Origin of the sequence: Bacillus sp. EU52 (assembly GCF_037964975.1) — a bacterium.
GTDB classification, from domain to species: domain Bacteria; phylum Bacillota; class Bacilli; order Bacillales; family Bacillaceae; genus Bacillus; species Bacillus subtilis.
The window spans coordinates 3,601,478-3,656,483 of sequence record NZ_CP150177.1 but is presented as its reverse complement, the minus strand read 5'-3'; the positions used below and the strand labels follow the sequence as shown (position 1 = coordinate 3,656,483).

General features: G+C 44.5%; 69 protein-coding genes and 2 pseudogenes (2 of these 71 cut by a window edge). 58 read left to right on the top strand and 13 right to left on the bottom strand.

The features are described 5' to 3' along the window. Nucleotides 1-672 carry the 3' end of a CTP synthase (glutamine hydrolyzing) gene (pyrG, locus tag NSU05_RS18810; protein ID WP_003227612.1) on the top strand. 936 nt of this gene lie to the left of the window's left edge, so only the last 672 of its 1,608 coding nucleotides appear in the window; its start codon lies beyond the left edge, outside the window; its stop codon occupies nt 670-672. 81 nt (nt 673-753) lie between these two features. On the opposite strand, the gene NSU05_RS18805 is transcribed toward pyrG, so the two are convergent. After that, nucleotides 754-1,275: a DUF2529 domain-containing protein gene (locus NSU05_RS18805; protein ID WP_014481199.1), complete on the bottom strand. Its 522-nt coding sequence runs from the start codon at nt 1,273-1,275 to the stop codon at nt 754-756. A 165-nt stretch (nt 1,276-1,440) separates the two neighbouring features. Here NSU05_RS18805 and spo0F point away from each other — a divergent pair, with 165 nt between their 5' ends. The 11 genes from spo0F to NSU05_RS18750 all read left to right on the top strand — a co-directional run bounded on the left by spo0F (nt 1,441) and on the right by NSU05_RS18750 (nt 11,988). Beyond that, nucleotides 1,441-1,815, top strand: a complete 375-nt coding sequence (spo0F, locus tag NSU05_RS18800; protein ID WP_003227621.1) for a sporulation initiation phosphotransferase Spo0F — start codon at nt 1,441-1,443, stop codon at nt 1,813-1,815. A gap of 180 nt (nt 1,816-1,995) precedes the next feature. Further along, nucleotides 1,996-2,853, top strand: coding sequence for a class II fructose-bisphosphate aldolase (locus NSU05_RS18795; RefSeq protein WP_003243339.1), 858 nt, complete (start codon nt 1,996-1,998; stop codon nt 2,851-2,853). 119 nt (nt 2,854-2,972) lie between these two features. Next, the gene (fsa, locus tag NSU05_RS18790; protein WP_003227626.1) at nt 2,973-3,611 is read left to right on the top strand and encodes a fructose-6-phosphate aldolase; all 639 of its coding nucleotides are present in this window, start codon (nt 2,973-2,975) and stop codon (nt 3,609-3,611) included. Nucleotides 3,612-3,989: 378 nt separating this feature from the next. Beyond that, a complete protein-coding gene (locus NSU05_RS18785; RefSeq protein ID WP_003227628.1) occupies nt 3,990-5,279 on the top strand; it encodes a UDP-N-acetylglucosamine 1-carboxyvinyltransferase in 1,290 nt (429 codons plus the stop codon). A gap of 30 nt (nt 5,280-5,309) precedes the next feature. Then, the gene (glpX, locus tag NSU05_RS18780) at nt 5,310-6,275 is read left to right on the top strand and encodes a class II fructose-bisphosphatase (protein WP_003242962.1); all 966 of its coding nucleotides are present in this window, start codon (nt 5,310-5,312) and stop codon (nt 6,273-6,275) included. Nucleotides 6,276-6,489: 214 nt separating this feature from the next. Beyond that, the gene (locus tag NSU05_RS18775; RefSeq protein WP_003227632.1) at nt 6,490-6,651 is read left to right on the top strand and encodes a hypothetical protein; all 162 of its coding nucleotides are present in this window, start codon (nt 6,490-6,492) and stop codon (nt 6,649-6,651) included. Nucleotides 6,652-6,681: 30 nt separating this feature from the next. After that, complete coding sequence (rho, locus tag NSU05_RS18770) at nt 6,682-7,965, top strand: transcription termination factor Rho (protein WP_003221939.1); 1,284 nt, start codon at nt 6,682-6,684, stop codon at nt 7,963-7,965. Nucleotides 7,966-8,083: 118 nt separating this feature from the next. Further along, entirely contained in the window at nt 8,084-8,284 is a 201-nt protein-coding gene (gene rpmE, locus NSU05_RS18765; RefSeq protein ID WP_003151132.1) for a 50S ribosomal protein L31, read from the top strand. Nucleotides 8,285-8,372: 88 nt separating this feature from the next. After that, a complete protein-coding gene (locus NSU05_RS18760) occupies nt 8,373-8,960 on the top strand; it encodes a thymidine kinase (RefSeq protein ID WP_014478269.1) in 588 nt (195 codons plus the stop codon). Nucleotides 8,961-9,249: 289 nt separating this feature from the next. Further along, complete coding sequence (gene malS, locus NSU05_RS18755; protein ID WP_015384905.1) at nt 9,250-10,947, top strand: oxaloacetate-decarboxylating malate dehydrogenase; 1,698 nt, start codon at nt 9,250-9,252, stop codon at nt 10,945-10,947. Between the two features lie 81 nt (nt 10,948-11,028). Beyond that, complete coding sequence (locus tag NSU05_RS18750) at nt 11,029-11,988, top strand: AEC family transporter (protein WP_003242497.1); 960 nt, start codon at nt 11,029-11,031, stop codon at nt 11,986-11,988. Between the two features lie 33 nt (nt 11,989-12,021). Here the strand turns inward: NSU05_RS18750 and racA are convergent, their stop codons facing one another. Continuing rightward, nucleotides 12,022-12,576, bottom strand: coding sequence for a chromosome-anchoring protein RacA (gene racA, locus NSU05_RS18745; protein ID WP_015251007.1), 555 nt, complete (start codon nt 12,574-12,576; stop codon nt 12,022-12,024). A gap of 121 nt (nt 12,577-12,697) precedes the next feature. Further along, nucleotides 12,698-13,084, bottom strand: a complete 387-nt coding sequence (locus NSU05_RS18740) for a VOC family protein (RefSeq protein ID WP_003227644.1) — start codon at nt 13,082-13,084, stop codon at nt 12,698-12,700. 125 nt (nt 13,085-13,209) lie between these two features. On the opposite strand from NSU05_RS18740, the gene prfA reads away from it, so the two are divergent. The 3 genes from prfA to NSU05_RS18725 are packed head-to-tail and all read left to right on the top strand — an operon-like array spanning nt 13,210 to nt 15,495. Then, entirely contained in the window at nt 13,210-14,280 is a 1,071-nt protein-coding gene (prfA, locus tag NSU05_RS18735) for a peptide chain release factor 1 (RefSeq protein WP_003227645.1), read from the top strand. A 1-nt stretch (nt 14,281) separates the two neighbouring features. Beyond that, complete coding sequence (prmC, locus tag NSU05_RS18730) at nt 14,282-15,148, top strand: peptide chain release factor N(5)-glutamine methyltransferase (RefSeq protein WP_003227647.1); 867 nt, start codon at nt 14,282-14,284, stop codon at nt 15,146-15,148. 59 nt (nt 15,149-15,207) lie between these two features. Then, complete coding sequence (locus NSU05_RS18725) at nt 15,208-15,495, top strand: DUF5316 family protein (protein ID WP_038429779.1); 288 nt, start codon at nt 15,208-15,210, stop codon at nt 15,493-15,495. A 16-nt stretch (nt 15,496-15,511) separates the two neighbouring features. Here NSU05_RS18725 and NSU05_RS18720 read toward each other — a convergent pair whose 3' ends face one another. Beyond that, nucleotides 15,512-15,874: a UPF0715 family protein gene (locus NSU05_RS18720; protein ID WP_014478265.1), complete on the bottom strand. Its 363-nt coding sequence runs from the start codon at nt 15,872-15,874 to the stop codon at nt 15,512-15,514. Between the two features lie 140 nt (nt 15,875-16,014). On the opposite strand from NSU05_RS18720, the gene spoIIR reads away from it, so the two are divergent. From spoIIR to NSU05_RS18630, 18 genes are all read left to right on the top strand, one after another. Beyond that, a complete protein-coding gene (spoIIR, locus tag NSU05_RS18715) occupies nt 16,015-16,689 on the top strand; it encodes a stage II sporulation protein R (RefSeq protein WP_003227654.1) in 675 nt (224 codons plus the stop codon). A 66-nt stretch (nt 16,690-16,755) separates the two neighbouring features. Continuing rightward, complete coding sequence (locus NSU05_RS18710; RefSeq protein ID WP_003244265.1) at nt 16,756-17,199, top strand: hypothetical protein; 444 nt, start codon at nt 16,756-16,758, stop codon at nt 17,197-17,199. 156 nt (nt 17,200-17,355) lie between these two features. Next, entirely contained in the window at nt 17,356-18,396 is a 1,041-nt protein-coding gene (locus NSU05_RS18705; RefSeq protein WP_015251011.1) for an L-threonylcarbamoyladenylate synthase, read from the top strand. A 78-nt stretch (nt 18,397-18,474) separates the two neighbouring features. Continuing rightward, entirely contained in the window at nt 18,475-19,032 is a 558-nt protein-coding gene (locus tag NSU05_RS18700) for a manganese efflux pump MntP family protein (protein WP_003227661.1), read from the top strand. A gap of 75 nt (nt 19,033-19,107) precedes the next feature. Further along, complete coding sequence (prpB, locus tag NSU05_RS18695) at nt 19,108-19,560, top strand: protein arginine phosphatase PrpB (protein WP_015384897.1); 453 nt, start codon at nt 19,108-19,110, stop codon at nt 19,558-19,560. Nucleotides 19,561-19,716: 156 nt separating this feature from the next. Continuing rightward, nucleotides 19,717-20,166: a ribose 5-phosphate isomerase B gene (rpiB, locus tag NSU05_RS18690; RefSeq protein ID WP_003221910.1), complete on the top strand. Its 450-nt coding sequence runs from the start codon at nt 19,717-19,719 to the stop codon at nt 20,164-20,166. Nucleotides 20,167-20,178: 12 nt separating this feature from the next. Next, entirely contained in the window at nt 20,179-20,721 is a 543-nt protein-coding gene (locus NSU05_RS18685; RefSeq protein WP_003227667.1) for a TIGR01440 family protein, read from the top strand. Nucleotides 20,722-20,927: 206 nt separating this feature from the next. Continuing rightward, entirely contained in the window at nt 20,928-22,175 is a 1,248-nt protein-coding gene (gene glyA, locus NSU05_RS18680) for a serine hydroxymethyltransferase (protein ID WP_038429778.1), read from the top strand. Between the two features lie 134 nt (nt 22,176-22,309). Beyond that, the gene (gene upp / locus NSU05_RS18675; RefSeq protein ID WP_003227670.1) at nt 22,310-22,939 is read left to right on the top strand and encodes a uracil phosphoribosyltransferase; all 630 of its coding nucleotides are present in this window, start codon (nt 22,310-22,312) and stop codon (nt 22,937-22,939) included. A gap of 422 nt (nt 22,940-23,361) precedes the next feature. Continuing rightward, on the top strand, nt 23,362-23,745 hold the full coding sequence (gene atpI, locus NSU05_RS18670) for an ATP synthase subunit I (protein ID WP_038429777.1): 384 nt from the start codon (nt 23,362-23,364) through the stop codon (nt 23,743-23,745). 7 nt (nt 23,746-23,752) lie between these two features. After that, nucleotides 23,753-24,487, top strand: a complete 735-nt coding sequence (gene atpB / locus NSU05_RS18665) for a F0F1 ATP synthase subunit A (RefSeq protein WP_038429776.1) — start codon at nt 23,753-23,755, stop codon at nt 24,485-24,487. Nucleotides 24,488-24,532: 45 nt separating this feature from the next. Next, nucleotides 24,533-24,745 carry a F0F1 ATP synthase subunit C gene (atpE, locus tag NSU05_RS18660; protein WP_003151167.1) on the top strand — a complete coding sequence of 71 codons (213 nt, stop codon included), beginning with the start codon at nt 24,533-24,535 and terminating at the stop codon, nt 24,743-24,745. Between the two features lie 162 nt (nt 24,746-24,907). Then, nucleotides 24,908-25,420: a F0F1 ATP synthase subunit B gene (atpF, locus tag NSU05_RS18655; protein WP_003244051.1), complete on the top strand. Its 513-nt coding sequence runs from the start codon at nt 24,908-24,910 to the stop codon at nt 25,418-25,420. Beyond that, on the top strand, nt 25,417-25,962 hold the full coding sequence (locus tag NSU05_RS18650) for a F0F1 ATP synthase subunit delta (protein WP_003227679.1): 546 nt from the start codon (nt 25,417-25,419) through the stop codon (nt 25,960-25,962). The genes atpF and NSU05_RS18650 overlap by 4 nt, the downstream gene beginning before the upstream one ends. Before the next feature lie 16 nt (nt 25,963-25,978). Continuing rightward, nucleotides 25,979-27,487, top strand: a complete 1,509-nt coding sequence (gene atpA, locus NSU05_RS18645; protein ID WP_014481186.1) for a F0F1 ATP synthase subunit alpha — start codon at nt 25,979-25,981, stop codon at nt 27,485-27,487. Nucleotides 27,488-27,563: 76 nt separating this feature from the next. Next, nucleotides 27,564-28,427, top strand: a complete 864-nt coding sequence (gene atpG, locus NSU05_RS18640; RefSeq protein ID WP_003244388.1) for an ATP synthase F1 subunit gamma — start codon at nt 27,564-27,566, stop codon at nt 28,425-28,427. Nucleotides 28,428-28,452: 25 nt separating this feature from the next. Next, complete coding sequence (gene atpD / locus NSU05_RS18635; RefSeq protein WP_003227686.1) at nt 28,453-29,874, top strand: F0F1 ATP synthase subunit beta; 1,422 nt, start codon at nt 28,453-28,455, stop codon at nt 29,872-29,874. 23 nt (nt 29,875-29,897) lie between these two features. Then, on the top strand, nt 29,898-30,296 hold the full coding sequence (locus NSU05_RS18630) for a F0F1 ATP synthase subunit epsilon (protein ID WP_014478254.1): 399 nt from the start codon (nt 29,898-29,900) through the stop codon (nt 30,294-30,296). A 33-nt stretch (nt 30,297-30,329) separates the two neighbouring features. Here NSU05_RS18630 and NSU05_RS18625 read toward each other — a convergent pair whose 3' ends face one another. Beyond that, a complete protein-coding gene (locus NSU05_RS18625) occupies nt 30,330-30,803 on the bottom strand; it encodes a hypothetical protein (RefSeq protein WP_003243900.1) in 474 nt (157 codons plus the stop codon). 169 nt (nt 30,804-30,972) lie between these two features. Here NSU05_RS18625 and NSU05_RS18620 point away from each other — a divergent pair, with 169 nt between their 5' ends. The 20 genes and pseudogenes from NSU05_RS18620 (at nt 30,973) to NSU05_RS18525 (ending at nt 45,896) form a co-directional block, all read left to right on the top strand. Next, nucleotides 30,973-31,203, top strand: coding sequence for a DUF1146 family protein (locus NSU05_RS18620; RefSeq protein ID WP_003227691.1), 231 nt, complete (start codon nt 30,973-30,975; stop codon nt 31,201-31,203). Nucleotides 31,204-31,331: 128 nt separating this feature from the next. Beyond that, complete coding sequence (locus tag NSU05_RS18615; protein ID WP_015483817.1) at nt 31,332-32,072, top strand: YwmB family TATA-box binding protein; 741 nt, start codon at nt 31,332-31,334, stop codon at nt 32,070-32,072. A gap of 33 nt (nt 32,073-32,105) precedes the next feature. Further along, nucleotides 32,106-33,416 carry a UDP-N-acetylglucosamine 1-carboxyvinyltransferase gene (gene murA / locus NSU05_RS18610; RefSeq protein WP_029726057.1) on the top strand — a complete coding sequence of 437 codons (1,311 nt, stop codon included), beginning with the start codon at nt 32,106-32,108 and terminating at the stop codon, nt 33,414-33,416. Between the two features lie 195 nt (nt 33,417-33,611). Further along, nucleotides 33,612-34,643: a stage II sporulation protein D gene (gene spoIID / locus NSU05_RS18605; RefSeq protein WP_019712591.1), complete on the top strand. Its 1,032-nt coding sequence runs from the start codon at nt 33,612-33,614 to the stop codon at nt 34,641-34,643. A 385-nt stretch (nt 34,644-35,028) separates the two neighbouring features. Then, nucleotides 35,029-35,712, top strand: a complete 684-nt coding sequence (locus NSU05_RS18600) for a VWA domain-containing protein (RefSeq protein WP_003227700.1) — start codon at nt 35,029-35,031, stop codon at nt 35,710-35,712. Nucleotides 35,713-35,842: 130 nt separating this feature from the next. Next, nucleotides 35,843-35,983 carry a hypothetical protein gene (locus NSU05_RS18595; protein ID WP_003227702.1) on the top strand — a complete coding sequence of 47 codons (141 nt, stop codon included), beginning with the start codon at nt 35,843-35,845 and terminating at the stop codon, nt 35,981-35,983. A 52-nt stretch (nt 35,984-36,035) separates the two neighbouring features. Next, nucleotides 36,036-36,710, top strand: a complete 675-nt coding sequence (locus tag NSU05_RS18590) for a VWA domain-containing protein (RefSeq protein WP_038429775.1) — start codon at nt 36,036-36,038, stop codon at nt 36,708-36,710. Nucleotides 36,711-36,804: 94 nt separating this feature from the next. Then, complete coding sequence (locus tag NSU05_RS18585) at nt 36,805-36,966, top strand: hypothetical protein (protein WP_003227706.1); 162 nt, start codon at nt 36,805-36,807, stop codon at nt 36,964-36,966. A 232-nt stretch (nt 36,967-37,198) separates the two neighbouring features. Continuing rightward, the gene (fdhD, locus tag NSU05_RS18580; protein ID WP_038429774.1) at nt 37,199-37,987 is read left to right on the top strand and encodes a formate dehydrogenase accessory sulfurtransferase FdhD; all 789 of its coding nucleotides are present in this window, start codon (nt 37,199-37,201) and stop codon (nt 37,985-37,987) included. Nucleotides 37,988-38,002: 15 nt separating this feature from the next. After that, a complete protein-coding gene (gene moaA / locus NSU05_RS18575) occupies nt 38,003-39,028 on the top strand; it encodes a GTP 3',8-cyclase MoaA (RefSeq protein WP_015483814.1) in 1,026 nt (341 codons plus the stop codon). Between the two features lie 190 nt (nt 39,029-39,218). Continuing rightward, nucleotides 39,219-40,352, top strand: a complete 1,134-nt coding sequence (gene rapB / locus NSU05_RS18570) for a response regulator aspartate phosphatase RapB (protein WP_015251020.1) — start codon at nt 39,219-39,221, stop codon at nt 40,350-40,352. A gap of 153 nt (nt 40,353-40,505) precedes the next feature. After that, a complete protein-coding gene (locus NSU05_RS18565) occupies nt 40,506-40,985 on the top strand; it encodes a hypothetical protein (RefSeq protein ID WP_003244390.1) in 480 nt (159 codons plus the stop codon). 72 nt (nt 40,986-41,057) lie between these two features. Then, on the top strand, nt 41,058-41,246 hold the full coding sequence (gene csbD / locus NSU05_RS18560) for a stress response protein CsbD (protein ID WP_003227718.1): 189 nt from the start codon (nt 41,058-41,060) through the stop codon (nt 41,244-41,246). A 211-nt stretch (nt 41,247-41,457) separates the two neighbouring features. Continuing rightward, nucleotides 41,458-41,682 (top strand): annotated as a pseudogene (locus tag NSU05_RS18555) (urea ABC transporter substrate-binding protein); the annotation flags it as partial. 222 nt (nt 41,683-41,904) lie between these two features. Beyond that, nucleotides 41,905-42,065 (top strand): annotated as a pseudogene (locus tag NSU05_RS18550) (hypothetical protein). A 191-nt stretch (nt 42,066-42,256) separates the two neighbouring features. Next, nucleotides 42,257-42,574, top strand: coding sequence for an urease subunit gamma (gene ureA, locus NSU05_RS18545; protein WP_003227724.1), 318 nt, complete (start codon nt 42,257-42,259; stop codon nt 42,572-42,574). After that, entirely contained in the window at nt 42,571-42,945 is a 375-nt protein-coding gene (gene ureB / locus NSU05_RS18540) for an urease subunit beta (protein WP_038429771.1), read from the top strand. The genes ureA and ureB overlap by 4 nt, the downstream gene beginning before the upstream one ends. Beyond that, nucleotides 42,942-44,651 carry an urease subunit alpha gene (gene ureC, locus NSU05_RS18535; protein ID WP_038429770.1) on the top strand — a complete coding sequence of 570 codons (1,710 nt, stop codon included), beginning with the start codon at nt 42,942-42,944 and terminating at the stop codon, nt 44,649-44,651. The genes ureB and ureC overlap by 4 nt, the downstream gene beginning before the upstream one ends. A 134-nt stretch (nt 44,652-44,785) precedes the next feature. Continuing rightward, nucleotides 44,786-45,187 (top strand): Rrf2 family transcriptional regulator, encoded by a 402-nt coding sequence (locus tag NSU05_RS18530; RefSeq protein WP_003227734.1) that lies wholly within the window; start codon nt 44,786-44,788, stop codon nt 45,185-45,187. Nucleotides 45,188-45,254: 67 nt separating this feature from the next. Next, nucleotides 45,255-45,896, top strand: a complete 642-nt coding sequence (locus NSU05_RS18525; RefSeq protein WP_038429769.1) for an NAD(P)-dependent oxidoreductase — start codon at nt 45,255-45,257, stop codon at nt 45,894-45,896. Nucleotides 45,897-45,930: 34 nt separating this feature from the next. Here NSU05_RS18525 and NSU05_RS18520 read toward each other — a convergent pair whose 3' ends face one another. Further along, nucleotides 45,931-46,314 (bottom strand): DUF5362 family protein, encoded by a 384-nt coding sequence (locus tag NSU05_RS18520; RefSeq protein ID WP_014478231.1) that lies wholly within the window; start codon nt 46,312-46,314, stop codon nt 45,931-45,933. 144 nt (nt 46,315-46,458) lie between these two features. On the opposite strand from NSU05_RS18520, the gene mta reads away from it, so the two are divergent. Further along, nucleotides 46,459-47,232 (top strand): transcriptional activator Mta, encoded by a 774-nt coding sequence (gene mta / locus NSU05_RS18515; RefSeq protein WP_032722680.1) that lies wholly within the window; start codon nt 46,459-46,461, stop codon nt 47,230-47,232. A gap of 20 nt (nt 47,233-47,252) precedes the next feature. Here the strand turns inward: mta and cls are convergent, their stop codons facing one another. Then, nucleotides 47,253-48,701: a cardiolipin synthase gene (gene cls, locus NSU05_RS18510; RefSeq protein ID WP_003243311.1), complete on the bottom strand. Its 1,449-nt coding sequence runs from the start codon at nt 48,699-48,701 to the stop codon at nt 47,253-47,255. A gap of 242 nt (nt 48,702-48,943) precedes the next feature. Here cls and NSU05_RS18505 point away from each other — a divergent pair, with 242 nt between their 5' ends. After that, nucleotides 48,944-49,378 carry a YwnF family protein gene (locus NSU05_RS18505; RefSeq protein ID WP_038429768.1) on the top strand — a complete coding sequence of 145 codons (435 nt, stop codon included), beginning with the start codon at nt 48,944-48,946 and terminating at the stop codon, nt 49,376-49,378. On the opposite strand, the gene NSU05_RS18500 is transcribed toward NSU05_RS18505, so the two are convergent. The 3 genes from NSU05_RS18500 to NSU05_RS18490 form a co-directional block, all read right to left on the bottom strand. Further along, entirely contained in the window at nt 49,375-49,506 is a 132-nt protein-coding gene (locus tag NSU05_RS18500) for a hypothetical protein (protein ID WP_038429767.1), read from the bottom strand. The genes NSU05_RS18505 and NSU05_RS18500 overlap by 4 nt on opposite strands. 158 nt (nt 49,507-49,664) lie before the next feature. After that, nucleotides 49,665-50,183: a DUF5362 family protein gene (locus tag NSU05_RS18495; protein ID WP_033884923.1), complete on the bottom strand. Its 519-nt coding sequence runs from the start codon at nt 50,181-50,183 to the stop codon at nt 49,665-49,667. Next, nucleotides 50,180-50,671 carry a GNAT family N-acetyltransferase gene (locus NSU05_RS18490; RefSeq protein ID WP_072692832.1) on the bottom strand — a complete coding sequence of 164 codons (492 nt, stop codon included), beginning with the start codon at nt 50,669-50,671 and terminating at the stop codon, nt 50,180-50,182. The genes NSU05_RS18495 and NSU05_RS18490 overlap by 4 nt, the downstream gene beginning before the upstream one ends. Nucleotides 50,672-50,812: 141 nt before the next feature. On the opposite strand from NSU05_RS18490, the gene spoIIQ reads away from it, so the two are divergent. Beyond that, entirely contained in the window at nt 50,813-51,685 is an 873-nt protein-coding gene (spoIIQ, locus tag NSU05_RS18485) for a stage II sporulation protein spoIIQ (RefSeq protein WP_038429766.1), read from the top strand. 110 nt (nt 51,686-51,795) lie between these two features. Then, a complete protein-coding gene (locus tag NSU05_RS18480) occupies nt 51,796-52,218 on the top strand; it encodes a VanZ family protein (protein WP_038429765.1) in 423 nt (140 codons plus the stop codon). A gap of 40 nt (nt 52,219-52,258) precedes the next feature. On the opposite strand, the gene bcrC is transcribed toward NSU05_RS18480, so the two are convergent. The 3 genes from bcrC to amtB form a co-directional block, all read right to left on the bottom strand. Continuing rightward, nucleotides 52,259-52,840 (bottom strand): undecaprenyl-diphosphate phosphatase BcrC, encoded by a 582-nt coding sequence (bcrC, locus tag NSU05_RS18475; RefSeq protein ID WP_015714854.1) that lies wholly within the window; start codon nt 52,838-52,840, stop codon nt 52,259-52,261. Between the two features lie 181 nt (nt 52,841-53,021). Continuing rightward, entirely contained in the window at nt 53,022-53,372 is a 351-nt protein-coding gene (locus NSU05_RS18470; protein ID WP_003221829.1) for a P-II family nitrogen regulator, read from the bottom strand. Between the two features lie 11 nt (nt 53,373-53,383). After that, nucleotides 53,384-54,598 (bottom strand): ammonium transporter AmtB, encoded by a 1,215-nt coding sequence (amtB, locus tag NSU05_RS18465; protein WP_015251031.1) that lies wholly within the window; start codon nt 54,596-54,598, stop codon nt 53,384-53,386. A 281-nt stretch (nt 54,599-54,879) separates the two neighbouring features. Here amtB and NSU05_RS18460 point away from each other — a divergent pair, with 281 nt between their 5' ends. Further along, nucleotides 54,880-55,006 carry the start of a hypothetical protein gene (locus NSU05_RS18460; protein ID WP_082200981.1) on the top strand. 338 nt of this gene lie beyond the right edge of the window, so 127 of the gene's 465 nt are visible here — the first part of the coding sequence; the start codon lies at nt 54,880-54,882; its stop codon lies off the right edge, out of view.

Sequence of the window (55,006 nt, the reverse complement as noted above, 5' to 3'; positions counted from 1 at the left end):
CTCCGCCATGCGGGCTATGCGTTTGACACAGATGTAAAAGTGAAGTGGATCAACGCGGAAGAAGTGACAGAAAACAATATCGCAGAACTCACAAGCGGAACAGACGGCATCATTGTGCCGGGCGGATTCGGAGACCGCGGTGTTGAAGGAAAAATCGTCGCGACAAAATACGCGCGCGAAAACAACATTCCGTTCTTGGGCATTTGCTTGGGCATGCAGGTGGCGTCTATTGAATACGCACGAAACGTATTGGGCTTAAAAGGCGCTCACTCAGCGGAAATTGATCCGTCAACTCAATACCCGATCATTGATCTTCTTCCTGAACAAAAGGATGTTGAGGATCTTGGGGGAACGCTTCGTCTCGGCCTTTACCCTTGTAAGCTTGAAGAAGGCACGAAAGCCTTTGAAGTGTATCAGGATGAAGTGGTGTACGAGCGCCACCGCCACCGCTATGAGTTTAACAATGAATTCAGACAGCAAATGGAAGAGCAAGGCTTCGTATTCTCAGGCACAAGCCCTGATGGACGCCTTGTTGAAATCATCGAGCTGAAAGACCACCCTTGGTTCGTGGCTTCTCAGTTCCACCCAGAGTTCAAGTCAAGACCGACAAGACCTCAGCCTCTATTCAAAGGCTTTATCGGAGCGTCTGTCGAAGCTGCAAATCAGAAGTAATAAAAAAGACTTGCCGTTTGTCAAAAGCGGGCAAGTCTTTTTTATTTGTTTCCGGCAAGTTCCAGCATGTACAATAAGATATTATGCATACTCTTGCAGAATTTCTTTTAGTGTAAACGATAAAGCGTGATAGACATACAGTGCTGTCATTAAAGAGGGAAAACCGTAACGGGTGCCGTCTTCATCGGGAACAAGCGGCATTTTTAATTTAGAATCAATATGCACATCACAATACTGTTCTATTCCCGCACTGTCTTTGGCTGCGGGCGATACGCATACGACTCCCGCACCTTTTTCATAAAGCTCTTTTGCGAGCGCCTGTTCTTCGGCTGTGCCCGTCCCTGAGCAAAACATCAGCACCCTGTCGCTTTCTGTCACTTCCTCAGCGCTTTCTGGAAAGGCTTTGACAGATGGGAAGGGTTCTTTGCTTTCGGTGGCCTCAAAAAAGACGCCCTGAAGCTCATTCGCTCCGTATAAATAAATGGAATGCCCGCTGATCACCGCTTGAGCAAGCAGCCGCGCCCCATCTTCAATCGCGTCAGATTCCTTATCCTGAATGCGGGAAAAAATACCTGTTAACTGCGTCGTGAATATTTTCAACATAAGTGAATCCTCCTTTATAACGTACAATATCAGTATACAACAAAAGAGAAAATGCTCAGAAAATGTCGTAAAGTAGACTATTATAATTAAAGGAAATAGGAAAATCAAACAGAATACATACAATACTGCTTACTTTTGACGAAAATCATAATATTGGGGTGTAAAATGATGAATGAAAAAATTTTAATCGTTGATGATCAATACGGCATTCGTATTTTGCTAAATGAAGTGTTCAATAAAGAAGGCTACCAGACGTTTCAGGCTGCGAACGGCCTGCAGGCGCTTGACATTGTGACAAAAGAACGGCCCGACCTTGTGCTTTTGGACATGAAAATTCCCGGCATGGACGGAATCGAAATCTTAAAACGGATGAAGGTCATTGACGAAAACATCCGGGTCATTATCATGACGGCATACGGAGAGCTCGACATGATCCAAGAATCGAAGGAATTGGGCGCTCTGACGCACTTTGCCAAGCCGTTTGACATCGACGAAATCAGAGACGCCGTCAAAAAATATCTGCCCCTGAAGTCTAACTGACAAAAAGAAGAAACAAATGAATCATGTCATTATGTTGCCGATTTGTCGAAAAGTTGGTATCCTAGTTATGGAGAAAAAGCGATCTGAGTATTTACATATGACAGCAATATATGGGTCATGCTAGGGTGGAAAGCTTTTTTCGCTAGAAGACAATCAGGCTACATAAGGAGGACATTCGACATGCCTTTAGTTTCTATGACGGAAATGTTGAATACAGCTAAAGAAAAAGGGTACGCTGTAGGACAATTTAACTTAAACAACCTTGAGTTTACTCAAGCGATTTTACAAGCAGCTGAAGAAGAAAAATCTCCAGTGATCCTTGGTGTTTCCGAAGGTGCGGGACGCTACATGGGCGGCTTCAAAACAGTCGTTGCTATGGTAAAAGCACTTATGGAAGAGTACAAAGTGACAGTTCCTGTTGCGATTCACTTAGACCACGGTTCAAGCTTTGAATCTTGTGCGAAAGCGATTCATGCAGGTTTCACATCTGTAATGATCGACGCTTCTCACCATCCATTTGAAGAAAACGTAGCAACAACTGCTAAAGTTGTTGAGCTTGCTCATTTCCACGGAGTATCTGTAGAAGCTGAGCTTGGAACAGTAGGCGGACAAGAAGATGACGTTATCGCTGAAGGCGTAATCTACGCTGATCCTAAAGAGTGCCAAGAGCTTGTTGAGCGCACTGGCATCGACTGCCTTGCACCTGCATTAGGTTCTGTTCACGGCCCTTACAAAGGTGAGCCAAACCTTGGATTCAAAGAAATGGAAGAGATCGGAAAATCAACTGGCCTTCCGCTAGTTCTTCACGGCGGTACTGGAATTCCGACTGCTGACATCAAAAAATCAATTTCACTTGGTACAGCTAAAATCAACGTGAATACTGAAAACCAAATTTCTTCTGCAAAAGCTGTTCGCGAAACATTGGCAGCTAAGCCTGACGAGTACGATCCACGTAAATACCTTGGACCAGCTCGTGAAGCGATCAAAGAAACAGTTATCGGTAAAATGCGTGAATTTGGTTCTTCAAACCAAGCTTAATTCAATTGGAACTTTTTATAGCCGCCTGACAGCTTGACAGGCGGTTTTCCGTCTATCTTTAGAAAGCGCAATCATATTCGCAGTTCAGAAAATTTCTTAATCAGGGAGGCTTTTTGAAAATGTTATTCTTTGTTGATACAGCCAATATCGATGAAATTAGAGAAGCGAATGAATTAGGAATTCTCGCCGGTGTAACGACGAATCCTAGTTTAGTAGCAAAGGAAGCTAACGTATCATTCCACGACCGTCTTCGCGAGATCACAGACGTCGTGAAAGGGTCTGTAAGCGCAGAGGTTATTTCTTTGAAAGCTGAGGAAATGATCGAGGAAGGAAAAGAACTGGCGAAGATCGCTCCGAACATTACGGTGAAAATCCCAATGACGTCTGACGGTTTAAAAGCGGTAAGAGCACTTACTGACTTAGGCATCAAAACAAACGTTACATTGATCTTCAATGCCAACCAGGCGCTTCTTGCTGCCAGAGCGGGGGCAACATATGTATCTCCATTCCTGGGACGTTTAGATGACATCGGCCACAACGGGCTTGACCTGATTTCAGAAGTTAAACAGATTTTTGATATTCACGGCCTTGACACGCAAATCATTGCAGCGTCAATCCGCCATCCGCAGCACGTGACAGAAGCTGCTCTTAGAGGGGCTCATATCGGCACAATGCCGCTGAAAGTCATTCATGCGCTCACTAAACACCCGTTAACAGACAAAGGAATCGAACAATTCCTGGCAGACTGGAACAAATAATGAAAGGGGCGGCAAACAGCTTTATGCCTGTTTGCCGCGGCCTTTGTATTTCACCGACCTGATACAGCGGATCTTCAGATGCTGACGCCGCTTTACAGAGAAGGAATCATTGGGCTGCAGAAGCTGATATCGGAATGAAGGGTATGCGTACTGCTTTTGCCGGATGACGACGATGTCTCTCGAGCCGGCGGGTCCCTGTGCATCTTTTGAAACCTGTACCCCCCAAAGCTTCGCTATTTTCTTCCTGATATTTTACAATGTGTTGTATTCTTTCTCTTCGAATTGGCTAGATTTTGGACATGAGCTTTATTTGCAGAGACAGAATAAAATGACATTTTATTTAGCTCCGCAGCTATCTTCTTATGGAAGGAGACTATCATGGAAAAGTTGAATATTGCCGGCGGTGACTCGTTAAACGGTACAGTACATATCAGCGGCGCTAAAAACAGCGCTGTTGCGTTAATACCTGCAACCATTTTGGCAAATTCCGAGGTGACAATTGAAGGGCTTCCAGAGATTTCAGATATTGAAACGCTGCGTGACCTGTTAAAGGAAATCGGCGGCAACGTGCATTTTGAGAATGGGGAAATGGTTGTTGACCCTACGTCGATGATCAGCATGCCGCTTCCTAACGGGAAAGTAAAAAAGCTTCGCGCGTCATATTATTTAATGGGGGCGATGCTCGGCCGCTTCAAGCAGGCGGTCATTGGATTGCCTGGCGGCTGTCACTTAGGGCCCCGTCCGATTGATCAGCATATCAAAGGCTTTGAAGCACTCGGAGCTGAAGTAACCAATGAACAAGGCGCCATTTATTTGCGAGCTGAAAGGCTGAGAGGCGCACGGATTTATTTAGATGTCGTAAGCGTTGGGGCAACGATTAACATTATGCTCGCCGCTGTTTTGGCAGAAGGGAAAACGATCATCGAAAACGCTGCCAAGGAGCCTGAGATCATTGACGTCGCGACATTGCTTACCAGCATGGGCGCCAAAATCAAAGGTGCGGGCACCAATGTGATTCGAATCGACGGCGTGAAGGAACTGCACGGCTGCAAGCATACGATCATTCCGGACAGAATTGAAGCCGGGACATTTATGATTGCAGGGGCTGCAATGGGCAAGGAAGTCATTATCGATAACGTCATCCCCACTCATCTTGAGTCGTTAACGGCAAAGCTGAGAGAAATGGGCTATCATATCGAAACAAGCGACGACCAGCTCCTCATTGTCGGCGGGCAGAAGAACTTAAAGCCGGTTGACGTCAAAACCCTCGTATACCCAGGGTTTCCGACTGATTTACAGCAGCCGATGACGGCGCTCCTGACAAGGGCGAAAGGGACGAGTGTCGTCACAGACACCATCTACTCGGCAAGATTCAAGCACATTGATGAGCTGAGACGAATGGGTGCTAATATGAAAGTAGAAGGCAGATCTGCCATCATCACAGGTCCTGTCGAGCTTCAAGGCGCAAAAGTGAAGGCGAGTGATCTGCGTGCCGGAGCCTGCTTGGTGGTAGCCGGACTGATGGCTGATGGCGTCACGGAAATTACGGGACTGGAGCATATTGACCGCGGATACAGCAGCCTTGAGAAGAAGCTTGAGGGGCTTGGAGCGACAATTTGGCGTGAAAGAATGACTGACGAAGAAATAGAACAGCTTCAAAATTCATAATGGTTTCTTGTGAGAGGAGATCGTGTTGAAATGGAAAGAAGTTTATCAATGGAATTGGTACGTGTGACAGAAGCTGCGGCATTGGCATCAGCAAGATGGATGGGCCGGGGAAAAAAAGATGAGGCTGATGAAGCGGCAACAAGTGCAATGAGAGACGTTTTTGATACAGTGCCGATGAAAGGGACCGTTGTAATCGGTGAAGGGGAAATGGACGAAGCGCCAATGCTGTATATCGGGGAAAAACTCGGAAACGGGTACGGCCCTCGCGTTGATGTCGCAGTTGACCCTCTTGAAGGCACAAACATCTTAGCAAGCGGCGGCTGGAACGCGCTGACGGTTATCGCGGTCGCAGACCATGGCACGCTTCTGAATGCTCCTGACATGTATATGCAAAAAATCGCAGTCGGTCCGGAAGCGGTGGGCTGCATTGACATCGAAGCACCTGTCATTGACAACCTTAAAGCGGTGGCAAAAGCGAAAAACAAGGACGTTGAGGACGTCGTTGCCACAATTTTAAACCGTGAAAGACACGCAAAAATCATTTCCGAGCTTCGTGAGGCCGGCGCCAGAATCAAATTGATCAATGACGGCGATGTCGCAGGCGCCATCAACACGGCTTTCGACCACACGGGCGTTGATATCCTGTTCGGATCAGGCGGCGCTCCTGAGGGTGTGCTTTCCGCTGTTGCGCTAAAAGCACTCGGCGGAGAAATCATTGGTAAACTTCTTCCGCAAAGCGAAGAAGAAATCACTCGCTGTCACAAAATGGGCCTTGATTTAAGCAAAGTCCTTCGCATGGAAGACCTTGTGAAGGGTGATGACGCGATTTTTGCAGCTACAGGGGTTACTGACGGCGAGCTGTTAAAAGGAGTTCAATTCAAAGGCTCTGTCGGTACAACTGAAAGCTTAGTTATCCGTGCAAAATCGGGCACTGTTCGTTTCGTTGACGGCAGACATAGCTTGAAAAAGAAACCAAATCTTGTAATCCGTCCATAACAAACAGAAAAAGCGGGTGTGAGCCCGCTTTAACTTTTGCAGAAAAGCGTCAACTCTATCAATTCCGTGTCAAAACCTTATTTCAGTTGAATAATTTTTTGAAATAAGGTAAAAATAAAGAGTGCTGCGAATTTTACTGCGTAATACCTTCTTTTAAGCACTAGGAAAGTTTCAATTTCTACCGCATACAGACGATATAAGTATTGATCTTCTCATGTTTTTGTCCTCGCTTCCTTCAAAACTCATTAAGACAATCCTTTTAACAAAAGCGCCGATCATGGGTGGAAGTGTTACCGATAGAAGTTCCTTTATGTTAAAAAAAGAATGTGCTTTGGCGGATGTTGTGCAAAAGCAGCAGATGACATGTTCAGAGTAAGATATTGACTATGAAAAGCGTGGTGTTTTTATGAAAGACGTATCTATTTCCTCTTTGGAAAATATGAAATTGAAAGAGCTTTATGAACTTGCAAGACATTATAAAATCTCCTATTACAGCAAACTGACAAAAAAAGAACTCATTTTCGCCATTCTGAAAGCGAATGCAGAACAGGAAGATCTGCTGTTTATGGAAGGCGTTCTCGAGATCATCCAGTCTGAAGGTTTCGGATTCCTGAGACCGATCAACTACTCTCCAAGCTCAGAAGACATTTACATCTCAGCTTCACAAATCCGCCGTTTCGATTTGCGGAACGGAGACAAAGTATCTGGCAAGGTTCGCCCGCCAAAAGAAAATGAGCGTTACTATGGACTTTTGCACGTTGAAGCAGTAAATGGGGATGATCCCGAATCTGCAAAAGAGCGTGTGCATTTCCCGGCTCTTACGCCACTTTACCCGGATCGTCAAATGGTGCTTGAAACAAAGCCGAACTTCTTGTCTACAAGAATTATGGACATGATGGCGCCGGTTGGATTTGGGCAGCGCGGATTGATTGTTGCGCCGCCGAAAGCCGGAAAAACGATGCTGCTGAAGGAAATTGCCAACAGCATTACAGCGAACCAGCCTGAAGCAGAGCTGATCGTGCTTTTAATTGACGAAAGACCTGAGGAAGTAACCGATATCGAGCGCTCTGTAGCTGGGGATGTCGTCAGCTCAACGTTTGATGAAGTGCCGGAAAACCATATCAAAGTGGCCGAGCTTGTGCTTGAACGTGCAATGCGTCTCGTGGAACACAAAAAAGACGTCATTATCCTGATGGACAGCATCACACGGCTTGCCCGCGCCTACAACTTAGTGATTCCGCCAAGCGGAAGAACGCTTTCCGGGGGGATTGACCCAGCGGCGTTCCACCGTCCGAAACGCTTCTTCGGGGCTGCGAGAAATATCGAAGAGGGCGGCAGCTTAACCATCCTTGCTACGGCTCTGGTCGATACAGGTTCACGTATGGATGATGTCATTTATGAAGAATTCAAGGGAACAGGCAACATGGAGCTCCATCTTGACCGCTCTCTTGCCGAGCGCCGCATCTTCCCTGCCATCGATATCCGCCGTTCAGGAACGCGCAAAGAAGAGCTGCTTGTGCCTAAAGAGCATCTTGATCGTTTATGGTCTATCCGCAAAACGATGTCTGATTCACCTGATTTCGCAGAAAAGTTCATGAGAAAAATGAAAAAAACCAAAACAAACCAGGAATTTTTCGATATTCTCAATCAAGAATGGAAACAGGCAAATCTATCATCCGCAAGAAGGTAAATTGTATTTGCAAAAGAAGTAAATCACTGATATAATTTTCTCATATGCGTTTCGGACAATGCTCCGAAATAATAACTCTGTTTCCACACGGGATTCAGGGCGGAAGGAGATGGATACAATGAAAGCAGGAATTCATCCTAATTTCAAAAAAGCAACAGTTAAATGCGCTTGCGGAAATGAATTTGAAACAGGCTCAGTAAAAGAAGAGGTACGCGTTGAGATTTGCTCTGAATGCCACCCATTCTACACTGGCCGTCAAAAATTCGCTTCTGCTGATGGTCGTGTTGATCGCTTTAACAAAAAATACGGTCTTAAGTAATAATAGATTTCTCAACAGGCAAGCAGCAGTCTTGCCTGTTTTTTATATTGTCTAAAACACAGCTGGCAGAGAGAGGGGAGCGAAGCCTATGTACATAATGAAACAAAGCGGGTGGCTTGAGCTGATTTGCGGCAGCATGTTCTCGGGGAAATCTGAAGAGCTGATCAGAAGAGTGAAGAGAGCAACTTATGCCAAGCAGGAAGTCAGGGTATTTAAGCCTGTAATTGATAACCGATACAGCGAAGCTGCTGTTGTCTCCCATAATGGAACATCGATGACGAGCTATGCCATTTCGTCTGCTGCAGACATTTGGGATCACATCAGTGAAAGTACAGATGTGATTGCGGTTGATGAAGTGCAGTTTTTTGATCAGGAAATTGTTGAGGTTTTATCATCTCTTGCCGATAAAGGCTACCGTGTGATAGCAGCAGGCCTTGATATGGATTTTAGGGGAGAGCCGTTTGGTGTCGTCCCGAATATCATGGCGATTGCGGAAAGTGTGACAAAGCTGCAAGCCGTCTGTTCTGTTTGCGGATCACCGGCGAGCAGAACACAGCGCCTCATTGACGGCAAACCTGCTTCTTACGATGATCCGGTCATTTTGGTTGGTGCATCTGAATCATATGAAGCAAGATGCAGACATCATCACGAAGTCCCAGGTAAATCTAAAAAATAGTCCAAAACATGGGTATAAAGATAGAATGCACCGGCTAAAAACACCGGTGTTTTTTTTATATTCTGATAATATGCAATTAAAAAATTTAAATAAGTATATTAAAAAATTAAGTAATTTTCTTCCCTTGAATTTTGATTTTGACAGGCATACAATAGCTTACGTAATGTAAATAGTTTTGAGACATTGTTCGAATAATTGTCACAAAGTCGCATAAAGATCATGATCGGTCATATTTTAGATGGGTTATTACTTAACTTGGTTAACTATTTCAAGAAAGAAGGAGATTTGCTTGAATAACATAAAAAAAACGAAAGAAGGCCACTTAGAAACAACTCTTAGAGGAAAAGAAGTTTTATCTATTCCTACTTTAAATAAAGGCGTTGCTTTTTCACTAGAAGAAAGACAAGAACTCGGCTTAGAAGGGCTTCTGCCGCCAACTGTACTTTCTCTTGATCAACAAGCACAACGCGCGTACGAGCAATTCCAAGCGCAGCCTGACCGCCTTCGTCAAAATGTTTACTTAAGTGATCTTGCAAACCGTAACGAAGTTCTTTTCTATAAATTGCTGAAAAACCATCTTCGCGAAATGCTTCCTGTTGTGTACACGCCAACAGTTGGTGAAGCGATTCAGGAATACAGCCATGAATATAGAAGACCTCAAGGAATCTACTTGTCAATCGATAACATTGACGGTATTGAAAAAGCGTTTGAAAACCTTCATGCGACAGCAGGCGATATTGATCTTATCGTTGCTACTGACTCCGAAAGCATTCTCGGTATCGGTGACTGGGGTGTAGGCGGTATTAATATTGCAATCGGTAAATTGGCTGTCTACACTGCTGCAGCTGGTATTGACCCTAGCCGTGTTATCCCGGTTGTGCTTGATGTCGGTACGAACAACGAAAAACTTCTAAACGATCCTTTATATATTGGTAACAAGCATGAACGTGTTCAAGGTGAACGCTACGAAGCTTTCATTGACGCTTATGTAAAAGCTGCATTGAAATTCTTCCCTAAAGCGCTTCTTCACTGGGAAGATCTTGGCAACAAAAATGCACGCAACATCATGAAAAAATACAATCATGAAATCCTGACATTTAATGATGATATTCAAGGTACTGGCGCGATTACACTTGCAGGTGTGCTTGCCGCTATGAAGAAAACCGGCGCTTCTATTAAAGATCAGCGTGTTGTTATCTTCGGTGCTGGTTCTGCTGGTATCGGTATTGCTGACCAAATCCGTGACACAATGGTGCTAGCCGGATTATCTGAAGAAGAAGCTAACAAACGTTTCTACACACTTGATTACAGAGGCTTGCTGACTGAAGACATCGAAGGCATCCTTGATTTCCAAAAACCTTACCTTCGCAATGCGGATGAAGTGAAAGACTGGAAGCGCGATGAAAAAGGTCAAATTCCATTCGATGAAGTCGTTCGTCAAGCGAAACCAACAATCTTGATTGGTACTTCAGGGGTTTCAGGTGCATTCACAGAGGAAATTGTAAAAGAAATGGCATCTCACGTAGACCGTCCGGTTATCATGCCGATGTCTAACCCGACTCACCTTGCTGAAGCTGTTCCTGAAGATCTGTTCAAATGGACTGACGGAAAAGTGCTTATTGCAACAGGAAGCCCATTTGACAATGTAGAATACAACGGTGTTTCTTATGAAATCGGACAATCTAACAACGCATTCGCGTTCCCTGGTCTTGGACTTGGTTCAATTGTAGCTGAAGCGCGTATCATTACACCTGCTATGTTTGCAGCAACTGCTGATGCGATTGCTGAAATGGTTGATCTTGAAACACCTGGAGCAGGATTGCTTCCAAGCATTGATAAGCTTCAAGAGGTTTCTATCCAAGTTGCGATTGCCGTTGCTGAAGCAGCAATTAAAGACGGCGTGGCAAATCGTCAGCCTGAAGATGTGAAACAAGCGGTACTTGAAGCAATGTGGACACCTGAATACAAAAAAGTCATCGCGAAATAATTAGCGAGTAAATTTTTCTGTCCGAGGGAAAGCTTTTTGTAAAGCTAAAGTATACGGACATAGGATTTGGAGGAGAATATTTTGAGCATCTTAGATATCTTAATCCTCCTGGCGCCGATCTTCTTTGTTATCGTGCTGGGTTGGTTTGCAGGACATTTTGGAAGTTATGATGCCAAGTCGGCAAAAGGGGTAAGTACGTTAGTAACGAAATACGCACTTCCAGCTCACTTTATCGCTGGTATTTTGACAACTTCCAGAAGTGAATTTTTATCACAAGTACCTTTAATGATTTCTTTAATTATTGGGATTGTTGGTTTCTATATCATCATTCTTTTGGTTTGCAGATTTATTTTCAAGTATGATTTAACGAACTCATCTGTATTTTCTTTGAACTCTGCACAGCCGACATTCGCATTTATGGGTATCCCGGTCTTGGGAAGCTTATTCGGAGCGAATGAAGTTGCGATTCCGATCGCGGTCACAGGTATCGTGGTTAACGCGATTCTTGATCCGCTCGCGATCATTATCGCTACTGTTGGTGAGTCTTCTAAGAAAAACGAAGAGAGTGGCGACAGCTTCTGGAAGATGACAGGAAAATCAATCCTGCATGGTCTTTGTGAGCCGCTTGCAGCTGCTCCGTTAATCAGTATGATCTTGGTGCTGGTTTTCAATTTCACTCTTCCTGAGCTGGGTGTTAAAATGCTTGATCAGCTTGGAAGCACAACATCTGGTGTTGCTCTCTTTGCTGTCGGTGTTACCGTTGGTATTCGTAAAATTAAACTCAGTATGCCGGCTATCGGTATTGCGTTACTAAAAGTTGCGGTTCAGCCTGCATTAATGTTCCTGATTGCTCTTGCTATCGGACTTCCGGCTGACCAAACAACAAAAGCAATCCTTCTTGTTGCATTCCCTGGTTCTGCCGTTGCAGCCATGATTGCGACTCGTTTCGAGAAACAAGAAGAAGAAACTGCAACTGCGTTTGTGGTCAGTGCGATTCTGTCATTGATTTCACTTCCAATCATTATCGCGCTTACTGCGTAACAAAAAAAGCTCCCTTTACGGGAGCTTTTTGCTTTAGGTTTGAAATTTGAACAGTGACAGCAGCGGTTTTTTTCTTGTTTTGGTTTTTTCAGAAGCAGCAGCAGTCTCGGGGATCGGCTGAGCGGTGAATTCTTTCATTTGTGAGGTCAGTGATTGCAGATCTGCAAGAATATCATCGATTTCTCTGCGGTGCTGAAGCAGCTGGTAAGATACACCTTCATCGGCTTTTTGTTTCAGCTGGCGTTCCAGTTCCGACATCCTTGCCATCAATTCGCTTTCGTCCTGCCTTTGCTGTAAAAGGGTGTCCAGCTTTTGTTCAAGCTGCTCGATTCTTCGTTCTGTGTCGCTACTTGTTTTTTGGACAAGGAAGCCTGTGCGCTTTTTAGCGCTTTTCGGCAGATGAATATCCTGAATCGCCGTGCCTTCAGAGATTTGTTTTTGAACGGATTTTAGAACCTTCACGTCTTCTGCCGTGAACGAATAGTGTCCGAGCTCATTGCGTTCGGCCGGAAGATTCAGCTGCTTCACCCACCGCTGCACCGTTTTTGCGGAGACGCCGAGTTCACTTGCTACCATATTTGTATTCATGATCCCATACCTCCTTTTAAGCTAGGTATTCGACCATAGAATGCGGTTCCCTTCCCGTTAGACAAAACAAGAAAAGATTCGGCAAAGAAAGTGGGTATCTCCTTTTTTTCTTCAAAAACTGTTATTGTTCATACAGTTCTAATGGAAGCTGGTCAGGATCAAAAAAGAAGGTGAAACGCTTGCCGGTCAGCGGATCTGTTCTGATTGGCTCTGTTTCGATTCCTTTTTCATGAAGCTCTTGAACCGCTTTATCCAAGCTGCCGACTGTAAAGGCGAGGTGGCGCAGGCCTGCGGCTTCAGGCCGGGTTTGTCGTTCGGGCGGATCGGGAAACGAGAACAGCTCAATGACATACGAGCCGTTAAGCGACAAATCAAGCTTATAGGAGCCGCGCTCTTCGCGGTACGTTTCTTGAATCACCTGAAAACCAAGCTTATGTACGTAGAAAGCTTTCGACTTTTCGTAATCTGAACATATGATTGCAATATGATGTATGGATTTCAGCAACATCATCCCTCCTCGAATTCCAGTATAGCAGAGGGAGCTTTTCCAGCTGGGATTGAAATGCTTTTGACTGGGGTTAATCACTATACTATAATGAGAATGTTACGCACAGGAAAACAGAGGTGAAGACCGTGTTAGACCGTTTAAAATCAATTGAAGAACGATACGAGAAATTAAATGAGCTTTTGAGCGATCCAGAAGTAGTCAACGATCCGAAAAAGCTAAGAGAATATTCAAAAGAGCAATCTGATATACAAGAAACAGTTGACGTATATAGACAATACAGAGATGCGTCAGAACAGCTGGCTGATGCAAAAGCGATGCTTGAAGAGAAGCTGGACGCTGAGATGCGCGACATGGTGAAGGAAGAGATTTCTGAACTTCAGAAGGAAACGGAAACACTGTCAGAACGGCTGAAAGTGCTCCTGATCCCGAAAGATCCTAATGATGACAAAAACGTTATCATGGAGATCCGCGGGGCCGCGGGAGGCGAGGAAGCTGCTTTATTCGCGGGCAACCTGTACAGAATGTATTCCCGTTATGCCGAGCTTCAGGGCTGGAAAACAGAGGTCATGGAAGCGAATGTAACCGGAACGGGCGGCTACAAAGAGATCATCTTTATGATTACAGGAAGCGGCGCGTATTCTAAACTCAAATATGAAAACGGCGCCCACCGCGTGCAGCGTGTTCCGGAAACGGAATCCGGCGGCCGTATCCATACATCCACTGCAACAGTAGCATGTCTTCCTGAGGCAGAAGAGGTAGAGGTTGACATTCATGAGAAGGATATCCGTGTCGATACGTTTGCTTCAAGCGGACCGGGCGGACAAAGCGTTAACACAACAATGTCTGCGGTTCGTCTGACTCACTTGCCGACAGGTGTTGTTGTATCATGCCAGGACGAAAAATCTCAAATTAAGAACAAAGAAAAAGCAATGAAGGTTCTCCGTGCCAGAATCTATGATAAATTTCAGCAGGAAGCCCAGGCTGAATATGATCAAACACGGAAATCAGCAGTCGGATCAGGCGACCGCTCTGAACGTATCCGCACATACAACTTCCCGCAAAACCGTGTGACGGATCACAGAATCGGTTTGACGATTCAAAAGCTTGATCAGATTCTTGAAGGAAAACTTGACGAAGTGGTTGAAGCGCTGATTGTTGAAGATCAGGCAAGCAAGCTTCAGCAGTCGGAAGGTTAAGATGAAGACGATATTCGAAGCCCTGAAATGGGCTTCTTCTTATTTAACCGAAGCGGGAAGAGAAGAAAATGCTGCCGAGCTCCTATTGCTTTATGATACCGGAATGGAGAGAAGCAAACTGCTCGCAAGCTTACAGGAACCGATTGGTGAAGACGAACTGTATCGCTTTAAGCGTCACGTTGAGATGCATAAAGAGGGCGTGCCGGTTCAATACATTATAGGAAAAGAGTTTTTTTATGGACGGGAATTTATGGTGAATGATGATGTGCTGATCCCGCGGCCGGAAACTGAAGAAGTTGTCTTTCATTTGCTTGAAAAATATCGGAGTGTTTTTTCTGAAGACGGCAAGCTCGAAGTTGTTGACGTTGGTACAGGGAGCGGCGCAATAGCCGTCACGCTTGCGCTTGAAAACCAAAGCTTTTCTGTGTCGGCGGTCGATATTTCGAAAGAGGCGCTGCAAGTCGCCTCTGCCAATGCAGAAAAACTTGGAGCGAATGTGCGCTTTTATCAGGGCGATCTGCTTGAGCCTTTTATTAAGGCGGGAAAAAAAGCGGATATCATTGTCTCAAACCCGCCATATATTTCAGAGGAAGAAATGGCTGATTTATCGGAAATTGTCCGTTTTCATGAGCCGCTGCACGCACTCACCGATGGCGGAGACGGGCTGAAATTTTATAAGCGGTTTATGGAAGACATTCCGCTTGTCATGAAGGATAAAGTATTTGTTGTTTTTGAAATCGGCTGGAAACAGGGAGCGGCGGTCAAAGACCTGATCCTCAAGGCGTTTAAGGGGGCGGAAGTGGAAGTGCTGAAAGATATTAATGGAAAAGACAGAACCATATGCGCTCTGATTCATAAAAATAAATAAGCAGCTTGCTGGCGAGTGAATGGATCAAGCTGTTTAACACCAGCAAAGGGGATGTAAACATGAAAAAGGCCCTGACAGCAGGAATCCTGCTCATTGCGATTGAGAGCATGATTGGCACCATTTTTCCGCAGGCTCTTTCATATGAAGCGATTTTTGGCGTTGCGTCTCTCGCTTTAGTGGGGCTCGCGATCATTACATCGGGTTTGGCTGTAAGCGGAAGCGATCAGCGGGCAAACTACCATTCAGAAACCAAAGAAGGCCGTACATCTCGCATGAAAATGGCGGCCGCTTTCTTTGTTGCGGCGATACCTTCCATTCTATGTTATTTGCTGACGATTTTGTTTTAATAAAAAAGGAAGCCTCTTAGGCTTCCTTTTTTTGCAGTAAAACAGAATCCCATATCCAATAGATAAGAGCTGTTAATACAGCGAAAAGATAGAAGGCTGTATTTTGAAACAAAGATTGTCCCGAAGGCTGAAGCACGCCGAAAATGATCGCGTTGGCAATAAAAGCAGCGGCAAGGTAATACAGCAGATACAAAGGGCTGAACCGTTTCGGCTTTTTATTCATCATGATTTGAAGCGGCAGTGCGAAGATCAAATAAGGAAACAGAAAATAAAATGCCATTGTGATGAGAGCGGCAATGATAAATGAATGAATATAAATTACTGAATAAAGAACGGACATCGTGAATGCTGATAACAGCACTGTATAATTGTATTTCATCTTAAACCTCCTAAAACACTATCGTACCATAAATAAGATTAACAGCTTGCTAGATTTTTTTCACCCTGCACGTTTACCCCCGGCTCTCCTTGTCCATAATAGGGCTAGAAACAAAGCACGGAGAGGAACGGTGGGGACCGATGAAAAAAACAGTAATCATTTGTATATATATCTTTCTTTTATTATCTGGAGCGCTCGTAGGGCTGGCAAAAGAAGAGACGGCACAGAAATCGGAAAATCAGCCGGTGGTCATACCGGATCAGGCGATTCGTTTGAGAATATTGGCAAACAGCGATAGTGATCAAGACCAGCAATTAAAACGTCATATAAGAGACGCGGTGAATAAAGAAATCACAACTTGGGTAAAGGATATTACTTCTATTGAAGAAGCGCGTCGCGTGATTCGTTCAAAGCTGCCTGAAATCAAAGCAATTGCAAAGGAAACAATGGAGAAAGAAGGAGCGAATCAGTCGATATCCGTTGATTTTGACAAAATCTCGTTTCCGACAAAGCTTTACGGCAACATGGTATATCCTGCCGGTGAGTATGAAGCGATTTTGATTACGCTTGGAAACGGAGACGGCGCCAACTGGTGGTGTGTGCTGTTCCCGCCCCTCTGCTTTCTCGATTTTTCTAACGGGGAAGCCGTCAAAGAACAAGAAGATAAAGAAGCCTCAAAAAAGCAGACTGAAAAAGTGCTTGAGGACGTAACCGCTAAAGCGGAAAAAGCCAAAAAAGAAGAGAACGAAGAAAAAGAAGACGGCACAGAAGTGAAATTCTTTTTAGTCGAATGGATTTCCGACCTTTTTTCCTAATCATCTGGTCTAAAAATAGATTTGCCTCATAGATTGGAAGAAAGAACGCAAAAACGGGGTGAACGGATGTTTTATCAACTGCGGGTGGCAAGGGAAAAAGACGGAGATGTGCTCGAGGCATTTTTAAAACAGGCAAAAACCAGCTATGAAGGCGTGAAAGAAGGCTTCACTCAATTTCTTATGCTGGAGGACAGTGAGAAAAACATTGCCGGATGCCTCGGTATTGAAAAAATAAGCTGTGACCAGGGGCTGCTGCGATCACTTGTCATATCGGACAAGCTTCACCAAGGCCACATCGTCACGCTTTTTCAAAGCATGGAGGTGCTGTGCGAAAAGCATCAGATCAAAACCGTGTACCTAGTAGCAAATCAGCATTCCTCTGCGGACTTTTTGACGGCCATGGGTTTTGAAAGAGCTGAGAGTGTACCGGAGGAGCTGTTTTCTTCTGATCACTTCTGTGAATCGCGGCAAACAGAAGGAGCCGTTTTGATGAAAAAAGCGTCTGGATAAGTGCAGTTTATACACATACTTATCCACTTCTTCATTAGCGTTGTCCACAATTTGTGGATAACGCTTGTTTTATTACAGGACATCTTTTATACTTTCAAAAGGATTACACGCGTAAAACAATCGTTTTATTGTTGTGAATAAGGAGTTTGGTCAGAAATGAAAACGAAAAGATGGTTTGTGGATGTAACTGACGAGTTATCCACAAATGATCCACAAATTGCACAAGCAGCCGCTTTGCTCCGAGAAAATGAGGTCGTTGCCTTTCCGACAGAAACAGTATATGGCCTAGGCGCAAACGCAAAAAATACGGATGCCGTCAAAAAAATATATGAGGCGAAAGGGCGGCCGAGCGATAATCCCCTGATTGTCCACATTGCGGATATCAGCCAGCTTGAGGATTTAACGGGCCCAGCGCCGGAAAAGGCGAAAACATTGATGAAACGGTTTTGGCCGGGAGCACTTACGCTCATACTGCCTTGCAAACCTGGTGCGCTTTCACCTCGTGTAACGGCAGGTCTTGAAACGGTTGCCATTAGAATGCCGGATCATCCGCTTGCCCTTGCATTGATTCGCGAATCGGGACTGCCGATTGCAGCACCGAGCGCCAATCTATCAGGCAAGCCAAGTCCCACAAAAGCAGAGCATGTGGCACACGACTTGGATGGCCGCATAGCCGGTATTATGGATGGAGGCCCTACCGGAATCGGGGTCGAATCAACCGTGCTTTCATGTGCGGACGACATCCCTGTTCTCCTGCGTCCGGGCGGCATTACGAAGGAACAAATTGAAGCGGTGATCGGGCCGATTCATGTGGATAAAGGGCTCAGCGACCAAAACGAGAAGCCGATTTCTCCAGGGATGAAATATACACATTATGCGCCGACAGCGCCTCTTGCCATTTGCGAAGGCAGCCCAGAGCGCATTCAGCACCTCATTCAAGAATATCAACAGGGCGGAAGACGGGTCGGTGTCCTGACGACAGAAGAAAACGCGGGCGTTTATTCCGCTGATTATGTGAAGAGCTGCGGAAGACGGGCTCAGCTTGAGACTGTTGCGGCAGGGCTGTATGATGCTTTGCGCAGCTTTGATGAGAATAAGGTGGATTTCATTATAGCGGAATCCTTTCCGGATACAGGTGTCGGTCTTGCTATTATGAACAGGCTGATGAAAGCCGCCGGAGGAAGAGTGATTCGCTGAAAGCAGTCAGATGTTCTAACCCTTTTTGGACACGCATAGGCTAAAAAAGCGGGGCGTGTCCAAGGGGGTTATTTATGTATGTCGGATTTGTTTATAGGCGAACTGATTACATTAAGCATCATGGCGTTTGCTTTAGGGATGGATGCTTTTTCTGTCGGCCTTGGAATGGGCATGGTCAAACTTAGAAAGAAGCAGATATTCTATATTGGTTTCATCATCGGCCTCTTTCACGTCATCATGCCTCTCGCAGGGATGGCGGCCGGTAACATGCTGTCAGGGCTCCTCGGCGTGTTAGCGGTTTATATCGGTGGGGCGCTGCTTTTTGTTCTTGGGGTTCAAATGCTTATGGCCTCTTTTAAACAGTCAGAAGAACGATTCATGTCACCGGCAGGGCCGGGCTTATTGCTGTTTGCCATCGGCGTCAGCCTTGACAGCTTTTCCGTCGGCTTGAGCTTGGGGATATACGGCTCGCATCCGCTCCTCACAATTACCCTGTTCGGGCTGTTCAGCATGATGTTGACATGGCTGGGCCTGCTGGTCGGAAAACAAGTGCAGTCATGGCTTGGCACATACAGCGAAGCGCTCGGGGGCATCATATTAATCGTGTTTGGATTAAAGCTGCTTTTGCCAATTTAATATACCAATAAAAGAAACGAAGTCGCCGTTTCTTTTTTCTTCATATATAATAGAGAAAAATAAGGGGTGACTGACATGGATATTATTTTTGTCTGTACTGGAAATACGTGCCGCAGCCCAATGGCTGAGGCGCTTTTTAAATCAATTGCAGAAATGGAAGGGCTGAATGTCAATGTCCGCTCGGCAGGCGTGTTTGCTTCACCTAATGGGAAAGCGACGCCTCATGCAGTCGAAGCGCTGTTTGAAAAACACATTGCCCTTAATCATGTGTCTTCTCCATTAACTGAAGAACATATGGAGTCGGCTGATTTGGTTCTGGCTATGACCCATCAGCACAAGCAGATCATTGCCAGCCAATTTGGACGTTATCGTGATAAAGTGTTTACGTTAAAAGAATATGTCACAGGCAGCCATGGTGATGTCATCGATCCGTTCGGCGGCTCAATTGACATCTATAAACAAACGCGAGATGAGCTTGAAGAGCTTCTTCGGCAGCTGGCAAAACAGCTGAAAAAAGACCGCAGATAAGTTGTCAGAAAATCTGTAAACAGGTCATTTGCAAATCCTGCGTGAAGGAGTAGAATATAGTGAAAAGCACATCATATGGTGTGAGTCAAAGAGCGGACAGGCTGCGCGGTCAATAAAGCGGGCGGGCCGCATCACACACGCTGGGAGGAAAAGCAGATGAAAGTAGCCATTGCATCGGATCATGGCGGCGTTCACATTCGAAATGAAATCAAAGAGTTAATGGACGAATTGCAAATTGAATATATTGATATGGGCTGTGACTGCGGCAGCGGCTCTGTCGATTATCCGGATTATGCTTTTCCGGTGGCCGAAAAAGTGGTTAGCGGCGAAGTTGACAGAGGCATTTTAATTTGCGGGACAGGCATCGGCATGAGCATTTCCGCTAATAAAGTAAAAGGGATTCGCTGCGCGCTGGCGCACGATACCTTCAGCGCGAAGGCAACGAGGGAGCATAATGACACAAACATCCTTGCGATGGGTGAACGGGTGATCGGACCTGGTTTGGCTCGGGAAATCGCAAAAATCTGGCTGACTACTGAGTTTACCGGGGGAAGACACCAAACGCGTATTGGAAAAATCTCAGATTATGAAGAGAAAAACCTGTAGGGGTGCTGTTTAATGAATGAGTTGAAACAAACGTGGAAGACGATGCTGTCTGAGTTTCAGGACCAAGCGGAATTGAAACAAGATCAGCTCTTCGTCCTTGGATGCAGCACGAGTGAAGTGGCCGGCAGCCGGATCGGCACATCGGGCAGTGTAGATATCGCTGAAAGCATCTACAGCGGACTTGCCGAGCTTCGGGAAAAAACGGGAATCCATCTGGCGTTTCAATGCTGCGAGCATTTAAACAGAGCGCTTGTCGTCGAAGCAGAAACAGCCAAGCTGTTCAGGCTTCCAACCGTTTCTGCCGTGCCCGTTCCAAAAGCGGGCGGCGCGATGGCGTCTTATGCGTTTAAGCAGATGAAGTCTCCTGTTCTTGTTGAAACCATTCAGGCTGACGCCGGAATTGATATAGGCGATACGTTTATCGGCATGCATCTGAAGCCGGTGGCTGTCCCTGTGCGTGTCTCTCAAAACAGCCTCGGTTCAGCTCATGTGACATTGGCGCGTACACGGCCGAAACTAATCGGCGGAGTGCGGGCGGTTTATGAGTGCGAATGAAAGGACTGCATAGCCAGTCTTTTCTTTTATTTTAAGACAGTGAAATAAATTCCGAACTTTAAATTAAATTTAAGTTATTAATATTCGTTTTTACCAATAAAAATTTAGATTTTTTAAAAATAATCTTTTACATCGGCCTTAAAAACCATGTACAATAGTGATGGTAAAAACAAAGAACAGGATACGGATAGGAGAGGATCTCGCTGATGAAACATTTACCTGCGCAAGACGAACAAGTGTTTAACGCCATTAAAAATGAGCGTGAACGCCAACAGACTAAGATCGAATTGATTGCTTCTGAGAACTTTGTAAGTGAAGCGGTTATGGAAGCACAAGGATCTGTTTTGACAAATAAGTACGCAGAAGGATATCCGGGCAAACGCTACTACGGCGGATGCGAGCACGTCGATGTCGTTGAAGATATCGCTCGTGACCGCGCGAAGGAAATCTTTGGAGCGGAGCATGTAAACGTTCAGCCTCATTCAGGCGCGCAAGCAAACATGGCAGTGTACTTCACGATTTTGGAGCAAGGCGATACTGTACTTGGGATGAACCTCTCCCACGGCGGCCATTTAACACACGGAAGCCCAGTCAACTTCAGCGGTGTTCAATATAACTTTGTTGAGTACGGCGTAGATAAAGAAACTCAATATATTGATTACGATGACGTGCGTGAAAAAGCCCTCGCTCATAAACCGAAGCTTATCGTAGCAGGAGCAAGTGCGTATCCTCGTACAATCGACTTTAAGAAATTCCGTGAAATTGCTGATGAAGTCGGCGCTTACTTCATGGTGGATATGGCACATATCGCAGGACTTGTTGCGGCAGGCCTTCATCCAAACCCGGTTCCTTACGCTGATTTCGTTACAACAACAACACATAAAACACTTCGCGGTCCTCGAGGCGGTATGATCCTTTGCCGTGAAGAGTTTGGCAAGAAAATTGATAAATCGATCTTCCCTGGAATTCAAGGCGGCCCGCTGATGCACGTTATTGCCGCAAAAGCTGTTTCATTCGGTGAAGTATTGCACGACGATTTCAAAACATATGCACAAAACGTCATTTCAAACGCGAAACGTCTGGCTGAAGCCTTAACGAAAGAGGGCATCCAGCTCGTTTCAGGCGGAACAGACAACCACCTTATCCTTGTTGACCTTCGTTCGCTCGGACTGACTGGTAAGGTTGCGGAGCATGTACTTGATGAAATCGGTATTACGTCTAACAAAAACGCGATTCCATATGATCCTGAAAAACCTTTCGTAACAAGCGGCATCCGTCTTGGTACAGCTGCTGTAACTAGCCGCGGTTTTGACGGAGACGCTTTAGAAGAAGTTGGTGCTATCATTGCGCTTGCATTGAAAAACCACGAAGATGAAGGAAAACTTGAAGAAGCAAGACAGCGTGTAGCTGCTCTGACTGATAAATTTCCTTTATATAAAGAATTAGATTATTAAGATCCTAAAACCCGCTTGGGCTTATGCCCGGCGGGTTTTTTGACGATGTTCTTGAAACTCAATGTCTTTTTTTGTAGAATCAATAGAAGTGTGTAATTGTTGATGGGACAATAAAAAAGGAGCTGAAACACAGTATGGGAAAGGTTTATGTATTTGATCATCCTTTAATTCAGCATAAGCTGACATATATACGGAATGAAAATACAGGTACGAAGGATTTTAGAGAGTTAGTAGATGAAGTGGCTACACTCATGGCATTTGAAATTACCCGCGATCTTCCTCTGGAAGAAGTGGATATCAATACACCGGTTCAGGCTGCGAAATCGAAAGTCATCTCAGGGAAAAAACTCGGAGTGGTTCCTATCCTCAGAGCAGGATTGGGAATGGTTGACGGCATTTTAAAGCTGATTCCTGCGGCAAAAGTGGGACATGTCGGTCTTTACCGTGATCCAGAAACCTTAAAACCCGTGGAATACTATGTCAAGCTTCCTTCTGATGTGGAAGAACGTGAATTCATCGTGGTTGACCCGATGCTCGCTACAGGCGGTTCCGCAGTTGAAGCCATTCACAGCCTTAAAAAACGCGGTGCGAAAAATATCCGTTTCATGTGTCTTGTAGCAGCGCCGGAGGGTGTGGAAGAATTGCAGAAGCATCATTCGGACGTTGATATTTACATTGCGGCGCTAGATGAAAAATTAAATGAAAAAGGATATATTGTTCCAGGTCTCGGAGATGCGGGTGACCGCATGTTTGGAACAAAATAAAAAATGAAATCCCCAAAAGGGGGTTTCATTTTTTTATCCAGTTTTTTGCTATTCGGTGAATCTGTATACAATTATAGGTGAAAATGTGAACATTCTGTGGAGACGTAAAGTATAAAAAGTTTTTTAACTTTAAACAGATTGACACATGTTAGGGGCTATTGTATGCTAAACGAGGGTATTATGAGAAGGTTTTCATAGCTTTCATTATAGTCCTCATCCTCAATGTAAATCCTCTCAGCAAACCCGTATTATGAGGATTTATTTAAGCGAATGAAACAGCATCCCTGCAAGGCTTGCGGATGAATGATTTTTTCGAACAGGCCCGTTTTGCCGGTCAAAAAAGGTCTTCTACTAAGGGTTAACCGCTGATTTTTGCCGTATCCAAGCTATACATTATTTTTTCATCAGGAGACAGATAATTGATGGACGATCCCAAGCTTACATTTAGCAGACAACGCAAATATTTATTGTTCATTTTGGCAGTGTATGTACTGGGTTATGGTTTAACAGCGTATAAAACCGTTTTTTTAGGCCTTATTCTGGGAACTGTTTTCAGTTTGTTTAATTTTTTACTGCTCGTCAGAAGAATGAATGCTTTTGACAGAGCTGTTGAGAAAGGAAAGTCCATACGATCTCTCGGGAGCGCAGCGCGGTGGTGCAATGCGATTCTTGCTGTGGCTGTTGCCTATAAAAATCCCGTGTATTTTCATATGGCAAGTACAGTTATTGGATTAATGACAATATACCCTGTCATTATGATAGATTCCTTTATCCAGCTTAAACGTTCATCAATGGAAGAGAGGTGAAAACCCTTTGAATCATGGTTACAGAACTATAGAATTTCTAGGTCTTACTTTTAATCTGACAAACATTCTGATGATTACTGTGGCGAGTGTGATTGTTTTATTGATTGCTATATTGACGACAAGAACGCTTTCGATCCGTCCCGGAAAAGCCCAGAACTTTATGGAATGGATTGTTGATTTCGTCCGCAATATTATTGGCAGTACAATGGATTTAAAAACAGGGGCTAACTTCTTGGCACTTGGTGTCACATTGCTGATGTACATATTTGTGTCGAATATGCTGGGGCTGCCGTTCTCTATTACAATCGGACATGAGCTCTGGTGGAAGTCTCCGACAGCCGATCCTGCCATTACATTAACGCTAGCCGTGATGGTTGTTGCTTTAACCCACTACTATGGTGTGAAGATGAAAGGGCTCAAGGAATATTCCAAAGACTATTTAAGACCTGTTCCATTCATGCTCCCGATGAAAATCATCGAAGAGTTTGCGAATACGCTGACTCTAGGTTTGCGGCTGTATGGTAACATCTTCGCCGGTGAGATTCTTCTCGGCCTACTTGCGGGATTAGCAACAAGCCATTATTCGCAAAGCGTGGCTCTCGGTCTTCTCGGTACAATCGGTGCCATTCTGCCGATGCTGGCATGGCAAGCATTCAGTTTATTTATTGGTGCTATCCAGGCATTTATCTTTACAATGCTGACGATGGTGTACATGTCTCATAAAATCAGTCATGATCATTAAAACATTATATCCAAACGGATAACATTTTAAAGGAGGAACTTTTTCATGAATTTAATAGCAGCTGCGATTGCAATTGGTTTAGGCGCACTTGGTGCAGGTATTGGTAACGGTTTGATTGTTTCACGTACGGTAGAGGGGATTGCCCGTCAGCCGGAAGCAGGTAAAGAACTGAGAACTCTTATGTTCATGGGTATCGCATTAGTTGAAGCCCTTCCTATTATCGCTGTCGTTATCGCATTCTTAGCGTTCTTTGGCTAAGCATAAAAGCCTTATATGAACTAAAAATGGCGAAGATCATTCCAAGAGAACCTTCGCCATTGCTTTATGTCTGATAAGCATCCCGCCTTGCCGGCTGAAAAGAGACAAGTGCGGCTGCTGGATCAGCAAAGAAAAACCTGCAGAAGGGAGTTGCCGTAGTAGATGTCTCAATTACCACTTGAACTAGGATTGTCGTTTAACGGCGGAGATATCCTGTTCCAACTGTTAGCTATGTTAATCTTATTAGCGCTTCTGAAGAAATACGCTTTAGGGCCGCTATTAAACATAATGAAACAGCGTGAAGACCACATCGCTGGAGAAATTACGTCTGCTGAAGAAAAAAATAAAGAAGCGCAGCAGCTGATTGAAGAGCAGCGCGTTCTTTTAAAAGAAGCAAGACAAGAATCCCAAACTCTTATCGAAAACGCAAAGAAACTGGGAGAGAAGCAAAAAGAAGAGATTATTCAGGCTGCACGTGCAGAATCTGAACGTCTGAAAGAAGCAGCAAGAACTGAAATCGTGAAGGAAAAAGAACAGGCGGTTTCTGCTCTCCGTGAGCAAGTAGCGTCTCTTTCTGTCATGATTGCGTCGAAAGTGATCGAAAAAGAACTGGATGAACAAGCGCAAGAGAAATTGATCCAGGACTATCTTAAAGAGGTAGGAGAAAGCCGATGAGTGGATCAGCTGTCTCTAAACGATATGCATCAGCTCTTTTTGATATAGCCAATGAGTCCGCTCAGCTGAATCAAGTAGAAGAAGAGCTAACTGTTGTAAAACAAGTATTTCAAAATGAAAAAGCGCTTAATGATGTGTTGAACCATCCGAAGGTGCCGGCTGCGAAGAAAAAAGAGCTGATCCAAAATGCATTTGGCTCTTTGTCACAGTCCGTGCTTAATACGATTTTTCTTTTGATTGACCGCCATCGTGCCGCGATTGTGCCTGAGCTCACAGATGAGTTTATCAAACTCGCAAATGAGGCCCGTCAAACAGAAGACGCAATCGTATATTCAGTGAAACCGCTGACGGATGCGGAAATTTTACCATTATCACAAGTGTTTGCAAAAAAAGCCGGAGTCGCTTCACTGAGAATCAGAAATGAAGTGCAGACGGATTTAATAGGCGGCATTAAAGTCCGCATTGGAAACCGGATTTATGACGGCAGCGTAAGCGGGAAGCTTCAGCGCATTGAACGTCAATTAGCCGGGGAAAATCGATAGAAGGGGTGAAACCTAAGTGAGCATCAAAGCTGAAGAGATTAGCACGCTGATAAAACAGCAAATACAAAATTATCAATCTGATATTGAAGTTCAAGACGTAGGTACAGTCATCCAAGTCGGTGACGGTATTGCACGTGTGCACGGCCTTGACAACTGTATGGCCGGTGAACTTGTCGAATTTTCAAACGGTGTTTTGGGTATGGCTCAAAACCTTGAGGAATCAAACGTAGGTATCGTCATCTTAGGACCTTTCAGTGAGATCCGTGAGGGAGACGAAGTAAAAAGAACAGGCCGCATCATGGAGGTTCCTGTTGGTGAAGAGTTAATCGGCCGTATTGTAAATCCGTTAGGCCAGCCGGTAGACGGACTTGGCCCGATCCTTACAAGCAAAACTCGCCCGATTGAAAGCCCTGCACCAGGCGTTATGGACCGTAAATCCGTTCATGAACCGCTTCAAACCGGTATCAAAGCGATCGATGCACTGATTCCAATCGGCCGCGGCCAGCGTGAGCTGATCATCGGTGACCGTCAAACAGGTAAAACATCTGTTGCGATCGATGCGATCCTGAACCAAAAAGACCAAGACATGATCTGCGTATATGTTGCGATCGGTCAAAAAGAATCAACAGTCCGCGGCGTAGTAGAAACATTGCGTAAACACGGCGCGCTTGATTATACAATTGTTGTAACGGCGTCTGCGTCACAGCCGGCACCGCTTCTGTACCTGGCACCGTATGCTGGGGTTACAATGGCAGAAGAATTTATGTACAGCGGCAAGCACGTTCTTGTTGTATACGATGATCTTTCTAAACAAGCGGCTGCTTACCGTGAGCTGTCCTTGCTTCTTCGCCGTCCGCCAGGCCGTGAAGCGTTCCCTGGGGATGTATTCTATCTTCATTCCCGTCTGCTTGAGCGTGCAGCAAAGCTTAGCGACGCGAAAGGCGCAGGATCAATTACAGCTCTGCCGTTCGTAGAAACACAAGCCGGAGATATCTCTGCTTATATTCCGACGAACGTCATTTCCATCACCGACGGACAGATCTTCCTGCAATCTGATTTGTTCTTCTCAGGCGTACGTCCAGCGATCAATGCCGGATTGTCTGTATCCCGTGTCGGCGGCTCAGCGCAAATCAAAGCGATGAAAAAAGTATCAGGTACTTTGCGTCTTGACCTTGCGTCATACCGTGAACTGGAAGCATTCGCTCAATTCGGTTCTGACCTCGACCAAGCGACTCAGGCAAAACTGAACCGCGGTGCGCGTACAGTTGAAGTGCTGAAGCAGGATCTGAACAAGCCGCTTCCGGTTGAAAAGCAAGTAGCCATTCTTTATGCGCTGACAAAAGGATATCTCGATGATATTCCTGTGGCGGATATCAGACGTTTTGAAGAAGAGTACTACATGTACCTTGACCAAAACCATAAAGACCTGCTTGACGGAATTGCGAAAACAGGAAACCTTCCTGCTGATGAAGACTTCAATGCTGCAATCGAAGGCTTCAAACGCACATTTGCACCAAGCAACTAACTCGAATGCTGATGAGAGAAAAAGGTTCTCTTTTTCTCTCTTTTTACGCAGATGAAGAGAAAAGGTGGTGAAATCTTTGGCCTCATTACGCGATATTAAGTCAAGGATCACGTCAACGAAAAAAACAAGTCAGATTACAAAAGCCATGCAGATGGTATCTGCGGCTAAGCTGAATCGTGCTGAAAACAATGCAAAATCATTTGTGCCATATATGGATAAAATCCAAGAGGTTGTGTCAAACGTCGGAAGAGTTTCCGGCAACGTAAAGCATCCGATGCTTCTCAGCAGAGAAGTGAAAAAAACGGCATACCTTGTCATTACGTCTGACCGCGGTCTTGCCGGCGCTTTTAACAGTTCGGTTTTACGGAGTGCTTATCAGGCCATGCAAGAACGTCATCAGTCTAAGGATGAGTATGCGGTGATTGCCATCGGAAGAGTGGGCCGTGATTTCTTTAAGAAACGGGAGATTCCGATCATTTCCGAGTTAACAGGACTTGGGGATGAAGTAACGTTTACAGAAATTAAAGATCTTGCCCGTCAAACGATCCAAATGTTTATAGACGGTGCGTTTGATGAATTGCACCTTGTTTATAACCATTTTGTCAGCGCCATTACTCAAGAAGTAACGGAGAAAAAACTTCTGCCGTTATCTGATTTGGGCAGCGGCGGCGGAAAAAGAACGGCGTCTTATGAATTTGAACCATCTGAAGAGGAGGTTCTGGAGGTTTTGCTTCCTCAATATGCAGAAAGCTTAATCTTCGGTGCGCTTCTTGACAGTAAAGCAAGTGAGCACGCTGCAAGAATGACGGCGATGAAAAATGCGACAGACAACGCGAAGGAACTTATCGATTCACTTTCGCTTTCTTACAACCGCGCTCGCCAAGCAGCCATCACACAAGAAATTACGGAAATTGTCGGCGGAGCAGCCGCTTTAGAATAGAAAGATTTTGTCAGGAGGGATAGCGATGAAGAAAGGACGCGTTAGCCAGGTATTAGGACCGGTCGTCGACGTGCGTTTTGAAGACGGTCACTTGCCTGAAATTTATAATGCGATTAAAATTTCACAGCCAGCTGCAAGTGAAAACGAAGTAGGTATTGATTTAACGCTTGAGGTCGCTCTTCATTTAGGTGATGATACAGTCCGTACAATCGCAATGGCATCTACAGATGGTGTTCAGCGCGGTATGGAAGCTGTAGATACAGGAGCGCCAATCTCAGTACCGGTTGGTGATGTAACACTTGGACGTGTATTTAACGTTCTCGGAGAAAATATTGATTTGAATGAGCCGGTTCCTGCGGATGCGAAAAAGGATCCGATTCACAGACAGGCGCCTTCATTCGATCAGCTTTCAACAGAAGTTGAAATTCTTGAAACAGGTATTAAGGTTGTTGATTTGCTTGCTCCTTACATTAAGGGCGGTAAAATCGGATTGTTCGGTGGTGCCGGTGTAGGTAAAACCGTATTAATCCAGGAATTAATCAACAACATCGCGCAAGAGCACGGCGGTATCTCTGTATTCGCCGGCGTAGGAGAGCGTACTCGTGAAGGGAACGACCTTTTCTACGAAATGAGTGACTCTGGCGTAATCAACAAAACAGCCATGGTATTCGGACAAATGAACGAGCCGCCGGGCGCACGTATGCGTGTTGCTTTGACAGGCCTTACAATGGCTGAGCACTTCCGTGATGTACAAGGACAGGACGTACTGTTCTTCATCGATAACATTTTCCGTTTCACACAAGCGGGTTCAGAGGTTTCAGCCCTTCTTGGCCGTATGCCTTCAGCGGTTGGTTATCAGCCGACGCTTGCAACTGAGATGGGTCAGCTCCAAGAGCGTATCACGTCTACGAACGTTGGATCAGTTACATCTATCCAGGCGATCTACGTGCCTGCCGATGACTACACTGACCCGGCGCCGGCGACAACGTTCGCTCACTTGGATGCGACAACAAACCTTGAGCGTAAATTAACTGAAATGGGTATTTACCCTGCGGTTGATCCGTTGGCATCTACATCACGCGCCCTTGCTCCTGAAATTGTCGGAGAAGAGCATTATGCAGTTGCGCGTGAAGTACAGTCAACGCTTCAGCGTTACAAAGAGCTTCAGGATATCATTGCGATTCTCGGTATGGATGAATTAGGCGAGGAAGACAAACTTGTCGTTCACCGCGCACGCCGTATCCAGTTCTTCCTTTCTCAGAACTTCCACGTGGCTGAACAGTTCACTGGACAAAAAGGATCTTACGTGCCTGTAAAAGAGACGGTACAAGGCTTCAAAGAAATCTTAGCCGGTAAATATGACCATCTTCCAGAAGATGCATTCCGTCTTGTAGGCCGTATCGAAGAAGTTGTTGAGAAAGCAAAAGAAATGGGTGTAGAAGTTTAATCTGGTCCTAGGAGGGTAAAAGCATGAAGACCGTTAAAGTCAATATCGTTACTCCCGACGGCCCAGTATACGATGCGGATATCGAAATGGTGAGTGTGAGAGCCGAAAGCGGCGATCTCGGTATTTTGCCAGGCCATATTCCAACCGTGGCTCCTCTTAAAATCGGCGCTGTCCGTCTGAAAAAAGACGGGCAGACTGAAATGGTTGCCGTCAGCGGCGGATTTGTCGAAGTCCGTCCTGATCAGGTCACCATCCTTGCCCAGGCTGCCGAGACAGCAGAAGGCATCGATAAAGAGCGCGCTGAAGCTGCACGCCAGCGGGCGCAGGAGCGTTTGAATTCTCAATCAGATGATACTGACATTCGTCGGGCTGAGCTTGCGTTACAGCGGGCTTTGAACAGATTGGATGTAGCAGGGAAATAAGAAAAAATCCTTCTCATAAAGAGAAGGATTTTTTTATGAACGCACAAGAGAATCAAACAGCGATAACAGCGGGCGATCCTCTTTTGGACGCAGGTATAAACCATCACAGGCATTCATTGTATGCCACGATTTGCGATGTCTTCTAAAGCCAAGTGTATAAGCGCCGTCTTTATAGGGATAAGGTTTTACAACCCATTCAGCATCTTCATGGCGGGCAATCACACAATCTATAAGATAAACACTGATCATTTTCTCGAATTCTTCAATAGGAAGATTCCAATCAGCAAGCAAAAGTTCTTGTATACTTTGAAAATAGAGGTTTTCAAGCTCTTCAAGGCTTTCTCTCGTATAGGTAAGAGAAATGTTAAAAAACTGACACAATTCATTCAGTTCTTCAATCTGTGACTGTCTATAATCATAATAGAATGCAATTGCTTCCCATTCCTGATCAAAAATTGGCAGGTCCTCACCATATTGCTTTTCAGGCTGAAAAAAAGAATGATTCACATTTGCCAGCTCCTTTCCAATAAAGTATACCATGTAAAAGAATCGCACTTTAAGCGGGGATTAGCCCTAGATTTGGGTGATTATTCCGTTCTGTATAAAATGTATCATCTTTATCTGTGCTTCTTATATAATAAGAAAGGGTATGAACGCAGAGAAAGGAGTGTAATAGATGAGTGTATTGGGACAGCAGGCTGCAATCGGCATTGTCGTTCACCTGATTTTTATAGCAGTGACTTGGTGGGCGTTGCAAGCCGTCAATATAGATCCGTTAATCAAAAAAGGCAAAGTCGTGCAGGCAAGACTCCTGATGATTTTGCTGACAATTGCCATTGGAACGGCCGTTGCCAATTTCTTTTTAGATTATCTCAATTATTCACAGCAGCTTCCCTATCTATTTTAATAGGTTTTGAACATTATTAAATGGTTGGGAGAAGCGGGTTGAGGCGAATAGCTCGAGTTTTGACGAAGATTTTTACGTATGGCGCCTCTTGCCTCCGGTAAAACTGGGGATAAGGGGGAGAGATGAACATGAAGAAAAAACAAGTAAGCCACGCTATTATCATTTCCGTCATGTTAAGCTTCGTCATTGCTGTTTTCCATACCATTCATGCGAGTGAATTAACGCCGTTAGCACAGATGGCAGAGGGGATGGAACGCCAAGATGTGTCAATAGATAAGTGGACATTGCATGCAAAACAAAACATGTCACTGACCGAAAAAGAATTTTATCAAAAAGTGCAACGTTTAAAATCAGAGTATCGTCAATATGATTGGGTGATTGCACGGGAAGATAAAATGATAAAGGCAATTGGCACATATACTGACAAAAAAAATCGTACTTCTTTTAGACTGCAGCTTGTCACAACCCTCAAAAAACACAATCCAACTTCGTATTTATTATATGAGCAAATGAGTCTAGAGACACCGGATAGCTGGAATGATACATATGAACAGTTTGAACGGGAGACACTTGGGATATTCCAAGAAAAAGTAGTTATTTTTACTTGTCTAAATGGTCACTTAGATGATAATATGAATATTGTTTTGCAAAAAAAAGCAAATCAGTTATTAAATGAATTTCAAGCAAGATCAGTAGAACATGTAGTTGAGCCAAATTTCGTTTCTATTTCTGCGTTTACAGATGAGTGGGAAGAGTACATTATGACCTCGAAACATAAAATGAATTTGCAAATTGCACTTAGAAGTGCAGGAATGGGCGGAAAACATACCGTTACGGTTGGCACACCAATCGTTACGACTGAATATTAATATAGAGAATTTAGGGACGCGGAGGGGAATACCTTGGAAAAAATCATCGTCCGCGGCGGTCAGAAGTTAAACGGCACAGTCAAAGTTGAAGGCGCTAAAAATGCCGTTTTACCTGTTATCGCTGCATCTTTATTAGCAAGTGAAGAAAAAAGCGTAATTTGTGATGTACCTACGCTCTCCGATGTATATACAATTAACGAAGTGTTGCGTCATTTAGGAGCAGATGTGCATTTTGAAAATAATGAAGTGACTGTAAATGCTTCATACGCTTTGCAAACTGAAGCACCTTTTGAATATGTTCGTAAAATGCGTGCGTCTGTGCTTGTCATGGGGCCGCTTCTTGCGCGTACAGGTCATGCAAGAGTTGCACTTCCGGGCGGATGCGCAATTGGTTCCAGACCGATTGATCAGCATTTAAAAGGTTTTGAAGCAATGGGCGCAAAAATCAAAGTCGGTAATGGCTTCATTGAAGCTGAAGTAAAAGGCCGACTGCAAGGCGCAAAAATTTATCTGGACTTCCCAAGTGTAGGAGCTACAGAGAACCTGATTATGGCAGCCGCTCTAGCTGAAGGAACAACAACGCTGGAAAACGTGGCAAAAGAACCCGAAATCGTTGATTTAGCAAACTATATCAACGGCATGGGCGGGAAAATCCGCGGAGCTGGCACCGGCACCATCAAAATTGAAGGAGTCGAAAAGCTTCACGGCGTAAAACATCATATTATTCCTGACCGCATTGAAGCGGGCACATTTATGGTTGCTGCTGCAATCACTGAAGGAAACGTATTAGTAAAAGGAGCGGTTCCTGAACACCTCACCTCTTTAATTGCAAAAATGGAAGAGATGGGTGTAACAATTAAGGATGAAGGTGAAGGTCTGCGTGTCATCGGCCCGAAAGAACTTAAACCGATTGACATCAAAACAATGCCTCACCCGGGCTTCCCGACTGATATGCAGTCACAAATGATGGCGCTTCTGCTTCGTGCAAGCGGCACAAGCATGATTACAGAAACCGTTTTTGAAAACCGTTTTATGCATGCGGAAGAATTCCGCCGTATGAATGGTGATATCAAGATTGAAGGACGTTCTGTCATCATTAACGGTCCTGTACAGCTTCAGGGAGCTGAAGTTGCAGCGACTGATTTGCGTGCAGGTGCAGCGCTGATTCTTGCGGGGTTAGTGGCTGAAGGTCACACACGTGTTACTGAATTGAAGCACTTAGACCGCGGTTACGTTGATTTCCATCAGAAGCTTGCCGCTCTGGGCGCAGACATCGAACGTGTAAATGATGAGTCTGCTTCTGAGCAAGAGAATAAAGAAGTCGTTTCTGACTTAAATGCATAAACTTACTTGAAAATCAGTATGTCACTCTGGCATACTGGTTTTTTATTTTTTGTGTATTATCATCATTATGCGCAAAATAGCAAAAAAGAATACGTAAATGACAAATAAAGTTTCTGTCCAAAACGAGAGTCATATTAGCTTGTCCCTGCCCATAGACTAGACTAGAGTCGAATCCCGAGCAGGAGGCAGCTGAATATGAAACAATTCGCAATCACACTATCCGTACTATGTGCATTGATTCTCTTGGTTCCCACACTCTTGGTTATACCATTCCAGCATAATAAGGAAGCGGGGGCCAGCGTAGAATCAGAAAAGACAGCAGTCAGCACGAAACCAGCATCGAAAGGAGCAGAAACATTGAAAGCTTCACCTGTTTCTATTCCCGTCTATCGAACCGCAAATCAATCCGTAGAAGACATTCCGCTTGAAGAGTATGTGATTGGAGTCGTCGCCTCCGAAATGCCGGCAACCTTTGAATCTGAAGCACTGAAAGCCCAGGCCCTCGCCGCCAGAACATTTATTGTCAGACTGATGGTGTCAAATTCAGCGGTTGAGGCTCCTAAAGGCTCACTGGTGGATGATACACAGATGTTCCAGGTGTATAAAAACAAAGCGGAGCTGAAAAAACAGTGGGGCACAAGCTATGAGACAAAACTGAAGAAAATCACAGATGCGGTAGCCAGTACGCAAGGCAAAATCTTAACGTACAACAACCAGCCGATTGAAGCATCCTTTTTCTCCACAAGCAACGGCTACACAGAGAATGCAGAAGCTTATTGGACAAGTGCTATCCCATATTTAAAAAGCGTCAAAAGCCCATGGGATAAAAAGTCTCCGAAATATAAGGCAACGAAAACCTTTACAGCGGCAGAATTTCAGCAAAAGCTTGGCGTCAAGCTGGATGGATCTAGCGCAGTAGGGAAGATTACCGGCGAGACACCGGGCCACCAGGTCGCAACTGCCGTCATTAACGGCAAGACGCTGAAAGGAAGAGACATACGTGAAAAGTTGGGTCTCAACTCCGCCGATTTTGAATGGAAGCGAAATGGAGACACAATTACAGTCACGACGAGAGGATTTGGTCACGGTGTGGGGATGAGTCAATACGGAGCGAATTTTATGGCCAAAGAAGGCAAAACGGTTGATGACATTGTAAAGTACTATTACCAAGGTACACAAATTTCTGAGGCAGATGCGTTTTTGAATAAATATATGGCGAAAAAGTAGAAAAAGACGCCCATTGGGCGTCTTTTTCTGTTCTTGAATGTCTTTTATCTAAGAGCAGCTGAAACGGTTTAGAGGAGCTTCTGACCGTCTTTAAGGATCAGTCCTTTTTTCCTGATTTCAGGCTTTGAGATTGTGGTAAAGTCATCCACATTTGTCGACAGACTTCGACAGACTCATATAACGAAAGCCGAAAGGCGGACAATCTTCTCTTTTCATAGGGGCGTTAGGTGGAAATCACTAATAAAAACATAGGTTTCTATGCAAAAGTAAACAACAGCAATGGGGAAGCCCGCCCTATTTATTTCTCGGTTTTTGTTGATTACGATAGATTATGTTCAGCGTTGAACATCTGCACGCAGAAACAAATTGGTAAAGGGGTACGAACATGAAGAAAAGATTTTCACTGATCATGATGACAGGATTGCTTTTTGGATTAACTTCACCTGCTTTTGCAGCTGAAAAGACAGAAACGGAGGCTAAAGCGCCGGCGAACGTGGCGGTCTTGCTTGATGCCAGCGGAAGTATGGCGAAAAGAATAGATGGTGTATCTAAATTTAATTCAGCCAAAAAAGAAATTTCAAAGTTTGCGAGCTCATTGCCAGAAGGAACTCAGGTGAAAATGAGCGTGTTTGGCTCTGAAGGAAACAATAAAAATTCCGGAAAAGTTCAGTCATGTGAAGCCATTCGCAACGTATACGGCTTCCAAAGCTTTAACGAGCAAAGCTTCCTCAATTCTCTCAATACAATTGGGCCGACTGGCTGGACGCCAATTGCCAAAGCGCTGAACGAGGCGAAATCTTCTTTTGACCAGCTTGATGCAAAAGGGGAAAAAGTGGTGTATCTGTTGACAGACGGTGAGGAAACGTGCGGAGGAAACCCGATTAAAACAGCAAAGGAACTGCAAAAAGACAATATCACTGTTAATGTGATCGGCTTTGATTATAAAGAGGGATACAAAGGCCAGCTGAACGCAATTGCGAAAGTAGGCGGCGGTGAATACTTCCCGGCTTATACCCAAAAAGATGTTGAGAAAATTTTCACTCAGCAATCACTAATGTTATCTAAATAAGAAAAAAGAGGCTGGTGATGGTCAGCCTCTTTTTGTATGTAACAAAAACTTCAAAACTAATTAGCTGTCTGCCTGTAGCATAGTAGCAGATTTCCGTTTTTCTGTCATAATCAAGGCGAAAAAAGAATGAATGATCACACAAGCTGTTTATGCTTTCTGGGCGGAAATGGCTAAAAATGAACGGCATTTCAAGCGATTTTGGACAGATCGTGAAAGCAGCACAAAAGGCAGCATGTCCTATATCTTTTTGCATTTTCGTATTCTAGCATAAAGAAGAATCCAACATATAGTTGGAAAATATGAAAAAGAAAGGAAGTAATCATATGAAAAAATTGCTGGCTGCCGGTATCATTGGATTGTTGACTGTTTCCATTGCCTCCCCGTCTTTTGCCGCTGAGAAACAGGCTGATACAAATGTAGCTGTTTTGTTTGACGGAAGCGGAAGTATGGTTCAAAAAACAGGAGGAGAGCGCAAAATAGACATTGCCAAAAAATCAGTAAAATCTTTTGCCGAACTTCTTCCGAAGGATACAAATCTTATGCTTCGCGTTTTCGGGCATGCAGGGAATAATAAACTGTCCGGTAAAGCCCTTTCATGCAGTACGACGGAAACCATTTACGGCCTTCATCCATATGAAGGGTCTCTGTTTGACAATTCATTGAGTGAGCTCATGCCGACTGGATGGACACCGATTGCCAAAGCACTTGCAGACACAAGAAAAGAATTTGAAGCATTTGACGCAGACGGGAAAAACGTGGTGTATTTAATCACTGACGGTGAAGAAACGTGCGGCGGAGACCCTGCGGCAGAAATCGAAAAGCTCCGTGCATCAAATGTGGATACGATTGTAAACATCATTGGCTTCAACTTTGATGTCAAGGGTAATGAAGAGATGAAACAAGCAGCTGTCGCTGGCGGCGGAGAATATATTTCAGCGAACAGTGCGGATGAGTTCGAACAGGCTTGGGAAAAAGAAGCACAAAAATTTACTGAGTAAGGAACCTAAAGATCAGGCGCTCTCCCAGGCGCCTTTTTTTATTGGTTTAAAAACAGTTTGGGCGGGAATGATACCCTAAAAAGGGGTTGAACATATGAAATTATTCGGAATGATTTTTCTTATAGCCACCGTTGCATTCATATTGCTTGGTGTTCTTCTAAAACTGGCAGCCTTCTTTTTTGTCAGCATTCTCACCTTGATCGCAGCTATTGTGCTGTTTACGGTTCTGAAAAAGAATCAGCATAATCAAACATAGAGTCCTTTCTATAGAGGGCTCTCAGCGTGTCGACAAACCCCGCGTTCGTTGTCAATGCACATTGGTAAAAGGAATGGCGGCTAAATGCTTAGGCGCCCTGCCTAAACACCGCCGTCATCACATCCTGTGAAAGCCCTTTATATAGAGGGCTCTTTTTGTGTCTCAGAATTCGACAAAATCCGAGGAGTGTGAAAAAATATAAAGGCAGGAACATTGCGGAGGGGAAGAGACATTGAACGATAAAGTAACTGCGGTCAGGGATGTATGGCGCTATGAACAAGGGGAAATAAGCAAAGTAGAAGACCGGATGGTGACGGAATTCCCTTTGACAGTGATACTGAATGGCAGTGAATTTGTGACGCTCGTTTGTACGCCTGAGCATATCGAAGAGCTTGTCATCGGATTTCTCGCATCAGAGGGTGTTATACGATTTCAAAAAGAAATTAAAAGGTTTACAATAGATGAAAGTCTCGGTTTTGTATATGTCGACCTCGTTCACCCTGAGACATTGGATCAAAAGGATTATACGAAACGGGTGATCAGCTCATGCTGCGGAAAGGGCCGTCATTTTTATTTTCAGCAGGATGTCAAAACAGCCAAGACGGCTGTCAGCCAAATCAAGATATCGCCTGAGGCATGTTTGGCGCTTATGAAAGACATGCAGCAAGGGAGCGGGACGTTTCAGGATACGGGAGGCGTCCATAATGCGGCGCTTTGCGACACAGAGAAGCTTCTGTTGATGCGCACAGATATCGGTCGGCACAACGCACTTGATAAACTATACGGACACTGCCTTCTAAACGGTATGTCCGTACGCGACAAACTGATTGTGTTCAGCGGCAGAATCTCATCAGAGGTCCTGTTAAAAGCGGCCAAAATCGGCGTGTCGATTGTCATTTCCAAATCGGCCCCGACGGAGCTTGCGATTCAAATGGCTGAAGAATTGAATATCACAGCGATTGGATTTGTCAGAAACGGATCATTTAATGTATATACACACCCTGAGAGAATCAGGGGATAGGAAGGGGCTGTAGCTATGATTACAGAGTCGCGTCAGATGTTGGATAAAAGAAACAGACCGCTGAGAGACCTTCGCATTTCTGTTACAGACCGCTGCAACTTCCGATGCACGTACTGTATGCCCGCCGAATTATTCGGCCCGGATTATCCTTTTTTAAAGAAAGAGGAGCTGCTTTCATTTGAGGAGCTGGAACGGCTTGCGACATTGTTTGTCACAAGATTTGGCGTTGAAAAAATCCGCCTGACCGGCGGAGAGCCCCTCATGAGAAAGGATATGCCGGAGTTAATCAAAAAACTGGCCCGCATACCGGGTATTCGTGACATCGCGATGACGACAAACGGATCACTGCTGCCTGTTTATGCAAAGAGGCTCAAGGAGGCTGGGTTGAAAAGGGTTACGATCAGCCTTGATTCTTTAGAAGACGAGCGTTTTAAGAAGATAAACGGGCGTGGCGTTTCTGTCAGCAAGGTGCTGGAAGGCATTGAAGCGGCGAAGCAAGCAGGGCTCGGTGTTAAAATCAATATGGTCGTTCAAAAGGGCGTCAATGAAAAAGATATACTGCCTATGGCCCGTTATTTTAAAGAAAAAGGGCATATCCTGAGATTCATTGAATTTATGGACGTAGGCAACACCAACCAATGGGAAAAGAAAGACGTCATGACAAAGGCGGAAATCATAGATTTGATCAATGAACACATGCCGGTTGAGCCGATAGCGCCTAATTATATAGGCGAAGTGGCTTCCAGATTCCGCTACTTGGACGGCTCCGGAGAAATCGGCGTCATATCATCTGTATCTGATGCATTCTGCGGATCTTGCAACAGAGCCCGTCTTTCTGCGAGAGGAGAGCTGTTTACCTGCTTATTCGCTTCAAGCGGATTTGACCTCAGAGCTCCGGTTCGCCAGGAATTAAGTGATGACGAACTATCAGAAATGATCGGGACAGTATGGAAAAATCGGATCGATCAGTATTCAGTCGATCGTACGCTATCAAAAGCATCTGGCAAAAAGAAAGTGGAAATGTCTTATATTGGCGGTTAATTTGAAGTCAAAAGCTTATCGGCACTGTCCGGTAAGCTTTTTTATTAGAATCCGAGTGCAAAAAATACGTAGAAAAACCGAAATATATAAGGATAGGCATAAAGAAGGAATCATTTAAGAAAATTTAATTCCAAAGCCATACATTATGATAAAATATAACCAATTAGAAAATAGAAAGGGTTGGAGGGGCATGGCCGCGTACGAGATCCCGTCATCTCAAGTAGGAGTGAAAATCAATAAGTGGTATAAGCACATTTTAGCATTTCAAGTGGCTGATGCCGTAAAGCTGAAAGAAGAAATTGATCTAGATATCGAACAGATGGAAGAGGATCAGCTGCTTCTCCTGTATTATCAGCTGATCAGCTACCGGCACCAAATTATGCTGGATTATGTAAAGCCTGACCTGCACGAGGAATCTCAGCTTCAATATCGTGAATTGATCAAAACGCTGGAAAGCAATCAGGACAGCATCTCCGGATTATCTGAGTATTATTTTCACTTGTTTAGAGGAATGTACGAATTTGAACAGAACAATTACATCTCGGCTATATCCTTTTATCGGAAAGCTGAGAAGATGCTTGCGTTTGTAGAAGATGAAATTGAAAGAGCGGAATTTCATTTTAAAGTGGCGGAAGTCTTTTATATTATGAAGCAGACGCACTTTTCCATGAACCATGCCGTACAGGCGCTGGAGACGTATAAGGCTCACGATTTTTACAGAGTCAGAAGAATTCAATGCCATTTCGTCATATCAGGAAACTACATTGACTACAGAAATTATGAAAAAGCGCTTGAACATTTAGATGACGCGTATCGCCTTGCTTTATTGGAAGGACAGCCCCGTTTGATCGGATCAGCCCTTTATAATATCGGGAATTGCTATGATGACAAGGGGGAGCTGGATCAGGCCGCCGAATACTTTGAAAAAGCGCTTCCTGTCTTCGAGGATTATCAGCTGGAACAGCTTCCAAAAGCGCTCTTCAGCCTGACTCGCGTTCTTTTCAAAAAACAAGATAGCGAAGCCGCGATACGGTACTATGAAAAAGGGATTGCCATTGCCCAAAAACGAAACGACTTCTTCAGTCTGGCAAAATATAAATTTCTGCAGGCATTATATGTGGAATCTGTCAATTTGGATATGATTCAAGAAGTATTTGATTATATGGAAGAAAAGGGCCTGTATGTATATATTGAAGAATTTGCTTTAGATGCTGCCTCCTATTTCAGTCATCGCGAACAATATAAAGAAGCGGTGTATTTTTATGAAAAAGCGGTCAGCATGAGAGAGATGATTCAAAGGAACGATTGTTTATATGAAGTATGAGACAAAACCATCTGCTGGCAGATGGTTTTTTTTTATGCAAAAAAAGGGGAGCATCGGAACGTTTATTTCCGGGGAGAACAGGAAAAATCGCTACAGCACTGTTTTTTGAACAAAAGCCGTTTTGGGATGCATCTGCACGTGAGGGGGAATTCAATGTTTGGTTTTAATGATATGGTGAAGTTTCTGTGGTCTTTCCTCATTGTTTTGCCGCTTGTACAGATTATACATGTTTCAGGGCACAGCTTTATGGCTTTTATTTTTGGCGGAAAAGGATCGTTGGATATAGGCATGGGAAAAACGCTGCTTAAAATTGGACCCATACGGTTCAGAACGATTTATTTTATCGATTCTTTTTGCCGGTACGGGGAGTTGAAAATTGACAATCGATTCTCAAATGCACTCGTGTATGCAGGGGGCTGCTTGTTTAACCTCATCACGATTTTTGCAATCAATCTGCTGATTATACACAGTGTATTAAAGCCGAATGTGTTTTTCTATCAGTTTGTCTATTTTTCTACGTATTATGTGTTTTTTGCCCTGCTGCCGGTCCGATATTCGGAGAAAAAGTCATCAGACGGGCTGGCGATATACAAGGTGCTCCGTTACGGAGAGCGCTACGAAATCGATAAATAACATTAGAATGTTTATTGCCTCTCAGATCGGGAAGGTAACAAGTACACACATAATTGAGAGGGGAGAATTAACATGGGTAACGATAGTGTAAAAGACAAAATGAAGGGCGGCTTTAATAAAGCCAAAGGAGAAGTGAAGGATAAAGTCGGAGATATGGCTGACAGAACGGACATGCAGGCTGAAGGCAAAAAAGATAAGGCGAAAGGCGAAATCCAAAAGGATATCGGGAAAGCCAAGGATAAATTTTCAGATAAAGATTAATCGTACGGAAGAGGCAGGAAACGAAATGTTTCTTGTCTTTTTTTGTTCGATTTTTCTGATGTGAATAAATATAACAAAAAAAGAAGCTGATTTGGTCAAGGTAACTAAATTTTTTAAATATTCTTTGAATTAATGGGCCTCTTCTATATAATAATGACATAAGTTGTAAACTTTTATTACATCATTTGAGAAATCAAACAAAGGGGTTTTGATGACGGAATGTACTGCACCGAAGAAAGTGTCGGAAGCCACGGGAGTGCGAAAAAACAGTTGATATCGACACAAGCGGGGATTCAGTGAAGGCCGGAATTCTTCACTCGTTAAGAGGAACGGTGGCGATCAGCGAAGTGACCGTCCATGATACGGAGTTAATGGCAATAGTCGGGTTCTCGGTATCGTGGAGGGCGGCGCCTCAGACTGGCTTCCATGCCATGCTTCCGGTTGCGGAGCGAAACAACGGGCTGCCATCAGGAATGTAACGTCTGGTTATGACCAATCGATGGTTTAGCACAGCCTTAGCATGGAGGTTCACCCGGGGCAGATTGTTGCTGTATTAGGCCGACTCCGGCTAAACAGGGGGGGCTATTTATTTTAATCAAACGTTTGTTCAAAACGAAAAGGCGGCCAACAGCAGCAGCTTGCAATCACCAGAGAGCTGATGGTAAATCTGAAAAATATTTTACTTAATGAACAATTGGGAGGAATTCAGATTTTAATTGTCGAACTAGTCAGACAAGTTATTATAGAAATTTCCAGAAAAAAAGACATTTCTGTTATCTTAGTCGGGCGCAGTCTGGAAAACGCGTTAATCTGTGCTGACTATCTTTCTGTGATCGACAGGGGAACGGCTGTTACCATGGGAAGGCCTAAAGAAACGGCATGCCGCTTTGAAAGGCATCTTACCGTATGACCCCCATTCTCGAAGAAAGGGAGGTGATGTCCCGCCTGACTGTTCCGCAAATTCGTAGTAGCCGCATCTGCTTTATATGACAAAAGAAGGAGGACTACAGATGAAACTGACACCGGTTGAACAAGAAAAATTGCTCATTTTTGCAGCGGGGGAATTAGCCAAACAGCGAAAGGCGCGGGGCGTTCTGCTGAACTATCCTGAGGCTGCTGCTTATATCACCTGCTTTATTATGGAAGGCGCACGTGATGGGAAGGGAGTAGCAGAGCTGATGGAAGCCGGCCGCCATGTATTAACGGAAAAAGATGTGATGGAGGGTGTGCCTGAGATGCTGGACAGCATTCAGGTGGAGGCCACATTTCCGGATGGTGTAAAGCTTGTTACGGTACATCAGCCAATTTCTGCGGAGGTGAAGTCATGAAGCCGGGAGCATTTCAAATTGCTGAGGGAACCATTACGATTAATGAAGGCCGTGAGATACGGGAGGTAACGGTAAAAAACACCGGATCACGCTCCATTCAAGTCGGTTCGCATTTTCATTTTGCGGAGGCCAACGGGGCTTTATTATTTGACCGTGAGCTGGCGATCGGCATGCGTCTTGATGTTCCATCAGGCACGTCGGTCCGTTTTGAGCCGGGAGAGCAGAAAACGGTCTCACTAGTGGAAATCAGAGGACGCAAGACAATTAGAGGGCTGAACGAAATGGCCGACACGTTTATCGATGAACGCGGCAAAGAAAAAACGTTGGCCAACTTAAAACAAGCCGGCTGGATGGAGGGTGTAATCCGATGAAAATGTCACGGGAGGAATATGCGGAACTGTTTGGCCCGACAACGGGCGATAAAATCAGATTGGGCGACACGGATTTATGGATCGAAGTCGAAAAGGATTTCACAGTATACGGTGAAGAAATGATCTTTGGCGGCGGAAAAACAATCCGCGACGGCATGGGCCAAAACGGCAGAATCACAGGGAAGGACGGCGCTTTGGATTTGGTTATCACCAACGTCGTGCTATTGGATTACACAGGCATTGTCAAAGCGGATGTCGGTGTGAAAGACGGCCGGATTGTCGGTGTCGGAAAAAGCGGAAATCCTGATATCATGGATGGAGTCGATCCGCACATGGTCATAGGAGCGGGGACAGAGGTGATTTCCGGTGAAGGCAAAATTTTAACAGCCGGGGGAGTGGACACGCACATTCATTTTATTTGTCCTCAGCAGATGGAAGTTGCGCTTTCTTCAGGTGTGACAACCCTTTTGGGAGGCGGAACAGGACCCGCTACAGGAAGCAAAGCGACAACATGTACATCCGGCGCGTGGTATATGGCAAGGATGCTGGAAGCGGCCGAGGAGTTTCCGATCAATGTCGGCTTCTTAGGGAAAGGGAATGCATCTGATAAAGCGCCGCTGATCGAGCAGGTGGAAGCAGGCGCCATCGGCCTTAAGCTTCATGAAGACTGGGGCACGACTCCAAGCGCCATTAAAACGTGTATGGAAGTTGTGGACGAGACTGATATTCAAGTTGCCATCCATACCGATACGATTAACGAAGCGGGCTTTTTGGAAAACACGCTCGACGCAATCGGGGACCGGGTCATTCATACTTATCACATTGAAGGTGCAGGCGGCGGCCATGCCCCGGATATTATGAAGCTCGCCTCTTACGCGAACATTCTGCCGTCATCTACAACGCCAACCATTCCTTATACCGTTAATACGATGGATGAGCATCTTGACATGATGATGGTCTGCCACCATTTAGATGCGAAAGTGCCTGAAGATGTGGCGTTCAGCCATTCCAGAATCAGGGCTGCGACGATTGCCGCGGAGGATATTCTCCATGATATCGGTGCGATCAGCATGACATCATCGGATTCCCAAGCGATGGGGCGGGTCGGTGAAGTGATCATCCGAACATGGCAGGTAGCCGATAAAATGAAAAAACAGCGCGGCGCTCTTGCCGGCGAAAACGGAAATGACAATGTGCGCGCAAAACGGTACATTGCCAAATACACGATTAATCCGGCAATTACGCACGGGCTCAGCCATGAAGTCGGCTCGGTGGAAAAAGGGAAGCTTGCTGATCTCGTTCTGTGGGACCCGGTATTTTTCGGCGTAAAACCGGAACTGGTCTTAAAGGGCGGCATGATTGCACGTGCGCAAATGGGAGATCCGAACGCGTCCATCCCGACTCCTGAACCGGTTTTCATGCGCCAAATGTATGCGTCTTACGGAAAAGCCAACCGCTCAACCTCGATTACATTTATGTCTCAGGCAAGCATAGAGCGTGGTGTGGCGGAAAGCTTAGGGCTGGAAAAAAGGATTTCTCCAGTCAAAAATATCAGAAAGCTGAGCAAGCTGGATATGAAGCTGAATTCGGCTTTGCCGAAGATTGAGATTGATCCAAAAACCTATCAGGTTTTTGCTGACGGGGAGGAATTGTCTTGCCAGCCTGTCGATTATGTCCCACTTGGACAAAGATATTTCTTATTCTGATAAGACGCGGCCGGAGTGCATCCGGCCGTTCTATTGACTAAAAACGGTGCACAAAACCCGTGTATTTAGTGTATATTAGATGTTGACAAACGAATCAAATGTAACTATTATAGTTACAACGGTGGTGAAAAAACATGATTAACAGCCGTCTTGCTGTTGCCATTCATATTTTATCCCTCATCTCGATGGATGAAAAAACATCTTCAGAAATCATTGCTGACAGTGTCAACACAAATCCGGTAGTTGTGCGAAGAATGATCAGCCTGCTGAAAAAAGCTGATATTCTCACATCACGCGCAGGGGTGCCGGGTGCAAGCCTCAAAAAAGATCCTGCTGATATTTCTCTTTTAGAAGTGTACCGGGCTGTCCAAAAGCAAGAAGAACTCTTTGCGGTTCATGAAAACCCGAATCCGAAATGTCCGGTAGGGAAAAAAATTCAGAACGCTCTGGATGAAACGTTTGAAAGTGTGCAAAGAGCGATGGAAAATGAACTGGCAAGCAAGTCATTAAAAGATGTTATGAATCATCTCTTTTAATCAAAAGGGATGACTTCTCACCGCTAACATGTAACTAAAATTGTTACAAATAAGGAGGAAATGAAAAATGAAAATTGGTATTATAGGCGCAAGCGGGAAAGCGGGAAACGAAATTTTGAAAGAAGCGAAAACAAGAGGCCATGAAGTGACAGCCATCGTCAGAAACGCTTCAAAAGTGCAGGGGCAGGACGTAGCGGTTTTGGAAAAAGATGTGTTTGAACTGACTGCGGAAGACATCAAGCCTTTCGACGCAGTCGTAAACGCTTTTGGAGCAGCACCCGGCCAAGAACATCTTCATGTTGAAGCAGGAAGAGCACTCATCAACATCTTAAAGGACGCGAAGCGCACAAGATTGCTTGTTGTTGGCGGAGCGGGAAGCCTGTTTGTTGATGAAGCCAAAACAACCCGTTTAATGGATACGCCGGAATTTCCGAAAGAATATTTGCCAACTGCATCAAATCAAGGCGAGAACCTGAAAGATTTGCAGCAGACAGACTCCATTTCCTGGACGTTCCTCAGTCCTGCGGCATTTTTTGATCCAGCAGGAAAACGGACTGGCTCTTACCAAAAAGGAAAAGACAATGTCATCGTAAATGCAAAAGGCGACAGCTATATCAGCTATGCAGATTATGCCATTGCCATGTTGGACGAGCTTGAACATCCCGAACACAAAAATGAACGCTTCACAGTGGTAAGCGAAGCGGAATAATAAAAAACCCGGAGCCAGCTCCGGGTTTTTCTCACTAATAAGTGCTGTACGTATCGCTGAAAAGGCCATCAGCAATCCCAAGCATTAAAAAGATGAAGAAGGCGATAATCGCAAGAATGGATACAGCAATGCTTACGATCAAATAAATCCCTTGCATCTTTACGAATTTCGCGTAATTCTCCAGCATTAAGTCTTCAGACTGTCCGCTATTGTGTTCAGCCATTTGGCCTGCTTCCCTAGCTGACCTCATCAAAAAGATACCGGAAATAATTTGCAGTACGCCTGGCACGGCACCGATTAGAAAAATGAACGCGCCTGAAAGCGCGGTAATTGCGCCCATAATAATAAATAAAATGCCTGTAGCTTTTCCCCATTTCGAAATGCTGATGAGGGTTTTGTTCATTGTTTCAGGATTCATGTATACTGGCTCCCCTTTACAAAAAAATACTCACTTTTCTTTTATACACTATTTGTGAGAAGTTTTGTATATAGAAAATAACATTTTGGGGATTGACCCTAACGTTGCGTGATTGTTTACGATAAAAAAGAGGAGGTGTTATGTATGAAATATCAAGTTAAACAAGTGGCGGAGATATCAGGCGTTAGCATTCGGACGCTTCATCACTATGACAATATTGAGCTTCTGAATCCTTCAGCGCTTACTGATGCTGGGTATCGTTTGTACAGTGACGCAGACCTGGAAAGACTGCAGCAGATTTTATTTTTCAAGGAAATCGGGTTTCGTTTGGATGAAATTAAAGAGATGCTGGATCATCCGAATTTTGACCGGAAAGCGGCACTTCAGTCGCAAAAGGAGATATTGATGAAGAAAAAACAAAGAATGGATGAGATGATTCAAACAATTGACAGGACGCTTTTGTCCGTTGATGGAGGGGAAACGATGAATAAGAGAGATTTATTTGCCGGATTAAGCATGAAAGACATTGAAGAGCACCAGCAGACATACGCTGATGAAGTCAGAAAGCTGTATGGAAAGGAAATCGCAGAAGAAACAGAGAAAAGGACATCTGCATACTCGGCAGATGATTGGCGCTCGATCATGGCTGAATTTGATTCGATTTACAGACGAATTGCGGCGCGAATGAAGCATGGGCCCGATGATGCAGAGGTTCAGGCCGCAGTGGGGGCATTTCGCGATCATATTTGCCAATATCATTACGATTGCACACTCGACATTTTCAGAGGACTCGGGGAAGTGTATATCACTGACGAGCGATTTACCGATTCAATCAATCAATATGGAGAAGGTCTTGCCGCTTTTTTGCGGGAGGCGATCATCATTTACTGTGACCATCAGGAAAACCCCCGGCCGTAAAGGCCGGGGGTTTGCACATCTTATAAGATCGGCGACAACAGCCGCGAGACGGATTCTTTTATTCGAATCCACAACGGGCGCTGCAGATACTCCTCATAGGTGAATTTTCTGGATACTAGCAAATCTTCTTTAAAAGTTGAAACCAGTTTTTTAGCAATGGTGATATCGTAAATAAATGCATTAACCTCAAAATTCAGCCTGAAGCTTCGGACATCAATGTTCGCTGTGCCGACTGAAGCGATTTCGTCATCCACCACGATGGTTTTCGCGTGAATAAAGCCGTTATCGTAAATATAGACAGTGGCTCCGGCTTTCAGCAGATCGCCGATATACGAAAGTGTCGCCCAGTATACAAAGGCGTGATCGGGCTTGTTCGGAATCATAATGTTAACGTCAATGCCCGAAAGGCAAGCGATCCTTAAAGCATCCAGCAGGCTTGCATCTGGGATAAAATAAGGTGTTTGTATCAAAATGGAACGCTTGGCGTTCGAAATCATTTTGATGTAGCCATTTTTAATTTGTTCCCATTCCGAATCAGGGCCGCTTGTGACAATCTGCATCCCGACGTTGCCTTTTGGGCCGTAATCAGGAAAGTGATTTGGAATATATGTCAGCGTATGGTGATGAGAAGCTTGGTTCCAGTCAAGGATGAATCGTGTTTGGATGGCGTGCACGGCCGTTCCTTGCAGCCGGATATGCGTATCCCGCCAATAACCGAATTTCGGATTAAGCCCTAGATACTCATCTCCGACGTTAAAGCCTCCGACATAACCGGTCATACCGTCTATGATCACAAGCTTTCGATGGTTCCGGTAATTCAGCCGCAGGTTAATCGGCCTGAGCTTTGACGGGAAAAAGACCTCCACATGCCCGCCAGCCTCGCGAAGCTCTTTAAAAAACTTTTTTCTCAGCGTTCTGGACCCGAGTTCATCATAAAGCACTCTGACCTGAACACCTTCTTTTGCCTTTTGGATGAGAGCGTCCCGCAATTTTTTGCCTAATTCATCGCCTTTATAAATATAATACTGTAAATGGATATGATCCTTAGCCTTTGAAATGTCACTCAGCAGCCGCTGAAATTTATCCCGTCCATCTGTAATGACGTCAACTGAATTATCCTCTGTAAACACAGCATGGTTATTCATAATCAGCATATAAATTAAATCTTTGTTATCAAAGGTTGCCCGGTTGTTAAACTGAAATTGCTTGGTTTCTAAATCTTCAAGCTGATGCTTCAGCAGCCTTTCAATTCCAATCTTTTTCCGGTCTTCCCATTGAAACAAATGCTTGCGTCTGAGATTATGGCCGAATAATAAGTATAAAATAAAGCCTAAAACGGGAATAAAGAAAAGAACAAGCAGCCACGCCCAAGATGCACTGGCATCGCGCCGTTCTTTGAAGATGACAATGATGGCCAAAAGAATATTTAAAATGAAAAAAAGTGATAAAAGGATGGAAGAAATACTCACTTTGTAACCCCGCTCATTCATATTTATCAAGAAGATTGCCATTAGTATTCCATGAATAACAGTGATCTGATTCCCATTACAAATTATAACACTCACATTTTAAAAGAATAAAGAGCGGCGATCCAGATTCTTCGTGAAAAATACGGGCAGATTTCTTTAAAACCAGCTTGCACCTGCGTTAAAATAAACACATATGATAACGTTCGTGAAGCTTGAAACATCAAATAAAGGGGGAGGATTATATGAACTTTTACAGAGTCGACCAAATGCCGGGGTTCATCAAAACAGAAATGCAAAAAATTCAAAAGGCCGTACAGCCTTTCATGAAAAAAACCGTCATTTACCGTTTTCTTGCTATTCCGCTTGCTGCATTCTCTCTCTTTAATTTAGCTGCTTTTCTATTTCATGCTTCAGCTGACAGGGAGTCCCTGATCAGCGCAGGCATATTCGCCCTTTTGGCGGCGCTCGGGCTCGCATTTTTTAAAGAGGCAGGCTATCAGCATAAACAAATCCAAAAAACGGTTCACATCTATATGCTGAACAGGATCAAAAAGAGCGAAATCCTTTCAGAAGAGCGGAAAAGCTCCTACGCACGACAAATAAAGGAAGAGCCTTTTGCGATGCGGAGTTTTGTTGAATTTTTGACTGAGGAAGACAGACGCAAAAAAATGTATTAAAGAAGAGCTGCACCCGGATTGTTGAGTTTTTCCAGACGATCCGGGTGTGTTTTTTTGCATGCAGACACCCGAAATAAAAAGTGCGGTTTCGGATTGATTCCGACTTCATCCGTTTTTTTGATATTCATTTCTGGGTAACAGCGTTGCTTTGTTGATTTCCTCTACTAGAGATGTCTATTGTATGCTTGCTTCAGGATTTGGTGTTTACGCCGGCCTGCTTTGAATAGTCAAATAAAATAGGCATGGTTCCGTTTATATGGAACTCATGCCCTGTCCTGTCTCATCATTATTCAAACACCGGATCATCCTCATAATAATAAGAATCCGGATCATCATACGAAGGCGTGTTCTCAAAAGCAGCAATGCCGATTACCACCAGCACGAAAATGGCTACAATGATCCCGATCAGGACAGTAACGATACTGGATGCTGCATAAAACAGCTGCATTTTTATAAATGTCCCGTAATTTTCAAGCATGCTTTCGCCAGCGCTGCCGGCTAGATTTCCTTCGGTTTCCGCGGCTGCTTTTGCTGAGCGCATCAAAAATACGCCTGATATAATGAGCAGTACGCCCGGGATGGCGCCAATCACTGTCATCAAAGCAGACAGAGTGACAAGCGATCCCATAATGATTAACAAGATGCCAGAAATTTTGCCCCACTTGGCAATGTCGGATAGCGACTTGACAGCGGAGGCGCTCAGCTGGCGGGTCTCCTGTTCAACAGGTGCAGTCTCCTGTTCAACAAGGCTATTTTCTTCATTATGATTTTCAATTTCGTTTTCATCTTTATCCAGACTAATCATGAAAGCTCTCTCCCTAAAATTTTTAAATCGTATCTTTTCCCGTCCATTTCGGCGATGCCGGGGAATAGTCCCCATTCTGCAAACCCGTGCTTTTCAAACAGCTTCAGGCTTGGTTTATTATGCCCGAAAATGAAGGCCATAAGTGAGCGGATGCCAAGATTCGGGGCAATGCGGAGCGCTTCTTGAAGCAAATATGATCCAACACCTTTGCCGCGGCATGCTTCGTCAATGTATATGCTGACCTCCGCTGTTTTATTATAGGCTGGCCTTCCATAAAATGTTTCAAAGCTGATCCAGGCAGCGACGTTTCCGTTTTCGTCCTCGGCCACATAGAGCGGGCGTGACTCTGTATGTCCCAAAAACCATTCCATCCGGTCTTCAGGAGTTACCGGTTCGGTATCGGCTGTTACCATTCGAGAAGCAATCGTTGAATTATAAATCGCCACAACAGCCTCCAAGTCTTTATGTTCAGCAAGACGCAATGTCATGTTCATACGTTTTTGGCACTCCTCTCAAAAAAAATACATATTTTCGTTCAGTCTGTGCAAACTACATCTAAAAAAGTTTTTTTGGATAGGTTGTATATATTTTCAGAAAAGTGTTCAGAATGTTGCTGAGGTGATGAAACAATGAGAGAGGAAGAAAAGAAAACTTCTCAAGTCAAAAAACTTCAGCAGTTTTTTCGTAAACGCTGGGTGTTCCCTGCAATTTACTTAGTCAGTGCGGCCGTCATTTTAACAGCTGTCCTTTGGTATCAATCAGTATCAAATGATGAGGTAAAGGATCAGTTGGCTGATAACGGCGGAAACTCCGCATATGACAACAACGACGATGCAGTTGAAGTAGGAAAGTCAATGGAAAATGTCGCAATGCCAGTTGTTGATTCTGAAAACGTTTCTGTTGTGAAAAAGTTCTATGAAACCGATGCCGCAAAAGAAGAGAAAGAAGCAGCACTCGTTAACTATAATAACACGTACAGCCTAAGCAAAGGAATTGACTTAGCTGAGAAAGACGGAAAAGATTTCGATGTCTCTGCTTCTCTGAGCGGTACGGTTGTTAAAGCTGAAAAAGATCCAGTGCTGGGATATGTTGTGGAAGTAGAACATGCCGACGGTTTATCGACTGTGTATCAATCTCTTTCCGAAGTAAGCGTTGAGCAAGGTGACAAAGTAAAACAAAATCAAGTGATCGGAAAATCTGGCAAGAACCTTTACAGTGAAGATAGCGGAAACCACGTGCACTTTGAAATCCGTAAAGATGGGGTCGCAATGAATCCGTTAAACTTTATGGACAAACCAGTTTCTTCTATTGAAAAAGCAGCAGCTGCTGAAGAAAAAGCTGCCACCCAAGAAACAGAAGAATCCATTCAGCAATCTTCCGAGAAAAAGGACGGATCAACTGAAAAAGGAACAGAAGAAAAATCCGGTGAGAAAAAGGATGATTCCACTGACAAATCTGGTTCCAAAGAAAGCAGCACAACAGAAGACACTGAACAGTCTTAATGAAGAAAACGTCTATCCTTGTGATGGGCGTTTTTTTCTGTTACTTTTTGCATAATGTCATCGTCTATGTAGTTACACATAGGCACGTTTGCTATAAAGGAGGTTATGCTGTGAATCGTCTATTGCTTGCGGGATGGACCCTGTTTATTCTGCTCTCTGTCTGTACGGAAAGCTTCAGCGGCATGGTCGTGTCACAAACGGTGGCTTTTCATTTTCAGCCGCACCCTGATCTGTCTCAATTTTTAGTTATGGATTTTACTGAGCTTACTGTCCCTGAAGCGTTTATTCAAAAAATCGGGCACGCGTTTTCCTTCTTTGTGCTGACATATTTGCTATGGAGACAGCGGGGCAGCATAAGATCAGCTGCAGCCGGCTCATTCGCGTTTGCTTTTTTCACAGAAGTTCTTCAGCTCTTCTTCAGCAGGAATGGTTGTATCCGGGATGTGCTCATCGATGCTGTTGGTATTGGATTGTTTTATGGTTTATATGTGTTGGCGAAGCGAAGAAAACAAGAGATGTATGAGAAATATTAAAGCCGGCTGTCTTGATTTCAGACGCCGGCTTTTGTCTTTCTTAGAAATTTTGATCGGTTGGTTTTTTCGTCAGTTTATTGATAATGGCTTCATAGATCCTCACGATCAAATCGACGAACGGGCGAAGCAGATCTGAAAATCTAAAGAAAAGGAACCCGATAATGATGGCGACAACGAGGCTGCCCAATACATCTACCGGATAGTGATGTCCCACCCAAATTCTCGAAAATCCTGTCAAAAGCCCAAAAATGACAAGCGGCCAGCCGATTTTGCGGTTTCTGAAAAGCATCGCAATAGAAATCGCTAATGCACCTGTCGTGTGGTCACTTGGAAATGAAGCATCCGCAGCATGCGGAATCAGTGTATGCACTGTATGCGCAACGAACGGGCGCGGTTCGAAATAAACAAGCGTAATCAAATAGTTGATCACAAGGCCTGCAATTCCTGTGATGCCTGCGTATAGCACATGTTTTCTGCTTTGTGTGTTCCCAAACAGCCAGATTGCCAATAGGATAAGGGCATAGGCGACAATGGCATATTCCGTGATGAAGACCATAATGGAATCGAGAACTGAATTGTGATGAGATAGTCCATGGATTGCTTTAAAAATTTCGTAGTTCAAATAATCACCTTTTACATTTTTATATTTAGTAGACTAATCTTACTCATGAAAAGTTTCAAATAAAAATAGAGATTGTCTGAAATAACGGCGCTTGAAGAGAATTCGAAGAGGAATCGCGGTTTCTGGGGGGGATTCTGTGCACAAAAAAAGAGATCCGGAGTGTCCGAATCTCGTACCAATATTAAAGTGCTTCAGGTCCTTCTTCGCCTGTGCGGATGTTGATCGTATTGCTGATTTCATAGACAAATATTTTACCGTCACCCGGTGATCCCGTTTTCAGCACCCTTTTAGCGGTCTCAGTCACTTGATCAACAGGAACCTTGCTGACCACAATTTCTATTTTTAAACGTTCGTATACATTGCTTTCTATTTTTACCCCTCGATAGAGCTCCGTATGTGCTTTTTGAAGGCCGCAGCCGTGTACATTGGAGAAAGTCAGAGAGGTCACTCCGATTTTTCCGAGTTCCTGCTTCAGCTTTTCAAAATTTGCCGGACGCGTTACAATTTCTACCTTGAACATTTGACCGCTCATAGCGTCACTCCTCACATAGAATCTTGATATGCTTTTTCCCCGTGCATCGTTAAGTCAAGCCCAAGTGACTCTTCTTCTTCAGTTGCGCGAAGGGGAAGGAAGAGGCTTACAAATTTAATAATAACGAAAGTGACAATAAATACAAAAACATAAGTGGCGGCGATGGCGACGATTTGTTTCCAGATTAAGCTTGCATCACCGTAAAATAACCCATCTGCGCCCGCTGAGTTAACAGAGGTTGTTGCGAATAATCCTGTTGCGATTCCGCCCCATGTGCCGCCGATCCCGTGCAGGCCAAAGGCGTCAAGCGCGTCGTCGTATCCGAATTTCTTTTTAAGCGAGAATACTCCCCAGAAACAAACAGCTCCGCCGATGATGCCGATAATAATGGAAGCGAACGGTGTGACAAATCCGGCAGCCGGCGTAATGGCGACAAGCCCGGCGATTGCGCCAGATACCGCTCCGAGCATTGTCGGTTTTTTGTTAATGATCCATTCTACTAAGATCCAGCCGGCGATCCCGGCTGCAGCTGCGGTGTTTGTGTTGATGAACGCGTACATGGCTACACCATCTAAAGTCAAAGCGCTGCCGACGTTAAAGCCGAACCAGCCGAACCAAATCAAAGCTCCTCCTAAGAAGGTGTAAATGAGGTTATGCGGAGAAGACGCTGTACCGTCTTTCCGTTTGCCGAGCACAATGGCAAGAACAAGTCCTGCCACACCGGAGGAAATATGAACAACATTGCCGCCAGCAAAATCGAGCGCTCCAAGCTGGCCGATCCAGCCGCCGCCCCATACCCAGTGCGCTACGGGTGTGTAAACCAAAGAGGCCCATAAAACCGAGAATAAAAGAAAAGCGCCGAATCGCATCCGCTCTGCGAAGGCCCCGGAAATAATCGCTGTAGTCAGAACGGCAAACGTCATTTGGAACATCATAAATAACGAGTGGGGGATGGTATCGCTGTAATCTCCCGGATCAAATCCGACCCCTTTGAGGCCTGCCCACTCCAGCCCGCCGATGATTGAATTGCCTGGTGCGAAGGCAAGTGTATATCCGAACAGCACCCAAACGATGGAAACGATGGCAATGGAAGAGAAACTGTGCATGGCAGTGCTCAGCACATTTTTGCTCTTTACCATTCCTCCATAAAATAACGCTAATCCCGGGGTCATCAGCCACACGAGTAAAGCGCAAAAGAACATAAAAACTGTATCGCCCATTTGCATGTCTCATTCCTCCGTATCTTTCAGAATAAAAAGCAATTATTATATTTCTTCATTATAGAGAAAAAAGAATGATAAAACATTTTCATGTAAGATTTCCTGACATGGTTTTTAAGAAATGTTATCGAGGGACGGAAAGAAAGGAGAACGGCATTTTTTATGATATAAGACTTTGTATCTATAAAAGAAGCTATTCATATGAGCAGAAAAGGGAATTGACATTAATTAGAATACTCTATACTGTATTAAGTGTACTACATCAAATAATACACTGAGGGGGATGTATGATGAATAAAGGCGGCAGGCTGAGGAGAGCATTATGCAAGTCGATTCCCGCGACGTTCCGATTGTTTTTAGCCTTTAATTTTTTCGTGTACGGTCTGGCGAAAGTGGTAATTGGCCAGTTTGGCG

What these genes read in the sequence shown, in the direction of transcription:
- NSU05_RS18805 (WP_014481199.1), bottom strand. Translation starts at nt 1,275, where the DNA reads ATGTTGAAAATATTCACGACGCAGTTAACAGGTATTTTTTCCCGCATT.
- spo0F (WP_003227621.1), top strand. Translation starts at nt 1,441, where the DNA reads ATGATGAATGAAAAAATTTTAATCGTTGATGATCAATACGGCATTCGT.
- NSU05_RS18795 (WP_003243339.1), top strand. Translation starts at nt 1,996, where the DNA reads ATGCCTTTAGTTTCTATGACGGAAATGTTGAATACAGCTAAAGAAAAA.
- fsa (WP_003227626.1), top strand. Translation starts at nt 2,973, where the DNA reads ATGTTATTCTTTGTTGATACAGCCAATATCGATGAAATTAGAGAAGCG.
- NSU05_RS18785 (WP_003227628.1), top strand. Translation starts at nt 3,990, where the DNA reads ATGGAAAAGTTGAATATTGCCGGCGGTGACTCGTTAAACGGTACAGTA.
- glpX (WP_003242962.1), top strand. Translation starts at nt 5,310, where the DNA reads ATGGAAAGAAGTTTATCAATGGAATTGGTACGTGTGACAGAAGCTGCG.
- NSU05_RS18775 (WP_003227632.1), top strand. Translation starts at nt 6,490, where the DNA reads ATGTTTTTGTCCTCGCTTCCTTCAAAACTCATTAAGACAATCCTTTTA.
- rho (WP_003221939.1), top strand. Translation starts at nt 6,682, where the DNA reads ATGAAAGACGTATCTATTTCCTCTTTGGAAAATATGAAATTGAAAGAG.
- rpmE (WP_003151132.1), top strand. Translation starts at nt 8,084, where the DNA reads ATGAAAGCAGGAATTCATCCTAATTTCAAAAAAGCAACAGTTAAATGC.
- NSU05_RS18760 (WP_014478269.1), top strand. Translation starts at nt 8,373, where the DNA reads ATGTACATAATGAAACAAAGCGGGTGGCTTGAGCTGATTTGCGGCAGC.
- racA (WP_015251007.1), bottom strand. Translation starts at nt 12,576, where the DNA reads ATGAATACAAATATGGTAGCAAGTGAACTCGGCGTCTCCGCAAAAACG.
- NSU05_RS18740 (WP_003227644.1), bottom strand. Translation starts at nt 13,084, where the DNA reads ATGTTGCTGAAATCCATACATCATATTGCAATCATATGTTCAGATTAC.
- prmC (WP_003227647.1), top strand. Translation starts at nt 14,282, where the DNA reads ATGAAGACGATATTCGAAGCCCTGAAATGGGCTTCTTCTTATTTAACC.
- NSU05_RS18725 (WP_038429779.1), top strand. Translation starts at nt 15,208, where the DNA reads ATGAAAAAGGCCCTGACAGCAGGAATCCTGCTCATTGCGATTGAGAGC.
- NSU05_RS18720 (WP_014478265.1), bottom strand. Translation starts at nt 15,874, where the DNA reads ATGAAATACAATTATACAGTGCTGTTATCAGCATTCACGATGTCCGTT.
- spoIIR (WP_003227654.1), top strand. Translation starts at nt 16,015, where the DNA reads ATGAAAAAAACAGTAATCATTTGTATATATATCTTTCTTTTATTATCT.
- NSU05_RS18710 (WP_003244265.1), top strand. Translation starts at nt 16,756, where the DNA reads ATGTTTTATCAACTGCGGGTGGCAAGGGAAAAAGACGGAGATGTGCTC.
- NSU05_RS18705 (WP_015251011.1), top strand. Translation starts at nt 17,356, where the DNA reads ATGAAAACGAAAAGATGGTTTGTGGATGTAACTGACGAGTTATCCACA.
- NSU05_RS18700 (WP_003227661.1), top strand. Translation starts at nt 18,475, where the DNA reads ATGTCGGATTTGTTTATAGGCGAACTGATTACATTAAGCATCATGGCG.
- prpB (WP_015384897.1), top strand. Translation starts at nt 19,108, where the DNA reads ATGGATATTATTTTTGTCTGTACTGGAAATACGTGCCGCAGCCCAATG.
- rpiB (WP_003221910.1), top strand. Translation starts at nt 19,717, where the DNA reads ATGAAAGTAGCCATTGCATCGGATCATGGCGGCGTTCACATTCGAAAT.
- NSU05_RS18685 (WP_003227667.1), top strand. Translation starts at nt 20,179, where the DNA reads ATGAATGAGTTGAAACAAACGTGGAAGACGATGCTGTCTGAGTTTCAG.
- glyA (WP_038429778.1), top strand. Translation starts at nt 20,928, where the DNA reads ATGAAACATTTACCTGCGCAAGACGAACAAGTGTTTAACGCCATTAAA.
- upp (WP_003227670.1), top strand. Translation starts at nt 22,310, where the DNA reads ATGGGAAAGGTTTATGTATTTGATCATCCTTTAATTCAGCATAAGCTG.
- atpI (WP_038429777.1), top strand. Translation starts at nt 23,362, where the DNA reads ATGGACGATCCCAAGCTTACATTTAGCAGACAACGCAAATATTTATTG.
- atpE (WP_003151167.1), top strand. Translation starts at nt 24,533, where the DNA reads ATGAATTTAATAGCAGCTGCGATTGCAATTGGTTTAGGCGCACTTGGT.
- atpF (WP_003244051.1), top strand. Translation starts at nt 24,908, where the DNA reads ATGTCTCAATTACCACTTGAACTAGGATTGTCGTTTAACGGCGGAGAT.
- NSU05_RS18650 (WP_003227679.1), top strand. Translation starts at nt 25,417, where the DNA reads ATGAGTGGATCAGCTGTCTCTAAACGATATGCATCAGCTCTTTTTGAT.
- atpD (WP_003227686.1), top strand. Translation starts at nt 28,453, where the DNA reads ATGAAGAAAGGACGCGTTAGCCAGGTATTAGGACCGGTCGTCGACGTG.
- NSU05_RS18630 (WP_014478254.1), top strand. Translation starts at nt 29,898, where the DNA reads ATGAAGACCGTTAAAGTCAATATCGTTACTCCCGACGGCCCAGTATAC.
- NSU05_RS18620 (WP_003227691.1), top strand. Translation starts at nt 30,973, where the DNA reads ATGAGTGTATTGGGACAGCAGGCTGCAATCGGCATTGTCGTTCACCTG.
- NSU05_RS18615 (WP_015483817.1), top strand. Translation starts at nt 31,332, where the DNA reads ATGAAGAAAAAACAAGTAAGCCACGCTATTATCATTTCCGTCATGTTA.
- spoIID (WP_019712591.1), top strand. Translation starts at nt 33,612, where the DNA reads ATGAAACAATTCGCAATCACACTATCCGTACTATGTGCATTGATTCTC.
- NSU05_RS18600 (WP_003227700.1), top strand. Translation starts at nt 35,029, where the DNA reads ATGAAGAAAAGATTTTCACTGATCATGATGACAGGATTGCTTTTTGGA.
- NSU05_RS18595 (WP_003227702.1), top strand. Translation starts at nt 35,843, where the DNA reads ATGATCACACAAGCTGTTTATGCTTTCTGGGCGGAAATGGCTAAAAAT.
- NSU05_RS18590 (WP_038429775.1), top strand. Translation starts at nt 36,036, where the DNA reads ATGAAAAAATTGCTGGCTGCCGGTATCATTGGATTGTTGACTGTTTCC.
- NSU05_RS18585 (WP_003227706.1), top strand. Translation starts at nt 36,805, where the DNA reads ATGAAATTATTCGGAATGATTTTTCTTATAGCCACCGTTGCATTCATA.
- moaA (WP_015483814.1), top strand. Translation starts at nt 38,003, where the DNA reads ATGATTACAGAGTCGCGTCAGATGTTGGATAAAAGAAACAGACCGCTG.
- rapB (WP_015251020.1), top strand. Translation starts at nt 39,219, where the DNA reads ATGGCCGCGTACGAGATCCCGTCATCTCAAGTAGGAGTGAAAATCAAT.
- NSU05_RS18565 (WP_003244390.1), top strand. Translation starts at nt 40,506, where the DNA reads ATGTTTGGTTTTAATGATATGGTGAAGTTTCTGTGGTCTTTCCTCATT.
- csbD (WP_003227718.1), top strand. Translation starts at nt 41,058, where the DNA reads ATGGGTAACGATAGTGTAAAAGACAAAATGAAGGGCGGCTTTAATAAA.
- ureA (WP_003227724.1), top strand. Translation starts at nt 42,257, where the DNA reads ATGAAACTGACACCGGTTGAACAAGAAAAATTGCTCATTTTTGCAGCG.
- ureB (WP_038429771.1), top strand. Translation starts at nt 42,571, where the DNA reads ATGAAGCCGGGAGCATTTCAAATTGCTGAGGGAACCATTACGATTAAT.
- ureC (WP_038429770.1), top strand. Translation starts at nt 42,942, where the DNA reads ATGAAAATGTCACGGGAGGAATATGCGGAACTGTTTGGCCCGACAACG.
- NSU05_RS18530 (WP_003227734.1), top strand. Translation starts at nt 44,786, where the DNA reads ATGATTAACAGCCGTCTTGCTGTTGCCATTCATATTTTATCCCTCATC.
- NSU05_RS18525 (WP_038429769.1), top strand. Translation starts at nt 45,255, where the DNA reads ATGAAAATTGGTATTATAGGCGCAAGCGGGAAAGCGGGAAACGAAATT.
- NSU05_RS18520 (WP_014478231.1), bottom strand. Translation starts at nt 46,314, where the DNA reads ATGAATCCTGAAACAATGAACAAAACCCTCATCAGCATTTCGAAATGG.
- mta (WP_032722680.1), top strand. Translation starts at nt 46,459, where the DNA reads ATGAAATATCAAGTTAAACAAGTGGCGGAGATATCAGGCGTTAGCATT.
- NSU05_RS18505 (WP_038429768.1), top strand. Translation starts at nt 48,944, where the DNA reads ATGAACTTTTACAGAGTCGACCAAATGCCGGGGTTCATCAAAACAGAA.
- NSU05_RS18500 (WP_038429767.1), bottom strand. Translation starts at nt 49,506, where the DNA reads ATGAATATCAAAAAAACGGATGAAGTCGGAATCAATCCGAAACCGCAC.
- NSU05_RS18495 (WP_033884923.1), bottom strand. Translation starts at nt 50,183, where the DNA reads ATGATTAGTCTGGATAAAGATGAAAACGAAATTGAAAATCATAATGAA.
- NSU05_RS18490 (WP_072692832.1), bottom strand. Translation starts at nt 50,671, where the DNA reads ATGACATTGCGTCTTGCTGAACATAAAGACTTGGAGGCTGTTGTGGCG.
- spoIIQ (WP_038429766.1), top strand. Translation starts at nt 50,813, where the DNA reads ATGAGAGAGGAAGAAAAGAAAACTTCTCAAGTCAAAAAACTTCAGCAG.
- NSU05_RS18470 (WP_003221829.1), bottom strand. Translation starts at nt 53,372, where the DNA reads ATGAGCGGTCAAATGTTCAAGGTAGAAATTGTAACGCGTCCGGCAAAT.
- amtB (WP_015251031.1), bottom strand. Translation starts at nt 54,598, where the DNA reads ATGCAAATGGGCGATACAGTTTTTATGTTCTTTTGCGCTTTACTCGTG.